This window comes from Streptomyces sp. NPDC033180 (genome assembly GCF_055577645.1).
The window spans coordinates 135,952-192,926 of record NZ_JBVIPU010000017.1; the positions used below are offsets into that span (position 1 = coordinate 135,952).

The following is a 56,975-nucleotide window of genomic DNA, read 5'->3' on the forward strand; positions in this document are numbered from 1 at the left end:
TCCCCACCCCCCACCCCCCCCCCCCCCCCCCCCCCCCCCCCCCCCCCCCCCCCCCCCCCCCCCCCCCCCCCCCCCCCCCCCCTCCGTTGTGGTGGACGGCGAGATCGACAGCATCCTGCATGGCAGTCGCGACGACTTCCGTGTGAGCGGGCGCGAGGTCGATGGGGCGCTGGACACCGGTGGTCTCGTCGCTGACCCACATCCGGATCTCGTATCTGCCCGTCGTGGGGTTGAGGACGGCTTGCGGGAGATCGTTTTCAGGCGCAGCGTGCTCCTTCACGGCGGGGCCAGTAGGCGGTGTGGCGTGCGGTGATACGGCCCCACACATCGATGTGGAGCGGGCGGCGTGCGTGCTGGTTGGAGGCGGCGATGATGACCCATGACCCCCACGGCAGGCTCCGCAGGCCCAGCGTCGCCAGGGTCAACAGAAGATGGAGGACGTGGTTGACGGGGCGCCCGATCACTGGCGGGTCAGGCCGATGTCGGCGTCGTCGAGGGTCTCGCGCCGCCGGGCGGGGGTGAGCTTCTGCTCGGTGGGCGGTTCCGGGAGATGGGCTGTTGCTGTGGGGGCCCGACCGAGAAGCTCGGTGTTCGCGTCCGAACGGGGCGGTGGGCATGGTCATCAAGGTGTCTCTGAGAGAAGGGGCGGGGCCAGGCGGGCGGTGATGGAACAGGGTGCGGAGCGAACGCGGGTTACTTGTCGCTGCGGGGCCGGGGCTTGGTGTCCCAGCGGCCGTCCTTGTCGAAGACGATGCGGAAGTCCTCGCCCCACGTCAGGTTCAGATCAGTGACGGCGTCGAGCGTGCGGGCACAGGCGACCTCGGAGCCGGCGCATTCCTTCTTCACGTGATCGCCGATGCGCTGCATAGCGCCGGTCAGGGCGCTGTTGGCGATGTCGGCGACGCGCTGTCCGGCTTGCTCCGGGGCCTGGTTCTTGACCGGCGCGGGGGTGTCGGCTTCCGCTGAGTCCTGGCCCATGGTCATGGCGCCGGCGATCAGGCCGATGGCCAGCGCGCCACCGGTGGCGGCCGTGAGGATGCGGGTACGGCGCGAGTCGAGTGTGCGGGTCATGTGGGTTGGCCTTTCAGCGGGTGAGGGCGGCGCGGGCGAGGAAGAGGCGCTGCCAGCGGGGGATGTCTGCGTAGGCGAGGGCCTCGCGCATGGCGGCGGTGTAATCGGCGCAGGTCATCTCGGACTCTCCGGGCGGGTCAGGCGGTAGCGCCGTGGTCGTAGGCGTACGCGTAGGCCTAGGCCGAGCAATCGCCGAAGGCCTCTTCCGCACAAGGGCGGGCACATCAGCGGGCAGGAGCAGAAACGGCGCGAGCGGTGCCAGCCGAGGTCGTCCAACTCGTCGTTGTCCAGCTGGGTGGGCGTGATTCCGTCGAACTGGGGGCACGTGATGCGGGTGGCGATCATCAGCTCGTACTCGGTGGTCGGCATCCGCTTGCTCGCTGTTTCCCCGCCTTGTCTACTTATGCGTCAATTTTCGCGGAGTACGGAGTACGGAGTACGGAGTACGGAGCGGGGAGTGGGGGCGGGGAGCGGGAAGCGGGTTCCCGACGGGTGACGCCGGGCACCACCCCGCAGCTCACAGGGAGTGGTGGGATGACTGCGCCCCACCGGCCGGAAGCGGTTGAAGAGCCGATGGGGCGCAGGGTGCGAACAGCGACGGGGGTGTCGCTGCACGCGGCCCCGCGCGTCCTGGGGATAGGAACGCGCGGGGTGTCGGGATGTGCGCTATTCGACGTCGACGTGAGTGCGGGGTACGGGCTTCTTCCTGCCGCGCGTGACGATCTTGGTGGTGCGCTTGCGCGGCCCTCGCGTCGCTTCGCATTCGGCGGCGGCCTGCTGGCGGATCTCGGCGAAGTCGCGGAGGGCGTTCACGGGGTGTCCTTTGTGGTGGGGTTTGTTCTATTGCAATAAATGTAAATGAGAGGCAAAGGGGTAGCCGGTGCTGAACGTCCCCAATGAGGGGGGTCGAAAGACCCCGCACCCGCGAAACTCCCAGACCAGAGGAGGTGTTGACCGACGACGAGCCCGGACGACAGATCTACCGTCGGCGTCCAGAGCCGGCCGCTGGCCGGGACGGTGCTAGTGCCCCGGTGACGCCCACACGCCGCCGGCATCGCGCACAACCTCCACCAGGTCGACGACACCCAGGATCATCCCGGCGTCGGCGCGCTCTGCTCGGCGATCTCTCGGGTCGGCGCGATCCTGGGGCCCGTCTCGGGCCGCTGGGCGCAGTGGATCAGCAGCCGCCCGCGATAGGCGCCGCCCGGCCGCCACGTACGGTTCTCCACGGTCTTCAGACCGTGGATGGGGTGGGGCGTAAAGAGGTACTGAGCCCACGGGGCTTTGAGTGTCGGCGCAGGCGGCACGCTCACCGTGCCGTCCCCGCGCGTCGGCCACGTCGAGGAGCAGCAGATAGCGCTCCAGCGAACCGAGCGCGACTGTCTCGCACGTACCGCGGATCTCCCGCCGCATGACGGGTGTGGCGCCTTCCTGAGCCTCCTGCATGAGCGCGATCGTCATCGCCGCCTGGTCGTACAGATCGGCAGCGCGCTCCCGGTGCGCGATGGGCCGCGCGTCCTCATCCGGCTCGATCACTGCTCGCCCTCGTCCCATCCGTGCCCTCGCACTCCCGAGCTGCCACGCACAGCTCGAAGGCGCGGGCCTCGTCACGGGCCTGATAGTGGCCCCACAATCGTGTCCACTCCTCGATGGCGGGATGGCGGACGAAGACGTCCTCGGGCAGGGTCAGGTGGCCGGGCACGACCGCGAAGGGCTCCAGGACGCGTCTGCCGCGCCCGTGTTCGTCGTACTCCCATCCCTCGTCGCGCCGCAGCGCGAGCACCGTGAACGGCATCAACGGTTACGTCATGTCGGCAGTGATCTGCTCCAGGTCGGCCGCGTACTCGGCACTGTCGGTGGCCTTAATCGCGGGCCTCGGCGGCGGGGGCTGCGAGTCGTGCGCCAGGACCACGGCCCTGGCAGATCGGACGATGTGGTGCGTTGCCCCTTGGTGTTCCAGGAAATGTCGGCGCCTAGCGGGGCCTAGCCGCAGGGAGAGGGGCAGGCGGTTCACGCCGACCCGTACTCCCGGCAGTACGCGGTCAGGCGCACACCGCGGATCAGGTCCCTGTGGCGGCCCTGGTGCATGCTTGCGCGTACCACCCGCCGCCCACAATTGAGGAATCCGCCGCGTGAGTACGCAGACTCCGAAGCCCGTACGCCCCTCCGTCATGCGTCTGTGGCGCTGGGCGGGCGGGGCGCTTCTCGTCCTTGCCTGCGTGCTGGTCACCGTCGATCCCACGACGTCGACGTTTACGCAGATCCTCGTGTACGTGTGCACGGCGGGCTTCTTCGTGTCGCAGCTCGCCGCGCGGTGGATCGTCCCGTGGATCAACCGGCCGCGTTGAACCGGCACCGCCTGCGCCTGCGGTGGGGGCGGGCGCAATGCGATCACTGCCGGGCCGCGTGGGCGCAGACCAGGCGTGGGCACGCCCTGTTGAGCGACTGCCCTGGGATGATGCCGTTGGCGCACGGGCACCGGTACGAGCGGGAGCACCAGGTCGAGCCGCTCAACTTGGACCGCTGCTGCGAGCCCTGGGGCTGCCCTGACCTCGACCCCTCGCACCAGTGGCACGGCCCGCTGGCTTCGTTCACTTCAGACGACAGCGCTTGTCCACCGGTTCGAGAGGCAGTTGACGGTCAGCGGCGGCGCGGATGTTCATGAGAAATGGGCTCTGGCACAGATCTTGGGGAGCGGTCGAGCCAGTTGGCGCATCGTTCGACACCATCCGCCGCGTGGCTATGTACGCGGTTGTGTTGGGACGTCGTTTCGGCACGAGATGCAGAGTCGCGCACTGGCGCGAATAGGCGGTGCTCACGAAAGCGGGAGTCAGTGGTCCTGGACCGACGCGACGCCAACCTGCTACTGAAGTCCTCCAGGTGGAGGGCTGGTTCCCTTATGCAGTCCGCGCCAGTCGGTCCCTAGGGGCACGAGGTGCTGTAGTCGCTCGTACCCCAATCACACCTTTCAAATGAAGATCCCCAGAACACCATTACCAGCGCGATTCCTATCCCAATCAGCGCAAAGGCCGTCCCTCCTGCGCCGACGAGCAAGTAGATGCGGGTGCCCGCGGACGGGAGCGTCCAGCGGGAGGGGTCTGCCGGGTCGTAGTAGACCGTGACCGGGGTGCCGGGTGGCGCGTTGCGGTGGAGCGCGCGGGCTATGTGGCCCTCGGTTTCCATGGTGCAGCCGTCGGCCGTGGTCCAGGCGATGACCGGGTAGTACACGGTGGTCGGGGGGTCCGAGCTGTTGGAACTCAGCCTGGTGGGGTGCAAGCGGGTCACCACCCCCTCCGCCCTCGCGCCCTTCCGGCGCAGTCTCCGGTCCCGGAGGAGGGCACGACACGCAAGCGTGCTCGTGACAGCGCCGATCAGCATGAAGGCCGTTGGGAGCAACCAGAGTTCGAGAGGAGGAGGCACGAAGACCGTTCCGAATCAGCGGCGGCGGGACAGGGGCAGCGTAGCCACGACAAGGTGTGCAGCGGCGCGGAGGGTCAGTAGCGGTGCGACAGCGTCGATCTCTTGTGCATCGACGAGGTGGACTGTGCGCCACGAGGCGCTGGTGGATCTCGCGGGATGAGAGGCCCGCCGCCGGTCCTCGCAAGGGTTGGTTGAAGCTGGAGGCAGGCTGAACCCCGGGTTGGGCGTTTGGAGAGCGGTCGCGGAGGGTCACTGGAGCAGGATCATCTTGCGGAGTAGTTCGAATTCGGCGCGTCCGCAGAGCTGCCTTTCGATCTTCTTGATGCGGTTCACGGCGCCCTCAGTGCCGCCGGAGCTCCATTCCAGGGTGAGTCCGGCTGCCACGGCGTCGAAGTCGCGACGCAGGCGGCGCGCGAAGCCGGTGAGGCCGGACAGTTGGCTGGCTTCGACGGCGTCGATCCATCTGGGGAGCATGGCGCCGAGGCGGTCTGTGAGTATCTCGCCGAAGCCGCGGATGTGCTCGGCGGCCGTGTCCAACTCGGGGCAGCGGGCCGGGACGGCCTTCAAAGCTGTGCGGTCGTCCTCGCTCAAGGAGGTGGGGTGGCGGGTGAGCCAGCCGGTCACCTGCCGAACCGTCGGTGGTGGGGGCGTTACTGGGGACGGAAAGGCGCGAAGAGTGGCGATATGAGCGCGGACCATGCCATAGAAGACGGGCGCACTCTCGGCGAGCAGTTCGCGGTGCAGCCGGGTGACGCTCGTGCATCCTTCGGCGAATCGCCGCTCCAGGCAGGGCTTGAACGGGTCGAGCCGGCTGGGCCGGGGCCGGCCTTCGTGAATGGTGTCCTGCCAGCGGGTGGCGCTCGCGTAGCACAGCACGGTGTTGAGGCCCCAGCCCTGGGAGCACGATTCGCACAGCATCACGGGGCGGACAATTCCCACGCCGGTAGACGTAATGGAGTTGGGCACCCTCAAGTTTTTGTTGAGCTGTGAGCTGTGAGCTGTGAGCTGTGAGCTAGTTCGCGGTCGCGCGGTGCACCGCCAGGAAGTTGCCGCTCTGCGGCGGCGAGGCGCCAGAACTCTCGCGCCTCTGTGATCAGAGCCCTGGCTCCCTCGCCGTAGACAGCCGATCGCCGCTGAGGCCGACGTCATGACGAGGCTGTCAGTCATGAGGGGTCCTTTCGTTGTCCTGATACGTGCACTCTCGCAGGAGGTCGCACGGTCTTTCACCCTCGGCCGCCTGGCACTGGCTGACCCTGAGAGTGCCGACGGTGCGCGCGGGGGTTTTCATCGGCTTCTCATCCCCAGGGGCCGTCAGAGACAGAGACGAAATGCGCTGGCTGTGAGGATCGAAGGGCAAGGCAAAGCAGCACCCACGATCACGGAGACTCCGCATGAAGAAGTCCACAGCGATCGCCACGTTCGCGCTCATCACGCTCGGGACGCTCGGCTCGACCGCCGCCGTCGCGAACGCGTCCACCGCCCCGAGCAAGGGGCACAGCCACACCGTCGAGCGCCCGGCTGGCGCCGACTCCAAGCCCGCCAAGAAGATAGGTGAGGGCTCGTACTCCAAGGCGGTCAAGGTGCCGGCCGGGACCGAGTCCAAGCCCGCGAAGAAGGCCGAGAGCGCCACGCCGAACTACAGCGAGACGGTGAAGCGGCCCGCCGGCACCGACTCGATCCCCGCCCACAAGCGGTAACCCCCGCCGCGCCGGAGCCGTCGTCCGGTCCCTCAACCCACCCCTGCGGGCGGGTTGAGGGACCGGGCGCGTGGCAAACGCCAGCCGCGGTCGAGGACAGGCTGGGGCCTACGCGTGTGGCCCCCAGCAGCGCCTGACTATCGGCGGGGAGGCGGGAAGAGGCGGTGTGCCTGCGTCCCGCACTGCGAGGCGTGCACGATCCCATGCAGCGCCAGTTTCAGGTTGGTGTCGTCGAGACCGGCGAGCGCGCCACGCGGCCCCACTGGGCTGTTGACGGCCAGTGAGCCCGCAGCCGCAGTTGTGCTTGCCGGGGGTAGGTTCCGCGCCCTCCGGCGGAGTTGCATCGGATGCGTATGCCGAAGTTCGGAGAACCGGACGGAACCGCCGCCGGACGGAACCGCCGCCGGACGGAGCCGCCGCCGGACGGAACCGCCGGACGAGGTCCGCCTTGGGTTGGGGCCAGGCGGCAGCCGAGGCCCCGCCTCTGGTCAGTCATCCGCGGCCCCAGGCCGTGATGCTGGTGGCCGCAGTGCGCCACGGCCGCCGCTCGGGCGGAGGCTGCGGCGGTTCACCGGCCTGTGTCGCGATCAGGGCACGCGATCTTGGTACACCCGCGGGGGGTCCTGCGACCGCTGCTAGCCTGCCGTCCATGATCAAGGGCGGCTTGGCAGGCCGAATAGGCCGCATGGCGGGGGACAGCAGGCCGGAGCGCGTGCTGGTCGCCGCCAGTTTCGTCAACCGGGTCGGCAACGGTCTGTTCAACGCGGCGTCAGCGCTCTATTTCACCCTGGTCGTTGGCCTGCCCGCGGTACAGGTCGGTGCCGCGCTCACCCTCGCCGGAGTGATCGGCTTGTGCGCGGGGATACCCGGAGGGCATCTCGCCGACCGGCGAGGGGCGTGCACGATCATGATGCTGGCCCTCGCGGTACAGGCGATGTCGATGGCGACCCTCGTCCTCGTCGAGAGCTGGGCCGCGCTCACGATCATCGCGACGGTCGACCAGATCGCCGCGGCGGCCGGTGGGGCGGCCTGGGGCGCTCTGGTGGTCCGGGTCGGGGGTGATCGCCCGGCCCTGTTCCGGGCCAAGCTGCGCACGTTCGTCAACCTGGGCGTCATTGTCGGAACGGTGGGTGCCGGGCTGGCGCTGGCCGCGGACACCCGTGGCGCCTATGTCACGTTGATCCTGGGCAATGCGGCGAGCTTCGCCCTGTGCGCAGTGCTTCTGCTCCTGCTGCCCCGCTATCCGGTGCTGGCAGTACCGCCGCGGCAGCGTCGCTGGCTCGCTTTCACAGACCGCCCGTTCCTGACGTTCACCGCCCTCTACGGGGCCATGGGACTGCAATACCCGGTGGTCTCCCTGCTCCTGCCGATCTGGATCTCCCAACACACCGAGGCGCCGCGCTGGACGGTGGCCGCGCTGTTCGCCGTCAATGCCGCCTTCTGCGTACTGATGCAGACCAGGATCGGCTCCCGCATCGAAACCCCGCACGACGGCGGCAGGGCGTTTCGCACCGCGGGGCTGCTCTTCCTCGTCAGCTGCCCGATGATGGCGCTGGCGGCGTACACCCCGGTCTGGGCGGCAGCGGGACTGTTCCTGGCAGCGATCTTCGTCCATAGCCTGGGAGAGGTCTGGGAGTCCTCGGCGGGCTTCGCTCTGGGTTTCGGCCTTGCCCCCGACCATGCCCAGGGCCAGTACCAAGGTCTCCTCGGCCTCGGCTTCAGCGCGGGCCAGGCTCTCGCCCCAGCGATCCTCACCACGGTGGTACTCGGCCTCGGCACGGCGGGCTGGCTGCTGCTGGCGTTGTTCTTCGCGGCGCTGGGTGCTGCCGGCCCCTCTCTTGCCCGCTGGGGCATGCGGACCCGGCCGCAGCCGGGCGTTGCTTCGGAAGCAGCAGGATGATCGGGGGGTAGGTGTTCACGACGTCGGACGCGTTCTCAAGGCCGGCGAACCGCGCCCCAGCCCTCACAAGCAGCGCTCCAACCCAGACGCATCACAGCTGAGGCAAGCTCAGTTCACTCCAGTGTGACGGCGACGTACGGTCCAGAGATGGACGTAGTCAGCGGCGTTGTCAGCTCATGCTGACGGCCTCGGCCTCGTGGGCGAGTTCAACCAGCAGGATGTCGCCGAGTGTCAGCCGCCCATCCGGGGCAAGGCTGAGCGCAGCGGGTCACGCCGCGGGCGTCAACGTCGGCCCAGTGAGTCGTAGTCTGCCTGTATGGATGGAGTCCGCAGCGTTCATACGCTGTCCTTCGCTGCTTTGTACCTCGAGTCCTGGCACCGCTCTCGTGGCGAGGCCAGCGACATGCGGCTCGGGCCGGCCACGGGTTTCCTGGTCGGGACCCCGGGGGACTTCTGGCTTGTCACTGCCTGGCATGTACTGAGTGGCCTGCGGTCCGACACGGGGAAAGCTGATCCCAAAGGGACGGGACTGCGCCCGGACTACGTACGCGTGCGCTTTGCCGGGCAGGCGGCGGACGGCTTTCATCCCGCCAACCGGGACTTTGAGCTGTACGACGACGAAGACCAGAACAGGCCGCGGTGGCACAGCCACCGTGAACAGCGCGTCGACGTGGCGGCCCTGTACATCGGCGATGCTCCGGAGGCCGCGGTCGAGGCGTTCCTGCCCAACACCTGGCCCACAGTGCGTGATCTGCACCCCTTGGACCGTCGAGCGACTCTTGGTCCCGACGCTGATGCCAAGATCCCCCTGCGGATCACGGATCGTCTCTTCGTCCTGGGGTTCCCCTTCGGTAACACTGGCAGTTGGCCGTTCGCCGTATGGACGGCAGCTCCGGTGGCAAGTGAGCCGCTTGCCCGATGGGACGGCCTCCCGGGCTTCCTCCTCGATTCCAGGACCCGCCCGGGCCAGTCCGGTGCACCAGTCGTGATGCACATTCGACCCGGTGAACCTGTCGCAGTTGACGGCGGCGTTCTCATGCACGAGGAGTCGGTCACGGCACTGGTGGGGGTCTACAGCGGGCGGCTCGACGAGAGGTCAGACCTAGGCATGGTGTGGACGACCGACGCGCTCTTCGACATGCTCCCGGGGATCGCCCCACCGGGCTGGTCGGCACCGGATACGTCTGGTTGAGAGGCGACGGGGCGATGTCCTCGGGCTGGCTACGTCCGTTCGACCGAGACGCTCCGAACGCCGCGGCTTGTGTATCTCGGGGAGGCTGGCGGGTTGCTGTAGAGGCTGGTGCCGTCGCCTTACGCGTCGAGCCGGGCGGCGGTGTCGGTCTTGTAGCGCCGCCACCATGATTCAGCTGTTCGGCGGCAACCTCAGGCAGCGAGCCCTCACCGAAGCACGCGAGGCGACACAGAACACTTCGGCCGACTGAGCGGGGGCGACCAACAAGGCCGCCTGCACCCTCGTCGACGCCCGCGCGGGCACCCAGTTCGTGTTCTTCGACAACACGTACATGTACCCGGGCACGACCACCCCGCAGACCGATCGTCCAGACTGCTGGCCTGCCAGCCAGACTCGCAGCGTCAACGTCCGAGGTGGGCAATCAACCTCGCATAACCGGCAGCTTCTCCACGCGCTGTCCCAACCCAACCCCTCGGTCCGGACGAAGACGTTCACCGATCCCAGGCTCTGCGCGGCCATAGTGGACCGCCTCCCTTTCGGCGGCAACATCTCGAGACCGGCAGCGACCCCCACCGCCTCGTCCATATAAAGGCCCACCAGGAGGCCACCGCAGGTTCCTGACCAGTCCCTTCCGCTGGCATGATCATTGGTCATGGACGATTGTCTTCTGCAGGCAGGCCACGGTGTTCGATTCGAGTGGGGTCCCACGGGTGCGGAACGGCTGGCAGCAGATGTCGCCTGCATCGTGGTAGTCGATGTGCTGTCGTTCACCACCTCGGTGACGGTCGCGGTGGAGTCCGGGACGCGGGTCTACCCCTATCGTTGGCGTGACGCGACCGCTTCCACATTCGCCGATCAGAGAGGCGCAGACCTGGCAGTCGGCCGTCGCATGGCCACCGCGTCAGCGCCCTGGTCGCTCTCTCCCGCATCATTGCGACGCGCCCCCTTCACCCCGCGCCTGGTGCTTCCCTCACCCAACGGTTCCGCCATCGCTGCCTCGGCCGGCGAGTCACGTGTGGTTGCCGGGGCCCTCCGAAACGCGACGGCCGCGGCGCACTGGCTCGTTGGCCAGGGCTACGGGACCGTCGATCGCCCCGTCGCGGTGATCGCCTCGGGCGAGCTCTGGCCCGACGGGAGCCTGCGGCCCGCCATGGAAGACCTGCTCGGCGCGGGAGCCATCATCGCCGCGCTGCACGAGCGGCTCCGCGACACGCTCTCGCCGGAAGCCGCCATGGCAGCGGCCAGCTTCCAGGCGACCTCGGACGTCAGCGCTGCGGTGGCCGCCTGCTCCTCCGGGCGGGAGCTCATCGGCGGGGGATTTGCCGAGGACGTCCTTGTCGCCACCGAACTGGACGCCTGCACCACGGTTCCGGTCCTCATCGAAGGGGCATTCACCGTCGCTCAGTGACGGATCTCTCCGCCTGACGCCACACGGACCGTCAGCAGCTCCGGAGTGAGGCCAATCGACTCGTTCCCATGAGGCCAACAGACTCGTGCGAGCTCACCCACCAACGCATCGCATACGAGGCTCAGTAGGGGACCACCGCTCAGCCGTCGACCCCCGACGATCGAAGCAGGGAAGGTCAGGGCGAAGACTCCGCGGTCCCAGGCCACCGGCGAGATAGTGCCCGCCCGCTCGTGCCAGAGGCAGCCCGCTCCCTCCACGGCACCTCCAGCGCGGTGCGACAGAACGACGGAACCTCCACCACCGCCCCGTGGCCAGTGGTGGTGTAGCGGTCGCCCGTATCGGTACGGGCTGCGCGTCCGGGCCCGGACGCCTGCACATGGGCGGAGACCTGCACTGCCAGAGTGCCGGGTAGCGCCTGGGTGAGGCGCCGTTGGCCGTCGGGGAGACGCACGGCCAGGGACGCGGCTGCGCGGGCGGACAGGTCCGGTGTACCCGACAACCTCGGCATTGACCGTCTCGGAGTGCCGGATCTCGGACCAATCTCTCGCACCGCCCCGGTAGAGGCCGCGGGCCTGCTTCGCGACCACGACCTCAGTGCCCTGTTTGTTCCGGCGGTGTGTGTCCCGTGCTGGTGGTGTCCCTTATGGCAGGCTCTCGTTGGCAGTGAGTGTCGCTCGGTGCGTCTCGCTTAGAAGAGCTTCGCCGCTGTCTCGGAGCACGAGGATGCCGCGGATCTCGGCAAGGGTGCGGTCGACTGCCGCTTTCGGCACCGGGTTCGCTTGAGTTCAGGCAACTGTCGCCCCGGCCCGTTACCGGTCCGGGATCCGGGCCTTCACCCGCGGAATCGGCCTGTCGCGCAGCATCAACGCTTCGTTCTGGCTGGTGCGCCCTGTCCGAGAAGGGTGGCGGCGGAGGGGTCCGAGGCGAGCACGGCAGCGGTCAACGTGCCGGTCAGGGGGACGCGCGCGAAGCGGTCCCTACCGCGGGCCCACGCAGACAGCGAAGACAACAGGCCGACGGGGAAGGTGGTCCGTAAGCGATGAGTATGTGTCGGCATGCACGGCACGCTTCCGGGGCCCGGCGGAAGGAATCAAGAAGGATTGGCGGCTTGTGCCCCGCAGGACTCTCGGACGGTCAGCCGGGGCCGCAGCCAGACCTGGCGCAGCTCGGCGTCTGGTTCGTCGAGGCGGCGCAGCAGGGTTTCCAGGCCCAGCGAGCCCAGGCGGAACTTCTCCGGTGCGACCGAGGTGAGCGGCACCCGCTCAGTGGCCGCGTGCCGGTCCTCGCAGGAGACCAGAGCGAGATCGCCGGGGATGTGCACCCCGGCCCGGCGGGCGGCGGCCAGCAGCGCGGATCCCTCCATATCGCCGAAACAGATCAGTCCGGTCGCGCCGCTGTTGAGAACGTCGTCCAGGACGGTATCCGCGAGCGGGGGTTGGGCGGCAAGGACCTCCTCGAAAGTGTCGCAGTCGGTGACCGGCGGCCAGTCCAGCTGGGTAGTCACGCGCAGCCCGAGTGCGGCGGCTCCCTCTGTGAAACCCGTCGATATGCCCCGGCTGGGTGCACAGTTCGGCCTGCAGGCGAGCGCCACGTCGCGGTGGCCCAGTGCGGCCAGGTGCGCGAGGGCGAGATAGACACCGCCGGCGTGGTCAGTGGTCACGTGCTCGCTGGGGTCACCAATGCCAGACGGCGCTCGTTCCAAAAGCACGTACGGCAGCGGGAGTTCCCTCAGTAGGCGGGTGCGTGTGGCAATGGCGGCGTCGGCGGGGCCCGGGTGCGTGATGAGCAATCCCTCCGCGCCTGCCAGGTGGTCGGAAAGGCGGGTGAGGCGGTCCCAGCCGCGGTCGGCATACCCGGTGGTGTGCACGTCGATCGTCGTTCGGGTACGGGCTGCGGCGGCCTCGATGCCTGCGATCACGGGCGGGAAGTACCAGTCGCGTTCAGGCAGCAAGACTGCAATCCGCCGCCGCGCACCCGGTGGAGGAGGCGCGGACCGCGCAAACGTGCCCACACCCTGGCGCCGCTCAACACTCCCCTCGGCAGCCAGTACCTCCAATGCGCGCCGCACGGTGTTGACCGACAGGCCGTGGGTCGCAGCCAACTGCACCTCGGTCGGCAGTTTGCTGCCGGGCGGCCAGGTGCCGCCCCGGATCCCGCGGCGCAGCTCCGCCGCGAACTGGAGGTACTTGATCGGATCGCCGGTCGCCATGGAGGCATTCTGGATGACGTGTGATCACCGGGACAGTGGGCGAAGCACTCCAGGACACCCACTCACTGATGGGAACTTTTGAAAAGGCCGAGGCTGCTCCTCGCCCCACTTGCCTGGGTCTTTGAACTGTTTGGGGAAGGTGGGGAGCGGAGAGCGGAGAGCATTCCTTGATCACCAGACTGCAGGCAGCGGCGTATGGCAGGGTCCCGTGATTGGTGACTTCGCGAAAGATCCCCTGCACGCCGATCTGCGAGAGATGCGTGAGGTGCGTGAGGTGCTCTGGAAGGCCGACGGACTCGGCGAGTACAACGTACGTCGCCCGCTGACCTCGACGGGTACGTGGCAGAGCGGAAGGGAGAGGCGGCCGTGTCGTCTCCTTGTGGTTCTGATCACTGCCGGCAGCGGTCGGAGACCGTGTCGGCGCACATTGCCAGCTCCCGCCCCATAGGCGAGCACGCATCGCCATCCGTCGTCCCAGGGCGGGCCGGGCCGTCCGCGGGCAGCTGACCTCGGCGGGAGAGCGCTGAGTTCGGGACCGTCACCGCTTCCGGACGGTGTAGGTCAGGTGCGTCACCCTTGGGGAAGCCTCCGCGCGGACCTGCTCCAGGGCTACGCGACCCGCGTCCACGCCCTCGAACAGGCGGATTCCGGAGCCGAACAGCACGGGTGACAGCGCAATCGAGAACTCGTCGACCAGGCCCGCGTTCACGTACTCCAGGATCGTCGCGCCGCCTCCCGCGATACGGACGTCGCGGTCGCCGGCGGCCTCGCGGGCCTGGTCGAGCGCAGCCTCGATGCCGTCGTTGACGAAGTGGAAGGTGGTCCCGCCGGGCCGCTCCCAGGGGTCACGCTTCTCGTGCGTCACGACGAACACCGGCGTGTGGAACGGCGCCTCCTCCGGCCACATCTGCTCGCCGGCGTCGAACATGCGCTTGCCCATCACGCTCGCGCCGGTGCGCTCGAATGTCTCCCGCACGATGTCGTTGTCGCGCCCCTCCTCGCCGCCCGCACCGAGCTTCAGGTTCTCGCGGAAGAACCGCTGCGGGAAGACCCACTGCTGCAGTTCCATCCACTGTCGCCCCATCAACTCCTCGGGGGAATCGGGCGCGATGAATCCGTCCAGTGACATCGACACGCTGAAGAAGACCTTCCCGGTCATCAGTCCTCAGCTCCCTTCCGAACGGTCTCGGTGACGTACGTAGCCAGGTTGTTCAGGGTCTGCCGGCCGGCTTCGATCGCGTGGTACTTCTCGACCGCCTCGTCGCGCTGCTCCTTGGTGGGGAACACCGTGTGCATCTCGATCCGGGTCGCCGCGCCGTCGGGCTCGAACGTCAGGACCGACTCGAAGGCGTTCGGGTCGTCGCGGGCCTCACCGTGGAGCATCGCGATCCGTTCCGGCGGGGCGATCGCGGTCCAGGTGATCCACTCTTGGTAGTCCGTCCCGTCCGGTCCGTGCATCACGAAGTCCCACTCTCCGCCGACGCGGAACTCGAACGCCCGCGTGGTGGTGGTGAACCCTTCCGGCCCCCACCATCGCGACAGGTGCCGCACCTCGGTGAACGCCTCGAACACCAGCTCCCGTGGGGCGTCGATGATCCGGGAGATGGCAGTCTCCCGGTCGGCTGTGGCCGACTGCGTCGGCGTTCCCGGTTCTGTCGCACTCATCAGCTACTCCGTTTTCCTTGTCTGCTTCAGGTCCTGCACGTAGGCGTCCAGTCGGTCGAAGCTCTCGTTCCAGAACTGCTCGAAACCGCCGGTCCACTCGTGGACGGACCGCAGCCCGCCGGCGTCAAGGCCGTACAGGCGCTGCTTGCCCGCCTTGCGATCGCGCACCAGCCCGACCTCCCGGAGCACCCGCAGGTGTTTGGACGCCCCTGGCTGGGTCATCTCCAACTCCTGGGCCACCTCGGTCACCGACCGCTCACCCGCCCGCAGCAGCACCAGGATCTCCCGGCGCTGAGGCTCGGCGATCGCGTTGAAGACGTCCGACGTCGTCGCTGCTCGTGCCATGGACAAAATCATATTCCGATATCGGCATGCGTCAAGCCGTCGGGTGAGTTGCCAGCGGGCTACACCTGTGTGCCCGACGCGCCCAGCGCCGGCAGCCGCGTGGGTGAGGACGGAACGGAAGCAGCCTTCATCGCCCTGGTAGCAGAGCGCTGAAGGAGGCACCGGCGGCCAAGTAGAGCGCTCAACGCTGTCGTGCTGCCGGATCTCCTCGCCGTGGCGCGCGAACGCGTGCCGGTGGTGGTGTGCACGCGGGCAGCGTGACGGCTCACCGCGCGGGGACGGGGTAGTTCTGCCATGACGGGCCGCTGCGCGAGCAGCAGCTCCGGATTCAGGCGTGCAGTGCCAGGCCGACCGTGCTGTAGGCGGGACCGGCCCGGTCGGCCAGGCGCTCGGGTAGGCGGTTGGTGTAGCGCACCCGCGGTACTGCTGCACGGCTGACGGCTGACGGCTCATCGGGGAACGGGGCTTAAGTCGAGCAGGCCCGGATCGCCGCGGGGGCGGGGGGGGGCGACAGGATGCGCGTCCGTTGGAGCACACAGCGCTCACGGCAGGAACGCCCCGCTGCCCGCATCCGAAGAGCGCATCGATGGCGGTGGGATCCTGCTCCGCGGCCCCCCAGTGATGAGCGGCCATCTCACGAGCGCGCACCCGCGGTGCCTGGCACTACTCGGGGCGCGACTCGGGCGATGTCGCAACGTGGCGACGCCTGCGGCCCACCGAGAGGGTGGCGAGGGCAGCTACCGCGAAGGAGAGCAGGGAGGCGCTCATCCATGGCTGGACGGTGAGGCCCACGGTGTCCTGCAGCCAGGCCCAGAAGTCGGACCAGCCGGCGATGTTCGTGGGTGCGATCAGTTGGTAGGTGGCGAAGCCGAGCGTCCAGGGCAGAAGCATGACCCAGCGGGTGGGGGCCTGTTCGGAGACGTCCCAGGTGCGGTGGCCGCCGAGTACAAAGAAGTCCACGACGAGGACGGCGAACATCGGGATGAAGACCGCGCCGATCAGGTAGAGGAAGCTGGCGTAGCTGTCCATGTTCACCAGGAGTGCCAGGGCGGTGGCCAGGGTGCCGCTGATCAGGCACAGGACGCGGCGGTCCGCCCGGGGGAGCAGGTTCTGGGCGGACACGGCAGTGGAGTAGACGTTGGCGAAGGACTGGTCGACCTCGCGCAGCACCAGGACACCGAAGCAGATCACGCCGACGCTGGTGGCGGTGAAGGGGTCGAAGACCTTGTACGGGTCGGTGCTGTCGAACGCGATCACCGCGAGGGCTGCCACGCCGAGGACCGAGCCCGCGACGCCAGCGAGGGTCTGGCCGATGACCAGGCCACCGAACGCCGCCTTCTCGCTGCGGGAGTGGCGTGAGTAGTCGGCGACCAACGGCAGCCAGGAGATCGACACGGCGATCACGCTGTCGGCGGCGAACCAGAAGTCCTTCCAGGAGCCGCCCTCCATCGGGACACCGCGGCCGGCCAGGTCCCAGCCCAGGTAGACGATGGCCAGCACGACGGCGATGGTGACGTAGCGGCGGATGATGCGCAGGGCGCCGAGCGGGCGCAGCGTGAGCGCTGTGGTCACCGCGCCCGCGACGAGCACGTACAGCCAGCCGGGGCCCGGTTCGCCGAAGGCCTGGCGGGCCAGGATCTTCAAGCCGGTGGAGATGACCACCAGCTCGAAGACGGCCCAGCCGACCATCTGGAGCACGTTGAGGACGGTGGGCAGGTAGGACGCCTTCGCGCCGAACAGGCCGCGCAGCAGCACCATCGAGGGCGCACCGGTGCGGGCCCCGGTGATGGCGGCGAGACCGAGGGCGGCGGTGCCGATCAGGGTGCCGACGACGGACGCGGTGACGGCGGCGGCAAACGACAACGTCGGACTGCCGGTGCCCAGCGGGTCGAGGACGACCAGCATGCCGCTGAAGCCGAGCAGGCTGACGCCCAGGTTGGCCCAGAAGGTGCCTTGGTCCAGGCCGGTAAGGACCTTGGGGGTGGGCTGGTCGAGGGTGAGCGGCGCCTCGTTCGCGGGGGCCGGTCTCGGGGTGGTGGGTTCGGTGGTGATCGTCACTTCGCGGGCTCCGAGACCTGGGCAGGAGCGGCGTCGAATGGCCAGGACTCCACACGCCAGGCGGCGTCCCAGAACATCCACTCCCAGGTGGACGCGGTGGTGAAGGCCGTACGCATCCGTGCGCGGGTGGCCGGGTCGGCCTGGTCGGCGAGCCGGTTGACGATCTGTCGGGCGTGTTCGGTGGCGGCCTCGAACTCCTCGTCGGCGTACGTGCCGATCCAGTCGCCGTACGGGTGGACGGCGAGGTCGCCGGCCTGCTCGAGCAGCGCCCGGCCCACCTCGGCGTAGATCCAGAAGCAGGGCAGGACCGCGGCGGCCAGCTCCGGATAGCCCTGGGTGTGGGCGACGGCGAGCAGGTAGGAGGTGTAGCCGGTGCAGGTGGGGGAGGGGGTCCAGGCATCGACGTCGACGACGTTGCTCTCGTGCAGGGAGCTTTCGACGGCGACGGCGTCGTGGGCGGACTTCGCGAAGAACGCGATGTCCTGCGGCCGGTCCGCCTTCGCGGCGGCGCTGGCCAGCGCGCGGGCGTAGCCGCGCAGGTAATGGGCGTCCTGGGCCAGGTAGTAGACGAACTTCTCCCGGTCCAGAGTGCCGTCGCCGAGGCCGGTGACGAACGGCAGCTTGTCGATGGCCGAACGTATCTCGGCCGTGGCCGTCCACAGCTCGTCGCAGAACGTCGTGGTCATGGTGCTCAGCTCCAGTACTGGTGAAAGTGGTGGACGGGGCCGTGGCCGTGGCCGACGCGCAGGGTGTCGGCCGCACGCAGGGCCCCGGTCAGGTAGTCCTTCGCGGCGCGGACAGCGGTCTGCCAGTCGTCGCTCCGGGGGCGGAGGGCGGCGATCGCGGCGGAGAGGGTGCAGCCGGTGCCATGGGTGTTCCGCGTGTCCACGCGAGGTGCGGACAGCTCGGTGATGCTCGTGCCGTTGGCGTCTGTGGGGTGCGCGGCGTCGACGAGGATGTCGACGGACTCGGCGTCGTGAGTGTGGTGGCCGCCCTTGAGGAGAACGCGCCTGGCGCCGGTCTTGAGGAGGGCGCGGGCCTGTTCGACGGCCTCGGTGCGGTTCGTTGCGCAGGCGGCGCCGAGGAGGTCGCCGGCCTCGGGGAGGTTCGGGGTGATGAGATCGGCGAGCGGCAGGAGACGGTCGCGCAGCACCGTCACCGCATCGGCCTCGAGGAGGCGGTGACCGCTGGTCGAGACCATGACGGGGTCGAGGACGACGTACCGGGGGTGGTGCCGCTCCAGAGCGTCCGCGACGGCTGCGGCGATGGCGGCGTCAGCCAGCATCCCGATCTTGACGGCGTCCACCGCCACATCGGCGAACAGCGTGTCGAGCTGCTCGGTGACGAACGCCGGGGGGACGGCGTGGATGCCGGTGACGCCTTGGGTGTTCTGTGCGGTCAGGGCGGTCAGAACTGCTGTTCCGTACGCGCCGTTTGCGGAGAACGCCTTCAGGTCGGCTTGGATCCCGGCGCCGCCGGAGGGGTCGCTGGCGGCGATGGTGAGGGCTATGGGCGGGCTGGTCACGCGGAGACCTCCGATCGCAGGGTGCGGACGAGGGAACGGGCTGCGGTCTCGGGGTCGGGTTGCCCGCAGACCGCGCTCACGACAGCGATCCCGGCCGCGCCACTTCCCCTGACCGCGGCGGCCTCGGACACGCCGATCCCGCCGATGGCCACGCAGGGCAGCGGGCTCTCCCGGACGATGCGGGCCAGGCCGCCCAGACCGAGTGGGGCGTCCGCGTCCGGCTTGGTGGACTGCGGGAACACCGGACCGACACCGAGGTGGTCGACGGCATCGGGTACGTGCGCCAGCTGTTCGGGACGGCTGACGGACAGGCCGACGTACGCGTGGGGGCCGAGCTGGTGCCGGGCGGTCGCGGGGGAGACGTCCCGCTGCCCCAGGTGGACGCCGTCCGCGTCCAGCCAGACCGCCACGTCCAGGCGATCATTGACGATCAAGGGGACACCGGTGCCCGCGAGTTTGGCCTGGATCAACCGGCCGAGCGCGCACAGCGTGCGGGCATCCGCGTCCGGATCGCGCAACTGGACAGCGGTGACACCCCCCTTGACGGCGGCTGCCACGGTGGCGGCGACGCCGCGGTCGCCGCAGAGCCGGGTATCGGTGACGAGATACAGGGACAGGTCGAGTGGTGGTCGCATGGGGTGCTCCTTGGGGTCTCCCGACCGGGGGAGGGGGTGGAGACGCATCGGGAGGTGCTTGGAAAGAGGTGCTGGGAAAGAGGTGTAGGGAAAGGGGAGGGCCCCTGACGTGCAGGAACCTTGAGTTATCCACAGGGGTGAGGGTGTGTGTCTGAGGGGACTGGCAGACTTGGTGTTGGGGTCGCCCCCCTGGGCGGGCGGGGGCTGATCAGCGGCTGATCAGCGGCTGACGTCCAGGCCGACCGCTCACCGCGGAACCCCGCAACACCCGCAACACCCGCAACACCCGCAAGTTCAGCGCAGGTTGAGAGTCTCGGCGAGCCGGTCCGGGCTGAGCTCGTGCAGCGCGTCGATCAGTGCGACCGCGAACGTGCCGGGTCCCGTCGAGCGGGTGGCGGCGGTTTCCGCCGCCACGGTGAGCAGGCCCGTCGCGGCAGTGGCGGCCAGCAGCGCGTCGCCGGTGACGGCTGTGCAGGCGGCCACCAGGGCGCCGAGCGAGCAGCCGGTTCCCGTCACCAGGGGCAGCAGCGGGTGCCCATTGGTCACGCGCACCACTCGCGCTCCGTCGGTGAGGACGTCCTCCGGACCGCTCACGGCGACCGCGCAGCCGTAGCGTCGGCTCAGCGCGTCGGCCGCGGCCAGCGCCGCTTCAGGGGCGTCCGTACTGTCCACGCCGCGCCCGCCCGTGCCGCCGTCGCCCAGCGCCAGGATCTCGGAAGGGTTGCCGCGAACGACCGCGGGGGGTGCGCTCTCCAGGAGTTCGTGGGCGAGCTCGGTGCGCCAGGGCAGCGGACCGACCGCCACCGGGTCGAGCACCCACGGGCGCCCGGCCCCGTCCGCTTCCTTGACCGCAACGCGCATTGCCTCAGCCGTCACGGAGGTCACCGTCCCCAGGTTGACCAGGACAACTCCGGCCACTCGGGCCAGTGCTCCGGCCTCCTCCGCGCTGTGCACCATCGCGGGGGCGGCCCCCGCCGCGAGCAGCACGTTCGCGGTGAACTGCGACACCACGACGTTGGTCAGGCAGTGCACAAGGGGTGCGGAGGTCCGCAGAGACGCGATCACGTCCGCCACAGCAGCACGGGAAACGGCAGGGCCGTTCTGGGCAGGTACGGAGGCAGTATCCATCGTCAACACCCTTCCTACGCCGGCATTACCCGGTCCAGGTTCATGCGGTCGGCGGAAAGGGGAGCAAGTCCCGTCCGCCCTCTCAGCCCGGCTACTCCCGAGCTCCCGCGGTGGTCACTACGCAATGTACCTCTCCCGGGGGCGGGCGTTCGCACTCGGGGCATCTCACGGCACGACACGGTTCCTGGCGCCGGCTACCACCACTGTTCGGTGCCCGTTGGCAGAAGGTCTACCGCCGGTTTGCCCTGCGGAGAGCGGACTCCTGCTCCCGCGGACCTTCTCCACCGCGCTGCGCGGCCTGGTCGTACTGGAATCCACCTGCCTGCGCCTGGACGCTGACTCCTACCTCACCGCCCACCTCGGCAATCACGTCCGGCCAGGACGCGAGGCGCTTACTCACCCCTGGTCGCAGCCACCACCGGAGGGCTCGTCACTGCGGTGGTGTTCGCCCACACGGAACCCGCCTCGCCCCAGCCACGAAGTCGAGGGCCCCGGGGTTCTCCGCGTGCCTGCGCAGCCACGACGTCACCCGCGACGTCACCCGCGACGTCCGCCCCGACGGCGGCAGACGACCCGCCAGGCTCTCGCTCCTGCGCGCCCCAACAGGCGGTCCACGCTGCGTACACCCTTCGAAGGTCCACTGTGCTGTGAACGAAGACCCACCCCCCATTGGCCTTGATCCGTTCCTCAGTTGGCAGCGCGCCTCGTATAGCGGTCAGGGTCGAACACTTCCCGGAACTGCGGGAATCGCTCGGACTTGGGGTCCAGCAGATCAATCAGGGCGATCAGATGCTGCTGCATCCCTGCTATCCGGAAGGTCGCAGGGCCGGCATCCTCGGCCAGGCCGTCGATGTCCGTGAGGAGCTGCCGGAACCAACTACGGAAGCTCTCGTCCACATCGAGTCTGGAGGAGAATTCCGCGAAGCCGAGACACCGTCGTCGACCGGGTTCGCCTTCCGGGTGCACCATCAGTTCGCCGATCGCCCGCTGCTGCGCACGGAAGAGACGCAGGTTGTTGCTCTCGGGAGAGGTTTGGTTGAGAGCTTTACCTATTTCGGAGATCTTGATCATGACATTCTGGTTCGTGCGTGACCGGCCAAGGTCGAGAAACTGAACGTCCCGGCGGAGAATTTCCACCCAGCCGAGATACTCGGCGAGTACGAAGACCGTGCTGCGCCGCGCGTACTCGGCCTCCTCCGCAGTGCCGTTGGCCAGGAAGGCGGTCAAGAATCCGTGCCTGGACCCAGGCGTCTGGTCCACGACATGGCCGTACAGGATGTTGAACAGCCTGCTCTGCAGATCAAAGGCTGACCACGCCAGCGAGGCTCCGTAGACACCCATGAGATTGCGCTGTTCCGCAGTGCGTAAGCGCCGCTGAGTCCAGTAACCAAGAGCGGCCGTCACTGAGGCGCTGGCCAGGGCTATCACAGCAGAGATCAGAGTCACAGTGCTCATCGATGTAGGTTCCCCTCGCTGACGGTTCCTTCAGAACCGTGCCCACCTCGGCCGTGAGGAAGACCGCAAGCGGGTGATCTGGCTGCACGACCACGTCCGTGAGCACCGACACCGGCCGGAGGCCGACGCGCGTCAACGTCTGCGCAGCCTCGCCCCGTCCCGGACGCTCTGCCCGCGAGTGGAGGAGCAATCACCAGTACTGGATCATCACCTTGGTAAGGATGACGACCCCCACCCCGAGGACGCCGAGACCGAAAACCATCCCGAACATATCCTTACCTGGCTGGGGCTCGGAGGCAGTGGCCTTGTCCGGCTCGTCGCCCGCGTAGTACACGAGCGTCTCGTCGCTTGGCTCCCGGCTCGTCGGGCCACCTGATTCCTTGAACCGGACAGCCAGACCATCCGCCGTCGTGAAGTCGTACTCGTGCCACTGGATGCGCCGCGCCACGTTGTTGACCATCTGGACAGTGACCCAGGCACGCACCACCCGCGCTGACGCGGTGAGTCCGCTCTCCCACGCCGTGCGCCGTTGCCGCGTTCGGCGCACGATCGCGTAGGCGGCCCAGAACATCAGCATGATGATCAGTGGGAAGAGCAGGTGGAAAACGAAATCCATGCCGTATGTACCCCGTACATGAGGAAAGGGAACGATGCGCGCCACGTGGCAGTCGCTCACGGTGCACGCGGACCCTATCCGAGTACATCAGGGGCATGACACCTGGGCGTGGATCACACGGTGACGTCCGAGCAGAGGCAGGACTCGCTCGCCGTGTTGCGCGAGCGGCGGCATCGGCTCCGGCATTGTCCCCGCGACCGCGTCGGGCCGTTGCCGCGGTCACCGCGGTCCTGGTGTGTGTCGTGGTCGGGCGCCCGCGGACGAATCGGATCCATGCGCGCTTGGCCCACGTCCGCAACGACGGCTCCTGCACGTCTGGAGCCGCACCCCCCGGGGTACACGACGGCGTGTTGTCCAGTGCAAGCACCCTTGAGACCCACCAGAACTGCGAGGCCTGATGACCGCCAAGCCGTCGACCGAGCAACCGTCGAGCAGACCGGCGTCGGCCGAGCGAGCGCCAAGCGAGCAGGCCGCGAGGAACAAGTCGTCGAAGGACCAGGAGACGAAGACCACCGTGTGGGTGGCGCTTGCCGCGAACCTGGTCATCGCCCTGGCCAAGGTGGCGGGCGGACTGTTCGCGGCCTCACCCGCGCTTCTCTCCGAGGCGGCTCACTCGGTCGCCGACAGCATGAATGAGGTCTTTCTGCTGGCCGCGCTGCGCCGCAGCCGTAAGCCGGCCGACCCCCAACACCCCTTCGGTTACGGCAAGGAACGTTTCTTCTGGTCGCTGCTCGCCGCCGTCGGCATCTTCGTCACCGGTGGCTGCTTCTCCATCTTCCAGGGCATCGAGGCGATGCGCTCCGAAAGCTCCGAAACCACGACTGGCTACATCATCGGTCTCGTCGTACTCGGGGTCGCGTTCCTCGCCGAGGGTGGTTCCCTGGTCCGCGCGCTGTGGCAGGTGCGGCGACAGGAGGGCGGCATCGGCTCCGACCCGGCCTTGCGCACCGTCATCGCCGAGGACGGCACCGCCGTGCTCGGCGTGACCCTCGCGATGATCGGCATGGGCCTGCACATGGCGACCGGCGAGGTCGTCTACGAGGCAGCTGCCTCCATGGCGATCGGCCTGCTGCTCATCGCGGTGGCCTACCGCCTGGGCAAGGAGGCCAGGGACCAACTCATCGGCGAGTCCGTCGACCCCGAACTGCGCGAGGAGATAGCCCACTTCCTCGCCGAGCAGCCCGAGATCGACTGTGTCGCGAGCCTGCTCACGATGCGGCTCGGCATGGACTCGACGCTCGTCGCTGCACGCATCGACCTCGCGCCCGGCCGGGACAGCGAGGTGGTGGAACTCGTCATGGAGCGCATCAAATCCGGCGTGGCCGAACGCTGGCCGCAGGCCGACCAGGTTTTCCTCGACGTCACCGAGGCGCCACCTGTACCGGGCGCCGAGGTCGCCCCGGACCTCACAGCCCGGTAGGAGACTTTGTCCGGCGCCACGCTGGTCGACCTCGCCTACACCTACGGATATGGCACCGGTGCCAAGACCCACGGCGACAGAATCCGCACCAGCACGGACACCGTGGCAGGCACCAAGACCAGCTACAGATACGACGGGGCGGGCCGCTTCTCCTACGCGGCGGAGAACAAGGGCTCCACGCTGAACGTGTCCTGGCAGTACTGCTACGACCTGGCCGGCAATCTCACCAGCCAGGGCACGGCGAAGGACTGCCCTCGCGGCGCCACCTACACGATCAACGACGCCCAGCAGATCACCGCGAAGAACGACTCGTCCACCAACTGGTCCTACGACCAGGAGGGCAACGAGACGGCGGCGGCGTCGACCCCGGAGGGGACCCGCACCGGGGAGAAGTGGTCGGATCACAGCCAGCTCACCTCACTGACCGTCGGCGGCAAGACCTACGCCGGCCAGTACGGCTCCACGGACCAGAGCGAGCGGATCAAGCTCGGGGACACCTACTTCCACAACGGCCCGATCGGCCTCTCAGCCACGTCAACCGCGGGTGTGGACGCAGGCTTCAACCGGGAGCCGGAGGGCACACTCAACTCCATGACCCGGGACGGAAAGGCGCACTACTACCTCACCGACGCCCTCGGCTCCGTCGTCGCCACCGCCGACAAGACTGGCGCGAAGGTCAACTCGTATCCCTACAGCCCCCGCGGGGTCACCCGCACGCCAAGCAGCGAGAAGGTCAGCCAGCCCTACTGGTTCGCCGGCGGCTATCAGGACGTCACCGGCCTGTACCACTTCTCCGCCCGCTACTACGACCCCAACATCGGCCGCTTCACTCAGCGTGATCCTTCAGGCCAGGAACAGAACCCCTATCTCTACGCCGCAGGCGACCCCGTCAACCGCATCGACCCGTCAGGACTCTTTAGCTTCTCTGACCTGGGCATTGACTCTCTAATCAACGCAGTCGGCAATCAACGCAGTCGGCGGCGCAATCTTTGGTTGCGTTACCGGAGCAGTGGCGGCTGTCATCGTCGGGTCAGCTGCTGGACCTGGGGGGACAACGGTCGGGGGGCGCTTGGCGGTTGTGGCATCGGAGCAGCTGGAGCAGGGGCTGGTGGTCCAGCCGGTGGCGCCGCCATGCCGACGCTGAACCAGACGCTGAAGTAGTCACGACAGTGAAGGCAGAGGCATATGAGCGGTCTCACCATCGCATTGATAGGCGTAGCCGTCGGGGCGGTAATCGGCCCGTTGACTGTTCTGCTTGTGGTCAGAGCGCGGCGAAGCCGCTGATACATCGGTCGCCCCAGCGGAGAACGTGACCCTTGGGCGAAGCGGGCGCCCCTCCTCGAGCTGGTATTGCTGAGTGGAGGTGCCACTCCCTTTTCATTGGGTGCGACTTGGATCACTAACTGATCGTCTCGGAAGGGGGGCGGACGGTCATTCGTCGTCGAGCCGGTGATGGACTGCGCGAAGCCACCCGCAATCGAGCAGGCCGGTCAGCACCTGTGGGATGTTGTTCTGCTACCGGTTCGTCAACGACGTGCCCAAGAACCGGCGCTCCGACATCCGTGCTTGACGCCACCCCCTTTCTTGCCCCCTCCTCCTCCGGTCGCTGCCACGCTGTGTTCGCTCTGGGCATCGGGACGATCAACCAACCAACCGGATCCCCAGGCCCGCAAGATGACCTTCGCTCAGGGGCCGGTCCAGGTGGCTGTGCGACCGGATCTGTTGCCCCACGATGTGACGGGGCCCCTTCTCTGAACCAACGACCTCGGGGGGAATTGAGGTCGGAACTGGTGGCCTGGCGATTCGGCGGTGTGCGATCAGCGGGTGTTGTCGCGGACGAGGACGAGTTCGGTGCGTGTCCGCCGGCGGGTGGGCCGCTTCGCGGAGCGGTCGGAAATCAGGGCAGCGATGGCCAGGCGGGTCTCGGAGTAGGTCTCGCGGCGTCCGGTGAAGCGTCGCAGGGGTGCCTATTGCCGCAGTTCAGTGGGGGTGTGCTCGACGCAGAAACGGGCCGAGGACTGGTGCCGTCGTGCCTCGATCCAGGCTCGCTTGTCGCCGTCGCACGCGGTGTCCTTCGGCTTCTTCGGCGGGGCGGTGACCTGGCCAGGGAACTCCTTGGCGAGCCCTGCGTACTTGGCGTCGACCTCGGATTTCACCGGTGAACGGAGGCGGAACTGTTCGGCGATACCCTCGGTGCGCACGGCGGCCGGGTCGTGTATCCGGCCGGGCCGGACGACTGCGGAGAGCAGCATCCGGCCTTGCCCGTCACTGATCGTGGTGGTGTTGATCGTGTCCTGCCGTCTCCTGCCGTCTCCTGCCGTCGCCTGCCCGATACGAAGGCGCGGCGTCCGGGGCGCCCTGGTTGCGGGCGCCTGACCTGTGTTTCGGCGCCGTCGAGTCAGAGCGTGACGGGCTTCGGCCTCGGCGTAGGGAAAGCGTCCTCCAGGGTGTGCACCGGACTCCGGGCCGGTCGAGCACGGCAAAGCCATGGGCCGCGAGCCGTGGTCGGACCTGCCGGATGGCCGCCGAGACAGTGGAGCGGTCCACGCCGAACAGCTCGGCCAGCACCTCGTGCGGCAGCTGGTGACGCAGGTGAACCAGAGTGAGCAGCCATCGGTCGCAGAAGACCAGCTTCGGCGCGCGCCCGGCGCCGGATGCCCTGCGGCGTTCACCGCCCCGGGCTTCGTGGAGCGCGGACTGACGTGCCGCCTCCCATGGAGCTGCGAGTTCAGCGAACAACTCGCCGAAATGCGAGCGGAAGACCCCGGACAGGGCAGGATGGGAACAGGCTGCGCGGGCCCAGGTCAGCTTCACAACTCACCCAACCCGCGCGCCCCTTGTCAGGTCACGCGCCGAGTATCTCCGTGTTCGGGCAGGCGACCAGGCGCCATTGACTGTCCTCCTTCGCCATCACGTAGAGCGGCGTACCCGGGTTCCCAATGGGCTGACCATCGAGCGTCAGGTACTGGGCATGCACCTTGACAGCGGCGACGTCGGGGCGGATGAACAGCACATCCACCACCTCGTAGGTGGCCGAAGACTGCTTCGATCTCCCAGCGTTCGCGGTAGAGGGCGGCCAGTTGCCGGGCCGGATAGCGGCGGGTGCCCAGGAGGCTGGTGACCAGACGGTAGTCCCCGTCTGTGCCTTTGAGCCGGTAAGTCAGGACCCGGACGGTGACCGGATCACGGTGCGAGGCATCGGTGCTGGCATGGATACGTGAGATTCATGATCCGTCCCGCAGTGGCCTGTCGACGGGCTGGACACGGTTGGCGGACGCCCGACACAGCAGGTCGACCCCAGTGTCGGTGAATGCCTGCCACAGCGGGACACCGAGGAACTCACGGTCAGCCAGAACCAGTTGACCCGGCCCGCATGAGCGGGGCAGGCGGCCCACCAGAGTCACTTCCCCGGTGTGGCAGCCGGCGAGTTCCGCCTCCAGCACCGCATGACTGCCCACCTTCACCAGAGCAGCCATCCGCACCTGCACAAAGGCACTGCGGCCGGTCCCGCGGCCATTGCCGGGACGGCCGAACGCCGCTTGAACCACTCGCCAGACTCGAACCGATCCCGCTCACGAAAGTGCTGCCGTTCGGCAGCCAGCCCACCGCCCTATACGTAGCGCATACCACCGGCCTGCCACAGGGATCACCAACCATCACGCACTACGACAACACTTCGAACAGGTCAGTAACCCGGCACCGCTAGGAGTTGGCAGCCTATGCCAGGACGCGGGCGAATTCGCGAGGACGGGTGACCATCGGCCAGTGGCCCGAGTCGAAGTCCACGTACTCAAGCTGGGCAGCACGGGCGAGCTCAGAACTCTCACCGGCAGCGACCCACTCCTTGGCCTGGGTAGGGGTGAACTCAGGGCAGACAATCACAACGGGGACATCGAAGCGGCGCTCGTCGGTCAAGCGTACGACTCCCCTCGCGACCGCCTCGGGGACAGGAACGGCGGCGGACGCGAAGCGTTCCCGGGCCTGCTGGTCCAGGTCGGCGGCGTCCGCGCCCTCAAAGGAATCCCAGCCCGGGAAGGGCATGGCGCCGCCCTCGATCGCGAAGTGATCGGCGTAGGCCCGCCCATCAGCGGCGGGGAAGCCGCCGATCAGGGCGACCTTGGCCACCTTCTCCGGTCGTGCGTCGGCGGCCAACCAGGCCAGGGTCGATGCTGCGGAGTGCCCTACCACCAGGGGTATTTCGGGAGCCGCGTCAACCGCGGCAAGCACTGCTTTCAACTCGTCGTCAAGCGTCGCGGAGACCGCGCCGCCCCCCTGTCCTGGGAGGGTGAGCGGCACGGGCTGGTGGCCGAGCGCGGTGAGTTCGGGCACGACGTCGTCCCAGGCGGACCCGTCGAGCCACAAGCCAGCGATGAGCACGATGTCCATGGTGGTTCTCCCGAAGTGGAGTCGGATCTGGTTGCCGGCACGCTACCGGGAGGCTCTGGCAACGGGCCGTGGTTTGAAAACGGTCGTTGAAACGGCGGCTCGACCCAACGACCCACCCCGGCGGACCCACGCGGTCACAGCACTAGGGGCGCTGCCCCGGCCTGTCGACGACGGCTCGCTCGGATTGGATGCCGCGCCCTTGGTCGGAGCTAGGACCCGGCCATCCGGACAGACGGTGGCGATGAGGCTCGTGTGATCGTTCCGGTTCTGCGGCTCCAGGCCCGCTCACCGAGCAGGGACATCGCGGCTGGAAGCAGCACACCGCGTACAACGGTGGCGTCGATGAGGATGGCCAGCGCCAGGCCGAGGCCCAGCATCTTGTATTCGATGGCGGACAGGGTCATGAAGACCGTGAAGACGCCGGTCATGATGAGTGCCGCGCTACTGACCACGCCCGCGCTGGCTGCGATGCCGCCGATGACCGCCTCGCGCGGTTCTGTGCCCGCGAGCCACCGTTCTCTGATCCGGCTGAGGATGAAGATGTGGTAGTCCATACTCAGGCCGAACAGGATGATGAACATGAAGAGCGTTAGCCAACTGACCACTCCGCCGTAGGAGTTGAACCCAAGGAGCGATTCCAGGTTGCCGTCCTGGAAGACGCAGGCAAGGACCCCGTAAGCGGCGCCGATGGACATCAGGTTGAGCAGGATCGAAGCCAACGGGATGGTCCATGACCGGAAGGTCACCGCGAGCAGCAGGAACGCCAGGCCGAGGATGAACGCGAAGACCATCGGAGTCCGGTCGTTCACCTGTTCCGCGAGGTCGTGGGGCATGGCGGTCTTGCCCGAGACCGCGTAGTCGACGCCCTTCACCGTGCCAACCCTCGCGGGCAGAGTCTGATCGCGCAGGGTTTCCAGGGCCCGATTGGCAACGGGATCGGTGACGGCGCCCGCCAGCGGTACGCGTACTACCATCGCGTCGCCGACCGGCACGGCCGTGATCGGCTCGCGCAGCGCGCCACGGCTGGCGGCAGCTTGTTCGTGGAGCGCGTCGATTGCCTTTCGTACCTCGGGCTTGTCGGCCGATGCACCGTCCGCACGGTCGATGACCACCCGGGCCGCGGTCGCGGCCCCCGGGAACTGTTGCTGCATCTTGCTGGCTGCATCGACTGCGGTCGAGACACCGGGCGGCAGGCTGGCGGTCACCGCGGCGTCCTGCAGCCGGATGCCGAGCGCGGGCAGGGCCATGACCAGCAGGGTCACGGCCGCTGTCGCGCCGGCCACGACGGGCCGCCGTACGACCGCGCGTGCTATCCGGCCCCAGAGGCGCGACTCCTTTGCCGCGATCCTGCGCCTGCCGAGCCAGGGGATACGGGCCTTGTCGACCCGTTGGCCGAGTGTGGCGAGCAGCGCGGGCAGCACCGTCACGGAGCTGAGCACTGCGAGACCGACCACCAGGATGGTGCCAAGGGTCAGGCCCCTTGAAGACATCCACTCCGGTGAACAGCAGGCCGACCATGCAGACCATCACGGTCAGGCCGGAGGCCACGACGGCGTGGCCTGATGTGCGCGCCGTGATCCGCAGGGCCTCGCGCAGGTCGTGCCCCGCTGCCCGCTCTTCCCGCACCTGGCGCAGATAGAAGAGCGAGTAGTCGATGCCGACGGCCATGCCGATCAGCAGCACGATGGCGGAGGCAGCGCTGTTGAACGGCACCCAATGGCTGACGAGTTGCAGCAGGCCGAACGCCGCCGCCACGGTGGTCGCCGACAGCAGAAGAGGGATCCCGGCGGCGACCAGAGAGCCGAAGACGACCAGCAGTATCAGGAGGGTGAGCGGCAGAGAGGTCATCTCGGCACGCTTGAGGTCATCCTTGATCCCGTCGTTGACGGCCTCGGAGAGACTCTGGTCGCCCGCTTGGGCGAACCGTACCTGCGGGTGGCGCTCCCGCACCTGTTCCACGGCCTTCTCCACGGCTGCATAGTGCGCCTTGAACTGTCTCTCCGGGCCCGCCACTTCGAAGGTGACAAGGCAGACAAGGCCGGAGCGGCCGTCTCGCGAAATCCAGCGCTCAGCGTGCGCCGAGAGCGGCGAGCCGACCTCGCGCACCGCGCCCGGTGACCGACGCAGTTCAGCCACCAGCTCCCTGGTGGCCGTGCGCAGTTCGGGGTTCTGCGTGAACCGTAGGTCCCGATCAGCGCCACGCGACTGAATCAGTACGTTCTCCCGGATGGAGTCGCCGCTGTCCTGCGCCTGCACCATCTGCTGGGCGCGGCCCGACTCACCAGGATCCACGGATCTGGCACCGTCACCCGTCACCAGTGCGCTGGACAGGACAGCCAGCACCACGAGCGTGCGCCACCCGCCGATCGCCAGCATCAAGATCCTGTTACGAGCTCTCAGACCCGTCTAAGTCGAGTAGCCGGGGCACGGCGACGTGACCCGGCTATCCGAATAGGGGGGCCAGCCCAACGTGAGGGAGAAAGTCACAACGTCTTGCTGGCAGCGTCATCCTGGGGTGCACCGCACAATGAACGGATGACGTACACCGAGGATGCGGCCACCGCACACGCTTGGGCGGTCCTGGGGGGCCGGAGCCATCTGGTTGGGGGCGTGTCCTTCGAGGGGGCGGGCGCTCTCCTGCCGTCGCGTCTGCCGGTGAGGGAACTGGCGCGGGCCAGCGTGGGAGTGTCCTCGCTGGCGGCGGCGGAACTGTTGGCGCTGCGCAACCGCATACCGGTGCCCGGGGTGCGGGTGAACGAGGCGGCGGTGGCCACCGCGTTCGTCAGTGAACGCCATCTGCGGATCGACGGCCGGGCTCCGACTTCCTTCGCTCCGCTGTCCGGGTTCTGGCAGGCGGCCGACGGATGGGTTCGCACCCACGCCAACTACCCGCACCACCGTGCCCGGTTGCTCAGCGCCCTGGGTATCGCGGACACGGGAGGGGACCAGGCAATGGTGGGTGTGCTCTCGAAGGAGCTGGCATCGCGTCCGGCCCGGGAGGTCCAGGAGACCGTCTACGCGGCAGGCGGCCTGGCCGTGGCCGTGGCTTCCGCACCCGCTGCGGCCGGACCAGCCCTGGTCGAGACGCGGCACGTCGGCGGGGGCAGCCCCCGGCTGCTGGCGCCCGCATCCGTGCCGGCCCAAGGAGTGCGGGTCCTGGATCTGACCCGCGTCATCGCCGGCCCCGTCGCCACCCGCACTCTGGCGCTGCTGGGCGCCGACGTGCTGCGCGTGGACGCCCCCCAGCTGCCCGAGGACGCAGATGCTCACGCCGACACTGGCCTGGGCAAACGCTCCACGCTGCTGGATCTCACCAGCCGTGGCGGTCGGCACGTCTTCGAGGGCCTTCTCCGCCAGGCAGATGTGGTGGTGACCGGCTACCGCCCCGGTGCCCTGGACCGGCACGGAATGACCCCGGACGCGCTCCTGGCCCGCTATCCCGACCTGATCGTCGCCCAACTGTGCGCCTGGGACTGGTCCGGCCCCTGGGCCGAGCGTCGCGGCTTCGACAGCCTGGTCCAAGCCGGTACCGGTATCGCCGCAATCGAGGCTACGGCCGACGGCCGCCCTGGTGTACTGCCGGCACAGGCACTGGACCACGGAACCGGGTATCTGCTCGCTGCCGCTGTCCTACGTGCATTGAGCGACCGCCAGGCCACCGGCGGCGGGCGGCATCTTCGCCTCTCCCTGGCAGGTACGACGTCCTGGCTGCTGCATGACATCCACCCCACCCCCGCACAGGGCGAAGCCGACACCTACGACCCCGCATCCTGGCTCACCCAGACCGCATCGCCATACGGACTGCTGCGTCATGCCCTGCCCCCGGTCCACTACGAGGGCGCACCCGCGAACTGGAACCGTGCACCGACCCGGTGGGGCACCGATCTGCCGAACTGGGCCTGAACGGAAGCTAGGGGCGTGGCCGAGCCGTTGTGGCTCTGGTCTCACCTTGGCTGACCCCTAGTAAGAGGTGGTCGAGCAACCTGTGCATCCAAGGAGAGGCTACGTAGAAGCGTAGGGCTACCCAGTGGCTTCGCCGCCGGTGCGGGCGGTGAGCTGGGCGAGGTTGGGTAGGCCCAGGAAGGACAGCGAACGCAGGCTTGCTTGTGGACGCAGGTGGTGCCGTAGGCGCGAGCGCGGATCCCGGTAAAGAGCTTACGGCGCTCGAAGTGGCCGAGGAAGTCCTCCCACTCGGCGTCGGCAGGGGTGCGGTGTCCCTCGGCCGGCCGCAGGGAACGGCGCCGGGCGACGAACGCGCGATGGGCTTCGACGGTCTCCTCCGGGTGGATCGCTAATGGTGGAGTCGGGTATCGGAACTCTCGGAATGCCTGGCCGTAGGGGCCCTACGACCGTCCCATTGCTATACGTCTGTTCGATCTTGATAGCTCGTCTTGAGTAGGTCTCGTCGGCGCTGGCCGAGGTACCAATTGGCGGACTCGTCAAGGTCGATCGTGCTTCTGGTTACGGCGGACTCGCCAGAGTCAGCCTCGGCGAGGACCTCTCCTCTCGGTGAGATGACCATGCTGGGGCAGTGCTGGTGAGGATCTGCCACGTTGGCTGCCAGGACGAACCGTTGGTTCTCCGCTTCTCCAGGGCGACGAGCCGTTCCTCGCACGGTGGCAGGGCGCCCGTCGCGACGGCGTCGCGGCGCTCATCGCCACGCTGGTCCTCGCGCTGCCCAACGGCGCGGACCCCACCAAGCGCTGGGACCCGCCCTCCTCGCTGCTTGCGCTTGTCACCCTGGTGGGCCTTGTGATCACGATCAAGGAGAGCGCGAGCGCCGGTCAACTGGTATGGGCGACCATGAAGTTCACCGGCGAATTGGTGCCCGTGCCCGTGCCCGTCGGCCCGCAGGGACATGGACGAGCTGTGCGTGGTCATCTCCGAGCACTTCGACGACGATCTGTCGGCGCCTGCGCTGGCCAGGCGTATGTGCCTGAGTGAGCGTCATTTCGCCTGGGTCGTCCGCCAGGCGTGGAGGTTGGGTCGCGCCAGATTTATGCGCTTTCGCCGGTGGCGCGGCTTCTCAGCTCATGCCGCCACGCCAGGTGATGGCAGGCACGCAACCGCAACTCTCGCCGATGACCATGTTTCCCCTGAGCGCCCGGTGCTCGTGCGACGCGGTCCCGCCGGCAGAAGACTCCCGTACCGCTCTCTGAAGGCCCCTCGCCGGCCCTTCGTCGTTCGCCGAGGAAGAACGCCGAGGCGACTGCGGTCACAGTGGCTTGGAATCTCTGCCGGGATTGGCGACGTGTGCCGTGAGGCTTGACGTCTTTGGTTCAGACCTTTAATTTCGCCGTGAACCTGTCATGCACCGGCCTCCTGGTCATGCCTCTGAGTGCCTTGCTCTGCCCCACCATTGCGAAGGGCGACAACATGACACGATCCGGTCCCTGGTCCCGTATCTCTCGGGCAACTCGCTTTCTTCTCGCCGGTGTTGTCACGGCGGCGACGCTCGCCGTGACGAGCGGCACGGCTCAGGCGGTCAACGAGCCGGTGAACCTGTGGCTGACGACCACCTCCGACGCTGGTGGACGGACCGTGACGCGCGGTCTGGCCCAGCAGACACCGCTGCGGTTCGGCCCCGCGGGCGGAACGGCTCAGCAGACGATCACGGTCGACGAGAACACGACGTACCAGCAGTTCGAGGGCGGTGGCGCCTCGATCACGGACACCACCGCCTACCTGTTGCGCGGCGGCCCGATCACCGCCGCCACCCGCGACACCGTCATGCAGAAACTGTTCTCTCCGACCGCGGGCATCGGACTGTCCTTCGTCCGTAACCCGATCGGGGCTTCCGACCTGTCCCGGCCGGGCATGGTCTCGCTCGACGACACCTGCTGTGACCTCAACGACTTCGGCGCCAACGGCTACGACACCAATGTCCGCCTCCTGACCACGCAGGCCAAGCAGCTCAACCCGGCGCTGAAGGTCAAGGGCGTGCCGTGGAGCTCGCCGGCGTGGATGAAGGACAACGGGCGCATGGACCAGATGGGCTGGCTCAAGTGGGAGTACTACCCCATGTACGCCCAGTACCTGGTCAAGTACATCCAGAGCTACCAGGCCGCCGGAGTTCCGATCAACTACATCTCGGTGCAGAACGAGCCCAACTGCTGCCAGGCGGGCAACCCGACCGCGATGAACTACCCGGGCATGAGCTGGAACCCCTCGGGACTCGTGGAGTTCACCAAGAACCACGTCTACCCGGCGTTCCGCGCGGCCGGCATCACCACCAAGGTCCTTGTGCACGACTGGAACTACGGTGACTACGCCAACTTCGGTTCGGCGATCCTCGCCGATGCCGGTGTCCGGAACGACCCGCTGTTCGGCGGGATCGCCTGGCACGGGTACTTCGGTGACCCGGCGGTCGGCACCCAGGTCCGCAACCAGTACCCGACCGTGAAGCAGTTCAGTACCGAGCACTCGGGCGGTACTTGGATCGCCAACCAGCACAACGAGGACCTCGCCGACATCGTCAACTACACCCGTAACTGGAGCAGCAGCCTGGTCAAGTGGAGCCTGGCGCTCAACCAGAACATGGGTCCGCACAACGGCGGATGCGGCACCTGCACCGGACTGATCACCGTGCAGGAAGGCGGCTCACGGGCCGGACAGGTCGACTACACCATCGAGTACTACACCACTGGCCACCTCACCAAGTTCGTGAAACCCGGTGCCTACCGCATCTCTTCCACCGCCAACACCACTGTGCAGAACGTCGCCTGGCGCAACCCAGACGGCTCCAAGGCCCTCATCGCCCACAACGGCGGCACCAGCAGCCAGTCGGTGCGCGTGAACTGGGGCAGCCAGTCCTTCGTCTACACCCTGCCGGCCCGCACCACCGCAACCTTCACCTGGTAGTCCCAAGACGCCGCCAGGAAGCGGTACGCCCGTTCTGTGGTCCGCTGGTCAATGGCGCCCGTCACCAACTCGACCTGATCCACGATGAATCCGTCCGACGCGGCATCACGATCCAGATCGTCGTCGACTTCGTCCACGTTCTTGCATATCTGTGGTCCGCGGCGTGGTGCTTCCACGCCGCCGGAGGCCGGCGGCCGAGGACTGGGCCGCGGACCGCGCATTGACCGTTCTGACCGGCGACGCCCACCGCACGGCCGGCGAGATCGAAGCGCAGGCCAATACCGCCCGACAGGGGTGACGTTCCAGTGCGGCCGGCCTCCCCAGCCAGAGGCGGACAAAGTCGTGGTGCTGCCACAGGAGGTGGAGTCCTCCGAGTCAGCGTTTCCCTTCCGCGACGCCTGCTCGCCCAACGGCCCCGACGCCATCAGCGAGTGCCGAGCTTCGCCAACTCGCTCTCGATGTTCTTCACCATCGGGGCGATCCAGTCGCCATCCGCAGCGATCTCCCACAGCAGGGCGTGGACTGCCCAGACGACCCGGTGCGGGCGCAGTCGTGGGTCGATGTCGTCCGGCAGCGGATGGACGTCCGTGTACGACGATAGAAACTGCTCCGGCAGCCCTCCGTCCTCGGAATGCATGGACAGCCGGGCCAGGTCGAACAGGGGGTCGCCGCCCGCGGCGTCCGCCCAGTCGATGATGGCCCGGACGGTCCCATGCTTCTCGAGAATGTGCCGGACGTGGAGGTCGCCGTGGAGCAGTCGCGGACTGGCCGTCGCGCTCTGGGCGACCCGATGGAACGTCTGAACGACGGCCGCGGCAGTCGCCTCGGACAGGACGCCGGAGCCAGCAACCCCACGACCGACGGCATCCACGACCTCCGCAGCAGCGATGACACGACAGGCCACCATTCCCACAACACGGCCGCCCCTCAGCCTGACCAGCTAAAACACTGCCATCAGGTTCGGAACAACAACAGCCACTCAGGGGGTTGTCGGGGCGGGAGGCCGTACCTTGCCGGCGTTGATGAGGAAATGAATTCCGGCTGCGGTCATCCACCAGGTCACGGGGTAGACGAGAAGGCTTTCGAAGAGACCGACCCAGTTTGTGGACACGCTCATCAGCGGGGCGCTGACACCGGACAGAATGGCGAGAGGGATCGCGGTGTACCCGAAGAGCCGCCAGAAACTGTCGCGCCTCAGTGCCAACCCCAGGAAGAGGACGCCCAGAACACCGCCGATGCCGCCCAGTGCTCCACCGGCGCTGTGCAGAATGGGGCGCAGATTGTCGGGGTTGGCGCCCACGACTGCCAGGCCGATGCCGTTGGCTCCGAGTAGCCAGAGGCCTGCGTGTGCCTGGTGGGACTGTGGGAAGACGCTGCGTAGCAGGTACGCGCCGAGTGCGATGAGCAAGCCGACGACCACCCAGGTGATGTCGACGGTCAAGTGCCAAGGTGAGCACACGAATTTGCCGGCCTGGTTGAGGCATTCGGTGGTGCTGAGGCTGCTGATGAAATTTCGGCGGATGCTGTAGTTGGGGTTGTGCCACCGTGTTGCCGCGGCGATGTTGACCACGGTGAACGCGGCCACGGCGACCCATGCCGCCGCTCCCGCCCGAGCTGCTCGTCCATCCCTGATCATGAGGTCCAGGATAGGGAGCGGTCCGGGAGATGATTGTGCGCCGCGGGGCAATGCCTGCATAACTGTCGCCTTTGAGCCGGTGAGCTTTTCACGCTCAGAGTGTTGAAACTCAGGGGGGGTGTCGCCCGAGTTCAATTGGTGTGTGGGTTTCTCGTCGTTGCACGGTCGCTCGAGGGCAGTCGGGGCAAGTCGCGCCACCGCACCGCCCGGCCGGGCAGCGCGGTGGGCGTCGGGGGCTGGATCAGCGGTGGCTGTAGTCGATCCAGGTGCTTGGCCGTTCGCTCTGGGCGGGACCCGGGCGGGTGTAGTCGCAGACACCCTTCGAGAAGGCCTTGCGCAGCTGCGCCCTTTCAGGTCCGGTGAAGGGCACTCGGTAGTCGGAGAAGTCCACTGGCTTCAGCGCGCACTTGAGCGAGGTCTGGGACAGGGGTTCGCCGGCCTGCAGGCGCGGGTCCGAGCCGATCGGATAGTCCTTTGCGCAGGGGCCGCTCGCCGGGTAGGTCAGGGGGGTGTGGATGCGCTTGTCGGGAGTCAGATAGCAGCCGTCGGACAGGTCGCCCGGCTTGTTCGCGATGACCTTCGCCTGCTTGCTGCGTGCGGTCTGGTCGGCGGCGATGTTGGTCAGCCAGCGGTCCATCGACTTCAGGACGTAGGCGTCCGCGGTCTGTGCCTCGCTCGGGGCCGGCTTGCTTTCGATGATGACGTGATTGGCGGAGGTTCCGTTGGCCGCCTTGAGTCGGGCCCGGGTGATGTACGACCACTGGGCGGTGTGGACGTCGAGCGGGATCTGGTCCATGTAGACGCGGTTGTCGATGATCGGGGTGCTGCGCAGCCCCAGGTGCATGCCGTTGAGCAGGTCGTCGCGGTAGGCCTCGGTCAGCGCCCGCGGGTCCGCCTGTGAACGTCGGGCCACCGGTGCGCCCTTGTCGTCGAACCCGCCGATCGAGGAGTTGAGCGCGATGAACTGGGCCGGGCTGATCTGCCGGCTCTTGAGCGCTTGGAGGCCGTACTGCACACCGACGTTGTCCAGGGTGCTGCGTACGAAGCCGGTCTTCGGGTCCCGGCCGAACTGGTTGGCGTAGGCCTCCATCAGCGTGCACTTCACACCGCCGGGGTTGGTCGTGGCGTTCCACAGTGCCGCGGCGGGGATCGACTTGTCACAGCGCACGGTCGGTCTGCGCAGATCGAAGCCCTGCTCCGCGCCGATGCAGGTGCCGTATTGGAGGAAGCCGGCCACCGCGTCCCGCTGCTTCGAGGTGAACGAGCTTCCGGCTCCGGCGAAGTAGCGTGCGAGCAGCTTGCAGTCGCTGGCTGTGGTCTTCTCTCCCGTGAACACATCCGGGAAGCCGACGGTGGGAATGATCCCGTCCAGGACCCCCGGGTAGGAGTCGGCGATGGTGAACTGCTGGATGCCGCCGCCGGACGCGCCCCAGCCGATGGTGTGTTTCGCCGGTCCGTAGGTCTCGGTGAAGTGTTCCTTCACCATCATGGCTGTCTCGGCCGAGACGGGGATGTTGCAGTTGGTCTGCAGCACGTTGAGGGTCGAGGAGGCGACCGCGTACCCCTTGGACAGGAACGTGTTGTTGAGTACGCCACCGGTCTGCGCGCCCTGATGGTGTCCGCCCGCGCAGCCGCCGCCGAAGCTGTAGACCAGTCGGCCGTTCCAGGACCGGGCGCGCTTCACAGGGGTCGGGTCGGTGCCGTCGTGGAGGGCTGCGATCTCGTAGACGGCGCGGTTGAGGGTGCCGGTCTCGACGCGGACGATGTAGGGGATCTGCCGCCCGTCGACGGTCGCGGTGGCGAGGTCGGCCGGGCGCTGGTCCGGGTCGGTGAGCGGCGCGAACGTGCCTGCTGTGCTGCGGTACTTGTAGCTGATCTTGGTGGGTGCTGAGCAGTGTGGCTGCCTGGCGGGGGCGAGGCCGAATGCGGTCGTCTGGCAGTAGAACGGCCTGGCCTGCGGGCCGGAGAAGACGGGGCCGGTGGCCGGGTGGTTGGTCAAGGTCCGGGTGGTGGTGCGGCCGCGGGATTCGGCGGTGATGTGGTTGCGGCCGTCTCTGAGGCCGGTGACCAGGCCGAGCAGGGTTCCGTCGGGCCGGCGCTGGAAGCCGTCCGCCGTGCGCCCGTTCACCTTCACGCGCACCGGGTCCTTCTTGCCGGGTGTCGTGATCTGCAGCAGTGCGTCCCCGCCGGTGGAGGTGGAGCGGTCCGGGGTCGATGCGAGGGCGATTCGCGGTGGGGGCCGGTCCGCGCCTGCCGCCGTGCCTGCCGGTGTCAGGGCGGCGGCTGTCAGGGTGGCGCAGATGAAGGTCACGACGCGGCGCAGGCTGCTGCGCATACGTGGGGTCCTCTCGTCAGGGCGTGACAGGGGTGTTCTCGGGACGCGTTGCGACGGCGCGGTCCACGAGGGCTGGGTCCACGAGGCTGGGACCATGAGGGCTGGGGCCATGAGGGCTGGGGCCACGTGCAGGGCGCTGGTCGGTCAGTTGACCGAGCGGTCCTTGTCCTTCCAGTGCGGCTTGCGCAGCTCGCGCTTGAGGATCTTGCCCGCGGGGGAGAGGGGGAGTTCGGCGACGAACTCGGCGGTGCGCGGGGCCTTGTAGCCGGCGACCAGCGTCTTGCAGTGCGTGCGCAGGTCGTCGGCGGTCGTCGTGACGCCGGGCTTGAGCACGACGACGGCGTGGACCCGCTCGCCGTAGGAGTCGTCGGGGACGCCGATGACGGCGCAGGTGGCGACGGCGGGGTGCTGGGCCAGGGCGTTCTCGACCTCGGCCGAGTACACGTTCTCACCGCCGGTGACGATCATGTCCTTGAGGCGGTCGACGATGTAGAGGTAGCCGTCGTCGTCCATGTACGCGCCGTCCCCGGTACGGAACCAGCCGTCCTGCAAGACCGCCGCGGTCTCCTGCGGCCGGCCCCAGTAGCCGCTCATGACGTGGCCGCCGCTGATGGCGACCTCGCCCACCTGACCGCGCGGCATTTCCTCTCCGTCGAGGCCGACGACCTTGACTTCGCAGTGCGGCGCGGCGCGGCCCGCGGAGCGCAGCCGGTGGCCGGAGCTGTGGTCGGCGTCGGTGAGCAGGGTGGCGACGGGGGCCACCTCCGTCATCCCGTACGCCTGTGTGAAGCGGGCCGAGGGGAAGGCGGCCATGGCGCGCTGGAGCAGGGCCTCAGGCATCGGGGAGGCGCCGTAGAGGAAGCTCTGGAAGCCGGACAGGTCGTGGGCCTCGCGGTCGGGATGGTCGACCAGCATCTGGATCATCACCGGTGGGAGCATGGCGGTGGTGACCTGGTGGTCCTCGATGGCCCGCATGGTGGCGACCGGTTCGTAGGAGGGGATGATGACGTGGGCGCCGCCGACGAGCATCTGCATGTTCCAGGCGGCCAGGGCCGCGAGGTGGAACAGGGGAGCGGCGTGCAGCATCCGGCCGCCGGGTACGGCGAGTTGGCTGCCGGCCTGGCTGCCGAGCGCGGAGACGATCATGTTGGCGTGGCTGAGCATGACGCCCTTGGGGAAGCCCGTGGTGCCGCCGGTGTAGAAGACCCCGGCGAGCGTGTCGCCGCCGTGCCGGCCGTCCGCTACCGGTTCGGCGTCGGCCAGCAGGTCCTCGTACGACGACAAGCCGTCGGCTGCGGGCTGCTCGCCGCAGTGCACCATGACGTCGAGGCCGTCGCGCAGCTGCTCCACGAGCGGGGCGAAGGCGTCGTCGACGAACAGGATGCGGGTGCCCGACTGCTCGAGGGAGTAGCGGATCTCCGGGGCTGCCCAGCGGATGTTGACCGGATTCACGACGGCGCCGATCCACCAGCTGGCCATCAGATATTCGAGGTAGCGGTCGGAGTTGAGGGCGAGCATGCCGATCCGGTCGCCCGGCCCGAGGCCGAGCCCGCGCAGCGCGCCGGCCAGGCGGGCGATGCGCCCGGCCGATTCGCGCACCGTGCGCGTACGGTCACCGAACACCGTGAACGGCGCGTCGGGGGACTGCTGCAGAGCACGTTGCAGGGCCTGGGTCAGGTACATGGCCGGCCCTCCTCGAGGGATCGGGCGATGAGCTCCTTCATGATCTCGTTCGCGCCGCCGTAGATCTTCTGGGCGCGGGCGTCCGCGTACATCCGGGCAATCGGGTATTCGCGCATGTAGCCGTAGCCTCCGAACAGTTGCAGACAGCGGTCGATCACCTGGCACTGGACGTCGGTGAGATACCACTTGGCCATCGACGCGGTGGTGGCGTCGAGTTCGCCGCGCAGATGGCGCTCCACGCACGAGTCGGCGAAGACCCGCCCGACCCGCGCGAGGGTGGCGCACTCGGCCAGTTCGAAACGGGTGTTCTGCAGCTTGATCAACGGCCCGCCGAAGGCACGCCGCTCCTTGACGTACGCGACGGTCTCGGCCACCGCACGCTCGGCGGCGACGACGGCCATCACGCCGATGATCAGGCGTTCCTGCGGCAGCTGCTGCATCAGCTGGGCAAGGCCGCGGCCCTCGACGCCCAGCAGGTTCGCCGCGGGCACCCGCACGTCGTCGAAGAACAGCTCCGAGGTGTCGGCGGCGTGCATGCCGAGCTTGTCGAGCACCCGGCCGCGCCGGATGCCGTCCGTCACGACGATCAGCGACAGCCCCTCACCGGTCTGGGCGGCCACGATGACCAGGTCGGCGGAGGCGCCGTTGGTGATGAACGTCTTCGACCCGGTGAGCACGTAGTCGTCGCCGTCGCGCACCGCCTTCGTACGGATGCCGCGCAGATCGGAGCCCGCGCCCGGCTCGGTCATCGCGACCGCGCCGACGAGTTCACCGGAGGCCAGGCCCGGCAGCCAGCGCAGCTTCTGCTCCTCGGTGCCGTACGCGAGGAGGTAGTGGGCGACGATGCCGCTGTGCACGAAGTTGCCCCAGCCGGTGTCACCCGCTCTGCCCTGCTCCTCGAAGACCGCCAGGTCCGCGTCGAAGCCGGCGCCGCCCCCGCCGTACTCCTCGGGGACCGAACAGCACAGCAGCCCCAACTCTCCGGCCCTGCGCCACACTTCACGGTCGACGAGCCGGTCGGGGTACGGCGTGACCTGGTCGGCCAGGAACTTGCGTGTGGTCTCGCGCAGCAGATCCAGCTCACTCATAGCCGCCCCCGCACACCAGGACCTGGCCGCTGACGTAGTCGGACTCCGGCAGGCACAGCAGATACACCGCGCCCGCCGCCTCCTCGGGCGTACCACCGCGGCCCAGCGGAATCATGCGGGCCATCGCGGCCAGCAGATCGGGGTTGACCCCCACCTTGATCTCCCTGCCCTCCACCTCGATCTCTCCCGCCCCGGAGGTCAGCCGGGTCTCGATCAGACCGAAGGCCACCGCGTTGACGTTGACCTGGTAGCGGCCCCACTCCTTGGACATGGTCTTGGTCAGCCCGACCACGCCCGCCTTGGCTGCGGAGTAGTTCACCTGCCCGGCGTTGCCGCCAAGGCCCGCGATCGAGGAGATGTTGACGACCTTGCGGTGATGGGCCACCGGATGCGCCTTCAGATACGGCTGAGCTGCCCGCAGCAGCCGGAACGGCGCCTTGAGATGCACGTCGAGGACGGCGTCCCACTGCTCGTCGGTCATCTTCTGTACGACGTTGTCCCAGGTGTATCCGGCATTGTTGACGATGATGTCCAAGCCGCCGAACGACTCGGTGCACACGTCCACGACGCGCTCGGCGAAGCCTTCCTCGCTCACGCTGCCCGGGCAGGCGACGGCCTGACCGCCGGCGGCCTTGATCTCGGCGACGGTCTCCTCCGCGGGCCCGGCGTCCAGGTCGTTGACGACGACGCGGGCGCCCTCCGCGGCCAGCTTCAGCGCGATCGAACGGCCGATGCCGCGGCCCGATCCGGTGACGATGGCGGCGCGGTCACTGAGCTTGCTCACAGTTCTCCTTCGATGATCGCGCTGCCGCGCAGGGTGACGGTGCCGTCCTCGAGGGACATCACGAGGTCCAGGTGGGTCAGGCCGTCCTCCACCTTGGTGATGCTCGCTTCGCACACCGGCTCGGCCAGGACGGGGGTGATGGAGGTGAAACGGACCTGGTAGGAGCGGAGGCGTTCCTGGGGGACCAGGTCGGTCAGCAGCCGCCCGAGGCAGGCCATGGAGAGCATGCCGTGGGCGAAGACGTCGTCGAAGCCGGCGTTCCTGGCGGCGTCGAGGTCGATGTGCAGGGGGTTGTGGTCCCCAGAGGCTCCCGCGTACAGGGCGAGCGTGGTCCGGCTGACCGGGGCCAGTTGGAGCTTCACGGGGTCACCACCGTCGTCGTGCTGAGGTCCGCGATCGGTGCGCCGTCCCGGGTGACCTTCGTGGTCCGTACGAGGAAGCGCAGTGCCTTCTTGGTGAAGTCGCCGGTGAGCTGGGAATTGAAGGTCAACTCGTCGCCTGCGTAGGCCAGGGCGTGATAGGTGAAGCTCTGTTCCCCGTGCAGCAGTTTGGCCAGGTCGACGCCGAGGTCCAGGAGGTAGCCGAAGGGGTCGTCGGCCTGCTTCATCTCCTGGCAGAACAGGTAGGTGGGCGGCACCGGCAGGTCCCGGTGGCCTGCTTTCCTGGCGGCCGCGACATCGGTGTAGACGGGATCGTGCTGTCCGGTCGCCTGGGCGAAGAACCGCAGGTCACTTCGGTGGATCATGAAACCTTCCCGGGCGTTTCGTAGAGGGTGACGACGCAGGCGCCGCCCAGACCGATGTTGTGCTGCAGCGCGAGACGCGCCCCGTCCACCTGGCGTGCGGCGGCCTGTCCGCGCAACTGCCAGACGAGCTCGGCACATTGGGCGAGTCCGGTGGCGCCCAGGGGGTGCCCCTTGGAGAGCAGGCCGCCGCTGGGGTTGGTGACGACACGGCCGCCGTAGGTGTTGTCGCCGTCGAGTACGAACTTCTCGGCCGTGCCCTCGGGCGTCAGGCCGAGCGCCTCGTAGGTGATCAACTCGTTGGCGGTGAAGCAGTCGTGCAGTTCGACCACGGGGATGTCGAGGGGGTCCACGCCGGATGCCTCGTAGACGGCTTCGGCAGCGTTCTTCGACATGTCGTAACCGACGACTTTCATCATGTCGCCGCCGTCGAACGCGCCGGGCGTATCGGTGGTCATCGCCTGGGCCTTGATCGCCACCTCCGCGCTCAGCCCGTGCCGGCGCGCGAAGTCATCGCTGCACAGCACCGCTGCCGCGGCGCCGCAGGTGGGCGGGCAGCACTGGAGCCGGGTCAGCGGCCCGTAGATGTGCGGCGAGGCCAACACCTCGTCCAGCGAGACCTGTGCGCGGAAGACGGCGTACGGGTTGTGCGCCGCGTGCTTGCGGGCCTTGACCGAGATCCGGGCGAAGGTCTCGGGTCGGGTGCCGTACCGCTCGGCGTAGGCGCGGCCGGCACCGCCGAAGAACTGGGCGGCGAAGGGCGCCTGTTCGTCCGTCCCCTGTATGCCGGTCATGGCGCTGGTACCGCGGGCCAGCGGCGCGGTCCGGTCGTCCCAGAAGTTCTTCAGCGCACCCTTTTGCATCTGCTCGAAGCCGACAGCAAGGACGCAGTCGGCCGCCCCGCTCTCGACGGCCTGCCGGGCGAGCCACAGCGCGCTCGATCCGGTGGAGCAGTTGTTGTTGACGTTGAGGATGGGGATCCCGGTCAGCCCGACGCCGTACAGGGCTGCCTGACCGCAGGTCGAGTCGCCGTACACGTAGCCGGCATAGGCCTGTTGGACCTGTTCGTATCCGATCCCGGCGTCGCTGAGGGCGGCCCTCGCGGCCCGCTCGCCCATCACGTCATAGGAGTCGCTCGCGCCCGGTTTGGCGAAGGGCACCATCCCTACGCCGAGCACCCGCACACTCATACCTGCTCCCTCCATTGGCTAACGAGGATTAACTTAGAGATGCGGATCGAGGGGTGCAAGAGGTGTACGCCGACGAGTTTCTGCTGTGTGTCGGCTTCGTGTCGGAGCGTGGATGGCCTTGACGGGGGAGGTGGGAACGTCCCGGAGTCTCCATGGCTATTGCATCTTCACTTGTGAAAGTGACGAGCGACGCAGGCAGGCGCCCTGCAGCCTCTAAGTGAACCTGCGCTAGCCTGATCCCCATGACCAGTCGACCTGCCAGACGCCCGCGTGACCGCAGGGAGACGATCATCAAGAAAGCCGCCGAGCTCTTTCACGAGAAGGGCTTCCACGGCGTCTCCCTGTCGGAGATCGCCACCGCGGTCGGCATCTCGGCGCCCGCCCTGTACCGGCACTTCACCGGAAAGCCCGATCTCCTCGCCCACGTACTGTCGGACACCTACGACCGCTTCGAGCACGTGGTCAACGCCGCCGACAGCGCGGAGGACGCGATGCGCGGCCTGGTCGACATCGCATCGGAGCGCAGGGAACTGGCCGTGCTGTGGCAGCGGGAGGCTCGACATCTCCCCGAGGACCGCCAGGGTGAGGCCCGGCAGCAGATGCGCGACCTGGGCGACGCCATCGCCCTCCTGCTCCGCCGCGACCGGCCGGAACTCTCCGAAGCGGCCGCCGACATGCTGACCTGGGCCGCGCTCAGCGTGGCCGTCAGCCCCGGCCATCACCGCGTGCCCTGCTCCGCCGGCCGGCTCCGCGAGCGGATCGCGGAGCTGTCCATCACGCTGCTTCGCAAGGGCGTCACGTACGACGACGCGCCCGCCGCTCCGATGCCCGCCACGGGCGGAGGCCTCGCTCTGGCCTCACGCAGGGAGACCCTGGTCGGGGCGGCCACCAAGCTGTTCAGCAGCCGAGGCTTCCTCCAAGTCAGCCTCAATGACATCGGCGCGGCCGCGGGCATCGCGGGGCCCAGCGTCTACAAGCACTTCTCCAGCAAGGGCGAGATCCTCTTCGAGATGCTCAACCGGGGCGCGGCGGTGCTGCAGCTCGAAGTAACCAGAGCGATGTCCACCGCACACACACCGCACGAGGCACTCGACGCACTGACGCGCGGCTACGTGGAGATGTGCGCCGACCACACCGACCTGATCGCCGCCCTGGTCACCGAGGTGCACCACCTGCCCGACGACCAGCGCCACACCATCCGCCGCATCCAGCACGACTTCGTGGCCGAGTGGGTCGAACTCGTCTGTCGAGTCCGACCCGAACTGGGCCAGACACAAGCCCAGTTGGTCGTGCACGGCGTGCTCGGCCTGATCAACGACGTACTCAGAATCCCCCGCTTCCGCACCCGCCCACGCCTCACGGAAGAACTGGTCGGCCTGTCCGGCTTGCTCCTGAACGGGCGCTGACGTGGGTGCCCGAGCCCAGTTGTCGACGCGCTCGGCGCAATCCGCTTGGACTGCCTGCGCACTGCACTTCAGGCTGTGAACGAGGGCGATGGCACCGGCCTGCCGCGGCTCTCCGGTACAGCCTAGAATCCGGATGACAGCAACATCGCGGTCCGGGCCAACACCGTCTCGAGCTGAAGGCGCCGACCCCATCTTGGTCGTCGGCGCCTACCGTGACCCGGCCACCCCGCACGCATGTGCGAAAGCACTGGCCGGCCAGCTGGACTCGGGGGTCCTGCTCACCCACGACGGAGATGCACAGAACGATAGCGCTGCGGCTGATGAATCATGGCGGGTGGTGTTCCGTGCGTCCCCAAACCGCGCACTGCCCGAAACACAGTCGGACGGGCCGCGACAGCCCAGAAAGCACTCAGGCTGATTGTTCGCCCTGAGCGGCCGGAGAACGGTTCGCCGCGGCCTCATGTACGCGGCCCCACTCATCAACCGTGACAGTCAGCCGTTCCCGGATGGAGGTCGCCATGGGCGCACTGAAGCCACCAAGCGTGAGTACAGCCAGGACGGCTGACATCGCATGCAGAAGACGATTCCCATGCCGCTTCTTGACCAGCACCATCCTCAGCGGGCTGCGGGACTCCACCCGCCACCCCTCAGTGGCGCGCGCCCGCACCGCCTCCTCCAGCAGCGCCGTACGTCGCGGCTCGTCCAGCACCTCGCCGTCATGTGTCGCAGGCCTCAACCTGTCCGGGTCCATCCACCCATCCTGCGCTGACCAGCCCGCCACTGCACCCTGAAACCGCCGTGCTTCCGGTTCGGTGAGGTGGTAGCTGTTCTCGTGAACGGTGAGACAGCGATACGCGTGGTGCGCACATGACGTCAGAGTGACGTGGGTGGCGTCCAGTCATGTTGACCGGAACGTACTGTCGGCGGATTTCACGGCCCTGGCCGGCCACGGCGGGGTTGTCGGGCGCGGAGTTTCCACTCGCGCAAAGGTCCTGGGAGTGTTGTCCGGGTGTGGCGGGGGCCCCATCTGATGATGGGGCCATGGTCGAGCACCACCTGCAGTGGCATCGGCGCCGCTACGCCGTAGCCGCGTGTGTTCTGTTCGCGGCTGGATGCGCCGACGCCGAGGGACTGCGGAGCGACGGTGACGCCGGCACAGTTCAGGCGCCCTTGTCGCTGTGGCCGAAGACGCGTCCTTCGCCGCCCCGGACCGGTGAAGACCCTGGGCTGCCCGCCCAGGTCCCGGGAACGGCTGTGGTGCGTTCCAGAAGCATGCGCGATGTCGACGCAGTGGACGTGGTGAAGGCCGACCTGGCCGCCGCAGGCAGGGCCGACAGGGGAGCGGGGACGTTGGTGGACCCCCGGGCTGTGGACCTTCTACGGGCCTGCACCGGTGCTGCATGCCAGGTGCGTCCTGCGGTGTACCGGGACTTGACCCAGGACGGAGAACCCGAGTTGATCACCGCGGTCGACATCGACGGGAGGGTGAGCGAACTGCGCGTGTATACGGCCATGCACGGGGCGGTTACCCGGGTCCTCTCGCGCCGGGGGGCCTTGCAGGCTGTGGAGGTTGCGGCTGGGCATCTGACCGTGAGGGAGCCGACGTCGAACCCCCTGTACGTGAGTGTCTCCACCTACAAGTGGGACAAGGACATGATGCGGCTGAACGGCCTGGCGCTGGACCAGTGCCCTGCCGGAAATGCTGCGGAGTCGCCCTGCACGGACAGTGACGCATGACGGCGGGAGCACGCGCGGCATTTCGGCAACTGCGCCCTGCATGGGCATCGAGCCTGCGCTGGAAGGTCGCTCTTACCGTCACGGCCGCCAGTTGCACGGTCGCGGTCGTGCTCGGGGTATTGGTCCACAACGTCGTTGCCCGCCAGACCGTCGAGCGGGAACGCACCGACGCCGTCTATGACTTGGAGGAGGCCGTCGGGTACTACTCCTATGGCATGACCGCACAGAGCACTCGATGGGCGCTCGATCCACCGGGTCTCCCAAGAGAACTACGGGAGCTGACGCGACGGGGCATGCAGGGCAGCATGGTCGGCAGCCGTGATGGCCAGCCGGTGATGTGGGCCGCCACCCCGACAGAGGGGCAGATCCTGGCCGTGTGGTCCCCATACGGGAAGACCCGCAGCCACCTCGAGCAGATGGACGCCGCCATCCTCGCATCTGCTGTGGCGGCGGCTGTGGTGGTCACCCTTGCCGGACTCGTGATCGCGGGACGCATCAGCCGTCGGCTGACCGGGACGGCAGCTGTTGCCCGCCGCATCACCGAGGGGGACCTTGACGCGCGGGTTGGCATGTCGGTGAGCAGTAGGCCGGGCGCAGACCGGGATGAAGTCCGCGCGGTAGCCGAAGCACTGGACTCGATGGCCGGGGCGTTGCACGACCGCCTGGAAACGGAGAAGCGTTTCACCGCGGATGTCGCCCATGACCTGCGCACGCCGCTGGCCGGGCTGCTGGCCGCCGCTGGGGTGCTGCCCGAGGGGCGTCCCAAGGAGATGATCACCGATCGGATCAAGGCCCTTCACCTGCTGACCGAGGACCTCCTGGAAGTCTCCCGGCTGGACACGGGCACGGAACAGGCCGACCTCGAGACCCATGATCTCGCGCCGTTGGTGCGGCGTGCGGTAGGGGCCACCGGCCTTCCGGTGGAGGTGCGCATCGTTCGCGACGCTCACGTACTCACCGACCGGCGGCGTCTGGACCGGGTCCTGACCAATCTGATCACCAATGCCGACAAACACGGGCGGCCTCCCACCGTCGTCACAGTCGACGGATCCACTGTGGAAGTACGCGACCACGGACCGGGCTTCCCGCAGGACATCCTCGACCACGGACCACAGCGCTTTCGTACCGGCGATCCCGGCAGAGGGCGGGGCCACGGCCTCGGTCTGACCATCGTCACGGGCCAGGCAGCCGTCATCGGCGCCGGGCTGCACTTCGCCAACGCCCCTGACGGAGGCGCCCGCACCGTCTTGTCCCTCCCGGCGGTCGAGGACGACACCACCCTGCCGCCCACCCGGTCGGGTCAGGGAGCTTGATCGTGCCACCGTCTGCCAGGAGCTTCGTAGCACGGGATTGTCCAACTCGTGACCGGCCCCGTGAGGTCCGGGCGCTGCTTCTGCCGCCGCCCGGGTGAGCGCCAGCCGAGGCCGTGTCGCGTCAGCTGCAGATGACGGCGGCAGGAGATGATCTTGGCTGACACCCAGCAAGGTGGAGGCGCAACATCTTGGTCATCACGGTCGTGGCCGCAGCCCTGGCTCTGATCGCAGGGCTGGTGGGCCACCGTTTCCTGCGTGGCCGACTGGAGGCCGAGGAGACACCTGCTCTCACCATCCGCGACTTCGTGCTGCCGCTGCAGACCCTCACCGTTTTTGTCCTCGCCTTCGTCCTGGTCACGGCTTCGGGATCGAACGGCAAGGCGGACGAAGCGGTGCGCAAGGAGGCGGGCGTCGTGGACCACATGTTCGAGGTCGCCGACTACGCGCCAGCGGCTCAACGTCAGCGCCTGCAGGCCGATGTCGTCTGCTACGTGCGTGCGGTGCGCGCCCAGGAGTGGCCCGCCATGGCGCACGGTCAGGCCTCGGAGGCACCCAACAGATGGAGTACCGACTTCCGTACCGCTCTGCGGCAGATGGGTGACGACGCTTCTGCGTTCGGCATGCTCGTCTCCGCCGACAAGGAGCGCTCCGAAGCACGCCAGACACGCATCGCCGAGTCCACGCCCGCCATTCCCAGCGCCGTGTACTGGCTCATGCTCGCCGCCCTCGCCTTCCTGGTCATCACCCTCGCTCTGTGCCTGCCACGTCAGAACGCCGCCCTTGTCACCACCGGTCTTGTCATCCTGACCGTGCTGCTGACCTCCGTACTCCTCGTCATCCGTGATGTCGAGCGGCCCTTCAGCGGCGTCATCAAGGTCACGCCGGTCGCCATGACGACGGTCGAGAACGACATCAGTGAGGATTTCAACACCGCCTACGGCGACGGTCGGCTTCCTTGTGACCGTGCAGGCAAGCCACGCAATGCCACCTGACCGGGGCAGCCGGCAGCGCGGGTCTGTGCCGCCGCGGCAAACGCGTGTTGCGCTGATAGGCCACTGCGGTCATGCCAGGCGATGCCACGCCTGCAGTTCACCGGTGGGTGGCCGGCCAGCCAGCGGTCAGGCCGGAACCGATACCGACTCGCGAAGGAACAGGAGACGGTGGTGACGGAATCTGTCGTGGACGTCGCCGTGGTGGGCAACGGCGTGCTGGGGCTGTCCATCGCGGTCGAAGTAGCCCGTAGGGCACCTCAGTTGAGGATCGCGGTCATCGGACCACCAGGGCGTGAGGGAGCGGCGACCGTCGCGGCCGGCGCCATGAACAACTGCTTCGGTGAGGTCACCACCAACACCGACCAGCACCCGGCCTCCCGGGCCAAATTCGCGATCGCCCGCCAGGCCCTTGCGGACTGGCCCGCCTGGCGCGACATGCTCACCGACACCTCGGCATCCGAGACCGCCGCCGCTCTGACCGCCTCCGTCACCGACGGCACGTTCATCATCCTCAGTAGCGCCTCGGGCCGCATCGCCGAGGAGAACTTCGAGGCGATCCGCCGTGCGCTCGCCCAGCACCACCAGGCGCACCAGGACGTCGACCCCAGCACGATCGAGGGCCTGAACCCGCAACGACATCTCCGTCCCCTGCGGGCTCTGTATCTGCCGGACGAGGGCGCGGTGGATGCGCGCTGCGTTCTGGCCGCGCTCGAGGAGTCCGCCAAGGCCCGGGGCATTCAGATGGTTCCCGCGACTGCCCGCTCCATCGCCGTTCGCTCCGGCAGCGTCCGTGGGGTGCATCTGACCGTGGGCGACACACTCGCCGCCGGCACCGTTGTGGTGGCGGCGGGCAGCATGAGCCTGACCCTTCTTGACGACGTACTGCCTCCCGGCGCCGTGCCGCCGATGTTCCACGGAACGGGCCTGGCCGCCATCACCCGGCGACCGCAGACCGGCGGGGCGCCGGAAACGATCCGCACCCCCAACCGGGCCGCCTCGTGCGGTATGCACGTGGTGCCGCTGGCCGGCCCGCACCGCCAGTACGTCGGTGCCACCAGCGTGATCAGCGCCCACCCTCCGACCGGTCCGGAACTCGGCACCACCGCCGATCTGTTGCAGGCCGTCAGCACCCAGATCGACCAGGACATCTTCTCCGCGCAGGTCGAGCAGTGGCTGTGCGGGCGCCGCCCCATCCCCCTGGACTGCTTCCCCCTGATCGGACCGGTCCCCTCCCTCCCCGGCTTGATCCTGGCCACCGGCACCTACCGCGACGGATTCCACTCCTCACCCGTCATCGCCCGCCACCTCGCCGACACCATCCTGGGTTCGCACCCCGACGGCTGTGCGGCGGACTTCGCGTGCCTGGCACCCGAACGCCCGCCCATCTGGACCACGACGCCGCAGCAAGCCGTCACCGAAACCGTCCGCCACTACCTCGACGCCCTTGACGAACACGGCCTGCGCATCCCACCCCTGCTCACCGACGGTCCGCTGTCCGACGCTCTGCGCCGACGCATCCAGCAGGTGTACGACCAACTGCCGCAACCCACCGCGCTGCCACCCGAAATCGCCCTGTCCGAATTCGTCCTGCCCTCACGAGACGCCGCCACCGGCCCCGGCCAGCTCACACGGCTGAACGACTATCTCAATGCCGCCCACCGCCACCACAACCTGAGCGAATCGTGACCCGGACCGGCTAGCCCCTATGCCTCAATATGCGGCTGGAGCGGTGTTGCCTCGTCACTGGTGTGCGGCGGGGGCTCAGGGGTTGTACGGTGGACCGGTTCCTGTGCCGAGTTTTCGGTGGCAGCGACCGGACTTCCTGTTCCTTCTGTGTCGATCTTGAGGTGACGTCTTATCAACCAGGCCATGTAGTCGTCCGTGTTCCCCGCGTGCTGTTGTGTCGCACGTGTCCGGGGGCGGACGTCGCGCTGGCCTGAGTTGCGTCACCCTTCCCCGCAGTTTCTTTCCCGGGTGCAGCTCTGCCGTCTGCCCCGGGCTCTGGTGTTTTCCGGCCCCGGTGCGGCTGTCGGCAGGGCTCCCCGATTCCTTTGGATCAGGAGTTTTCCCGTCGTGTCTTCCTCCGCGCTCGGCAACGAGCCGCAGCACACCACCCAGACCCCAACCCACCCAGCACCTCGCCGCCCCGAAATGGCCCTGGCGGCCTGGATCGCCCTCTTGGTGCTGCTGACCGCCGAGCTGATGAACATGCTCGACCAGTCGGTCGTCCTGACCGCCCTGCCCGCGATCCAGGAGTCGACCGGCGCCGGGCCGGTCGCGGTGCAGTGGCTGACCACCGCCTATTCCCTGCCCGTCGCCGTCGGGCTGATCACCGGCGGACGGCTCGGTGACATCTACGGCCGCCGCAGGATCCTGCTCATCGGCACCGTGGTGTTCACCGCCGCCTCGCTGCTGTGCGGTCTGGCCACCGGCCAGGGCGTGCTGATCGGCGCCCGCCTGCTCCAGGGCGTCGGCGTGGCCGTGATGATCCCGCAGGTCCTGGCGACCATGCACGTCACCTTCGAAGGCCAGAACCGCAGCAAGGCTTTCGGCCTGTACGGGGCCGTCCTGGCCATCGCCAACGTCATGGGCCCGGTCCTGGGCGGCGTACTCACCCAAGCCGACCTGTTCGGGCTGTCCTGGCGGCCTATCTTCCTGGTCAATGTCCCCGTCGGGCTGGCCGTACTGCTCCTCGGACGCACATTCATCCCCGAATCGACCGTCCGCAAGGCCGACCGGCTCGACCTGGTCGGCATGCTGCTGTCCGGCCTGGCCATCGTCCTGATCCTCTTCCCGCTCACCGAGGGCCACGCCCACGGATGGCCACTGTGGTGCTTCGTCATGCTCGCCGCCGGCGCCCTTGTCCTCGGTGTCTTCCTGCGCCACCAGCGGCGCAGGCAGGGCAACGCCCCGCTGGTGCCCCTGGCCCTCTTCCGGGTCAGGCAGTTCTCCGGGGGCATGGCCGCGGACCTGCTGCACGGCCTGCTGTGCGGCCTGTTCTTCATGACCTGGACGCTGTACCTGCAGCGCGGTCTGGGTATGAGCCCGCTCCACGCGGCCCTGGCCTTCGTGCTGCTCTCCGTGGGAGAACTGGGCGGCGCGACGGTCGCAGCGAAGACCGCCGGACGTTTCGCCCGCCGTCTGCCGCAGGCCGGAGCCCTCGTCGCGACCGCTGCGATGGTCACCTACGGGCTCCAGATCGGCAGCCACCAGGCCGACCTGTCCCTTCTGGCGATGACCGCTCCGGTGGTGCTGATCGGCTTCGGCCTGGGCATGGTCTCCGGCCCGCTCGCCGATTTGTCGCTGGCCAGGGTCCCGCACGAGGACGCCGGCTCGGCCTCGGGCTTGTTCAACACCGCCATTCACCTGGGCATCGCGCTGGGCACCGCGCTGACCGCCGTGGTGTTCTTCGCCATCACCGGCGGCTCTCCCGACGGCGCGGTCAACCGCGACGCGTTCGTCACCGTGCTGTGGTGGGTCGGCGGCCTCCTGGCCCTGATGTGGGCGCTGATGTTCTGCCTGCCCAAGCACACCAACAATCAGGCCCACTGATCCACCCCGCGGCCCGCCACCTTCCAAGATCCCCGACAGCGTCGGGGATCTTGGCCATGTGGGCGCTTCTCCGACTGGCCCTTGCTCGTCAGCGGACACTCAAAGTCCGATGGCACACGATCAAGGTTCGATGGCAAAGGGCACCTGGTGCTGCCGAACAGGGTCGGCGACGGTCCAAGGGGAGGGGAGACCATGACCGAGAGACCACTGGGCTGCTCGCAGCGGACGTGGCACAGACCATCATCAAGGTCAGGGGCTGGGAGAGGGCCCGTACGAAGTGGTTCGGCATGGACCGGGAGCGCATCGACTTCCTGCCGCTGCCATCTCCTGGTGGTGGGACCTGCTGGAGCCGTGGGGCCCCCGACATGCCAGTACCCCGTGCGTGATCAGCGGTCTGACCTGGTGTCCTCGACCTGCCCCCGGCAGGTGGTCCGGCGCTGCGGGGGCGGTCCCCTGTCTGTAAATATTTGGGGGCCAGCGGTCCGTCTATTGGCCTTTCGGTCAGCGTGCGTCTGACCTTTTTACTGACGCGGCGTGTCGTTCCAAAACCGTAGCGTTATGGGTGTCGGAGGAAAGGGACAAGGCCCTTCCTCACTTAGAAAGAGAGACTTCCCATGATGCGTCACTTGTACTCGCGCCGCACGATCCGTACCACCGCCATCACCCTCGGTGCTGCCGTCGCGCTCGGTGCGCCGGCCGCCGCCTATGCCGCCGCGCAGGACTCCGGCACGGAGCACCAGACGGCCGTCACCTCGGGTGCGCACGCCGGCAACCACAACATGGACGTCTTCTCCGTCGCCCAGCAGCGCAAGCTGGTCCAGACGCAGAAGCTCGCGGACGGCTCGGTCGGTAAGATTTACAAGGTCGGCGGGAAGTTCGAGGCCGACATCTTCTACCAGGGTAAGAAGATCGGCACGCTGAAGGCCGGAAAGACTGTCCTCAAGCACCACGGCGTCAACTACAGCTTCCATCCCTACAAGGGAAAGCTGTGGGCGGAAAAGGCCGGTAAGGCCAAGCCGAACAGCGACGAGCAGAAGAAGAGGGACGGGATTACCGACCCGATCCCGAACCCCACTCCGGATGACGGGATTACCGACCCGATCCCGAACCCCACTCCGGATGACGGGATTACCGACCCGATCCCCACTCCGGATGACGGGATTACCGACCCGATCCCCAACCCCACCCCCGATGACGGGATCACCGACCCGATCCCGAACCCCACCCCCGACGACGTCTCCGGGGCCGCCCCCGCGGGCCCGGCGGCCGCCCTGCCCAGCGCGCTGACAGCGAGCTCGCACACCGCCGCGCCGCACTCGGTGATCACCGTGGTGCAGCAGGGCAAGGCCGGCAAGAAGCTGGTCGCCGTCAAGGGCCTGGTCGACGGCTCGGTCGCCAAGGTCTACAAGACCGGCAAGACCTTCCGCGCGGAGATCACCTCCAAGGGCAAGTCCGTGGGTGTCATCAACGGCCGCGGCACGATCAAGTTCGGTGAGACCGGAGGTCTGGGCGTCGTGAACGTCACGATGACCTCCAACGGCAAGGTCACCTCCTGGCTCAGCAGCCCCAAGCCGAAGCCCGGTGCGGGACAGGACGAGCAGCAGAAGGACGACAAGAAGGACGAGCCGATCAAGCCGATCCCGGCCCCGGACGACGACATCGCCCCCACCCCGCTGCCGGAGGCAGGCGCTGCCGCTTAAGTGATACTCGTTCGAGTGGGAGAGACGCAGCACAGCGCGATGCCCTGCACAACGATGTGCAGGGCATCGCGCTGTGCCACCCGCCCCGCTACGACAGAGCACGCGGTGACCAGTGCGAAGGCTGCATTCCGTCCTTGCCCCCTACCCCGGCGGGGCGAGGCAGTGCCGGGGCAGGGGAAAGCGAGCCGTCGTCGCAAGTGCCGGTAGTCGTAGCCTTGTCTCCGTGCTTGCCAGGCCGTCGCCGTCGAAGACCTCGGCGGAAGCGGACGGCCGGGGAGCCGCGGACCAGCGGGATGGATTCCTGGCCGCTGCTGGCGCAGGTCAGCTAGGCCGCCGCATCGTGGAGCGAGAGCGAACTACTGCTGGACCAACGGTGACCAGCGCAACTCTGGCTAGGATGCGAGGAGTTGGAATGATCTGGGGGATGCGTGCTGCAACGAGTTCGCACTATGTGGCACGAAACGCCGCCGCTCACCAAGACGCTCTGCGAGGTTATGCCGCCGATGGGCGGCGTGATCATCGCTTAGGAGTCATTGGCGATCTCCGCGGATGGTGGAAAGGGCTGGGGTTCCTGACCAACCTCGTGTCATCCTTCGCGGGCCTGATGTTTGCCGTGCCGTTTGCGCTGGTGGCACTCAGTCGACTCGGAGAGGCTCATGCGCTGCTCGCGCTGCTCGCGCTGCTCGCCGAACAGCGAACCACAGCATGGCATTCTGAAAGAGTCCTTTCCGATTTCCATGCGAGTTGGTCACGGCTCGATGTGTCGTTACGGGGGATTGATTAGAAGGTGCTGACTGATACGCAACGGCCCGACGGTGTTGTGACGTTGGCGCGGTGCTGGTGATCAGCTGCGGTCTTCGGCGCTGTTGTCGATGATCGCTCGGAACAGCTCGCGAGCCCGCTCGAAGAACTGCTCGACCCTCCGTGATGTCCGGCTCGGCACCGTCAGCCAGCATCCGGGTCTGGAGCTGCTCGGAGCGCAGACCGCCATAGCGGGCCCGCACCTCAGCGGTCGCCGGCTGGACCGCGATGTGCAGGTGCTTGCGCGCGTCGCGGCCGTGCGACCACATGCAAATGCAGGTCTGCTCGGGCTGGCACAACGTCTCTACGACACGAGTGTTATCGCGCACGCGCAGCAAGGGGCCGAGTTCTCCCGCTGCCGTATGGTCGAGCTCCGCCATGGCCACGAGGTGCTCCCGCGGACTGACGATCAAGGTGCCGAGGCTCATCGGACCGACGACGTGGTTCACCACCAAGCACCGGTCTCATGCAGGACGCCCCCGGGTAACTCCCGGCGGCCCCGAGCCATTGCCCGAGAAATTCGGCGGCGCTTGTTCGTGGCGGCCACCGTAGTCATGGCGGGTGCATCCTTGAGCCCGGCCGTTGCATTCTGCGCCTCGGAGGTGCCTCCCGCTTCCCAGCACCAGGAAGATGACCAGGTGCATGACCCACGGCTACCTGGAGTTCGCTCTGTCGCCCCTTCGAAGAGGTTGACATCGGGAGGTGACGAGAATGGCTACGAATGGCTACGCGCTGATGTAACTCCCCTATGCACAGCACCCCTTGTCGCGTGCGGCTGGCGGTTTGCAGGATCAGGGAGGGCGGACGGGTCGCGCCGGGCGGGCCCTTCTGCTCCGCGTCTGCGGTAGGGGCAGCGGAAGGCGAGGAGGGTTACACAACTGGGAGTTTGGCGGGGGCGGCTATCGCAATCATGGGCGTGACCTCCAGGCTGAGCGGGTGCAAGGCCTGGCTGCGGTGCGGCATGACGAAGAGCCCCATGCTCTTGAGAACAGCCCTCTGCGGGACTCGTCGCACCCGGGCCCACG

52 protein-coding genes, 4 pseudogenes and 1 riboswitch are annotated in these 56,975 nt (G+C 68.1%); of the genes and pseudogenes, 19 read left to right on the top strand and 37 right to left on the bottom strand.

All coding sequences use genetic code 11. The features are described 5' to 3' along the window. Nucleotides 1-257: 257 nt before the first annotated feature. The 5 genes from ACZ5WE_RS33205 to ACZ5WE_RS33225 all read right to left on the bottom strand — a co-directional run bounded on the left by ACZ5WE_RS33205 (nt 258) and on the right by ACZ5WE_RS33225 (nt 2,866). Nucleotides 258-425, bottom strand: coding sequence for a hypothetical protein (locus ACZ5WE_RS33205; RefSeq protein ID WP_467694176.1), 168 nt, complete (start codon nt 423-425; stop codon nt 258-260). Nucleotides 426-693: 268 nt separating this feature from the next. Next, the gene (locus ACZ5WE_RS33210; protein ID WP_467694178.1) at nt 694-1,071 is read right to left on the bottom strand and encodes a hypothetical protein; all 378 of its coding nucleotides are present in this window, start codon (nt 1,069-1,071) and stop codon (nt 694-696) included. Between the two features lie 666 nt (nt 1,072-1,737). After that, a complete protein-coding gene (locus tag ACZ5WE_RS33215) occupies nt 1,738-1,884 on the bottom strand; it encodes a hypothetical protein (protein ID WP_467694180.1) in 147 nt (48 codons plus the stop codon). 207 nt (nt 1,885-2,091) lie between these two features. Continuing rightward, a complete protein-coding gene (locus ACZ5WE_RS33220; RefSeq protein ID WP_467694182.1) occupies nt 2,092-2,607 on the bottom strand; it encodes a hypothetical protein in 516 nt (171 codons plus the stop codon). Continuing rightward, complete coding sequence (locus tag ACZ5WE_RS33225) at nt 2,591-2,866, bottom strand: hypothetical protein (protein WP_467694184.1); 276 nt, start codon at nt 2,864-2,866, stop codon at nt 2,591-2,593. Before ACZ5WE_RS33225 ends, ACZ5WE_RS33220 begins: the two co-directional genes overlap by 17 nt. Nucleotides 2,867-3,203: 337 nt before the next feature. Between ACZ5WE_RS33225 and ACZ5WE_RS33230 the strand changes: the two genes are divergently transcribed. Continuing rightward, the gene (locus ACZ5WE_RS33230) at nt 3,204-3,419 is read left to right on the top strand and encodes a hypothetical protein (protein WP_467694186.1); all 216 of its coding nucleotides are present in this window, start codon (nt 3,204-3,206) and stop codon (nt 3,417-3,419) included. 574 nt (nt 3,420-3,993) lie between these two features. On the opposite strand, the gene ACZ5WE_RS33235 is transcribed toward ACZ5WE_RS33230, so the two are convergent. Together ACZ5WE_RS33235 and ACZ5WE_RS33240 are read right to left on the bottom strand one after the other, a co-directional pair. Then, complete coding sequence (locus ACZ5WE_RS33235) at nt 3,994-4,449, bottom strand: DUF3592 domain-containing protein (protein WP_467694275.1); 456 nt, start codon at nt 4,447-4,449, stop codon at nt 3,994-3,996. A gap of 291 nt (nt 4,450-4,740) precedes the next feature. Further along, the gene (locus tag ACZ5WE_RS33240; RefSeq protein ID WP_467694188.1) at nt 4,741-5,430 is read right to left on the bottom strand and encodes a transposase; all 690 of its coding nucleotides are present in this window, start codon (nt 5,428-5,430) and stop codon (nt 4,741-4,743) included. A 452-nt stretch (nt 5,431-5,882) separates the two neighbouring features. Here ACZ5WE_RS33240 and ACZ5WE_RS33245 point away from each other — a divergent pair, with 452 nt between their 5' ends. The 5 genes and pseudogenes from ACZ5WE_RS33245 to ACZ5WE_RS33265 all read left to right on the top strand — a co-directional run bounded on the left by ACZ5WE_RS33245 (nt 5,883) and on the right by ACZ5WE_RS33265 (nt 10,688). Beyond that, on the top strand, nt 5,883-6,188 hold the full coding sequence (locus ACZ5WE_RS33245) for a hypothetical protein (RefSeq protein WP_467694190.1): 306 nt from the start codon (nt 5,883-5,885) through the stop codon (nt 6,186-6,188). 649 nt (nt 6,189-6,837) lie between these two features. Then, nucleotides 6,838-8,088, top strand: coding sequence for an MFS transporter (locus ACZ5WE_RS33250; protein WP_467694192.1), 1,251 nt, complete (start codon nt 6,838-6,840; stop codon nt 8,086-8,088). Between the two features lie 316 nt (nt 8,089-8,404). Continuing rightward, a complete protein-coding gene (locus tag ACZ5WE_RS33255; RefSeq protein ID WP_467694194.1) occupies nt 8,405-9,280 on the top strand; it encodes a trypsin-like peptidase domain-containing protein in 876 nt (291 codons plus the stop codon). Nucleotides 9,281-9,761: 481 nt separating this feature from the next. Beyond that, nucleotides 9,762-9,901 (top strand): annotated as a pseudogene (locus tag ACZ5WE_RS33260) (IS21-like element helper ATPase IstB); the annotation flags it as partial. Between the two features lie 31 nt (nt 9,902-9,932). Beyond that, nucleotides 9,933-10,688 (top strand): 2-phosphosulfolactate phosphatase, encoded by a 756-nt coding sequence (locus ACZ5WE_RS33265; protein ID WP_467694196.1) that lies wholly within the window; start codon nt 9,933-9,935, stop codon nt 10,686-10,688. A 1,090-nt stretch (nt 10,689-11,778) separates the two neighbouring features. Here ACZ5WE_RS33265 and ACZ5WE_RS33270 read toward each other — a convergent pair. The 11 genes from ACZ5WE_RS33270 to ACZ5WE_RS33320 form a co-directional block, all read right to left on the bottom strand. Further along, nucleotides 11,779-12,897, bottom strand: a complete 1,119-nt coding sequence (locus ACZ5WE_RS33270; RefSeq protein WP_467694198.1) for a substrate-binding domain-containing protein — start codon at nt 12,895-12,897, stop codon at nt 11,779-11,781. Nucleotides 12,898-13,435: 538 nt separating this feature from the next. Beyond that, nucleotides 13,436-14,056: a dihydrofolate reductase family protein gene (locus tag ACZ5WE_RS33275; protein WP_467694200.1), complete on the bottom strand. Its 621-nt coding sequence runs from the start codon at nt 14,054-14,056 to the stop codon at nt 13,436-13,438. Then, on the bottom strand, nt 14,056-14,562 hold the full coding sequence (locus ACZ5WE_RS33280) for an SRPBCC family protein (protein ID WP_467694202.1): 507 nt from the start codon (nt 14,560-14,562) through the stop codon (nt 14,056-14,058). Before ACZ5WE_RS33280 ends, ACZ5WE_RS33275 begins: the two co-directional genes overlap by 1 nt. Before the next feature lie 3 nt (nt 14,563-14,565). Continuing rightward, on the bottom strand, nt 14,566-14,907 hold the full coding sequence (locus tag ACZ5WE_RS33285; RefSeq protein ID WP_467694204.1) for an ArsR/SmtB family transcription factor: 342 nt from the start codon (nt 14,905-14,907) through the stop codon (nt 14,566-14,568). Between the two features lie 663 nt (nt 14,908-15,570). Continuing rightward, complete coding sequence (locus ACZ5WE_RS33290; RefSeq protein WP_467694206.1) at nt 15,571-16,965, bottom strand: purine-cytosine permease family protein; 1,395 nt, start codon at nt 16,963-16,965, stop codon at nt 15,571-15,573. Further along, nucleotides 16,962-17,651, bottom strand: coding sequence for a thiaminase II (gene tenA / locus ACZ5WE_RS33295; RefSeq protein ID WP_467694208.1), 690 nt, complete (start codon nt 17,649-17,651; stop codon nt 16,962-16,964). Before tenA ends, ACZ5WE_RS33290 begins: the two co-directional genes overlap by 4 nt. A gap of 5 nt (nt 17,652-17,656) precedes the next feature. Continuing rightward, nucleotides 17,657-18,490, bottom strand: a complete 834-nt coding sequence (gene thiD / locus ACZ5WE_RS33300; protein WP_467694210.1) for a bifunctional hydroxymethylpyrimidine kinase/phosphomethylpyrimidine kinase — start codon at nt 18,488-18,490, stop codon at nt 17,657-17,659. Next, nucleotides 18,487-19,125 carry a thiamine phosphate synthase gene (gene thiE / locus ACZ5WE_RS33305; protein WP_467694212.1) on the bottom strand — a complete coding sequence of 213 codons (639 nt, stop codon included), beginning with the start codon at nt 19,123-19,125 and terminating at the stop codon, nt 18,487-18,489. The genes thiD and thiE overlap by 4 nt, the downstream gene beginning before the upstream one ends. A gap of 294 nt (nt 19,126-19,419) precedes the next feature. After that, nucleotides 19,420-20,199 carry a hydroxyethylthiazole kinase gene (thiM, locus tag ACZ5WE_RS33310; RefSeq protein WP_467694214.1) on the bottom strand — a complete coding sequence of 260 codons (780 nt, stop codon included), beginning with the start codon at nt 20,197-20,199 and terminating at the stop codon, nt 19,420-19,422. Between the two features lie 47 nt (nt 20,200-20,246). Then, nucleotides 20,247-20,372, bottom strand: a riboswitch (TPP riboswitch). A 568-nt stretch (nt 20,373-20,940) separates the two neighbouring features. Then, nucleotides 20,941-21,708: a hypothetical protein gene (locus ACZ5WE_RS33315; RefSeq protein WP_467694216.1), complete on the bottom strand. Its 768-nt coding sequence runs from the start codon at nt 21,706-21,708 to the stop codon at nt 20,941-20,943. Between the two features lie 190 nt (nt 21,709-21,898). Then, complete coding sequence (locus ACZ5WE_RS33320; protein WP_467694218.1) at nt 21,899-22,369, bottom strand: hypothetical protein; 471 nt, start codon at nt 22,367-22,369, stop codon at nt 21,899-21,901. A 352-nt stretch (nt 22,370-22,721) separates the two neighbouring features. Here ACZ5WE_RS33320 and ACZ5WE_RS33325 point away from each other — a divergent pair, with 352 nt between their 5' ends. Both ACZ5WE_RS33325 and ACZ5WE_RS33330 read left to right on the top strand, forming a co-directional pair. Further along, nucleotides 22,722-23,744 carry a cation diffusion facilitator family transporter gene (locus ACZ5WE_RS33325; RefSeq protein WP_467694220.1) on the top strand — a complete coding sequence of 341 codons (1,023 nt, stop codon included), beginning with the start codon at nt 22,722-22,724 and terminating at the stop codon, nt 23,742-23,744. A 6-nt stretch (nt 23,745-23,750) separates the two neighbouring features. Continuing rightward, entirely contained in the window at nt 23,751-24,905 is a 1,155-nt protein-coding gene (locus ACZ5WE_RS33330) for an RHS repeat-associated core domain-containing protein (protein WP_467694221.1), read from the top strand. A gap of 806 nt (nt 24,906-25,711) precedes the next feature. Here ACZ5WE_RS33330 and ACZ5WE_RS33335 read toward each other — a convergent pair. The 6 genes and pseudogenes from ACZ5WE_RS33335 to ACZ5WE_RS33360 all read right to left on the bottom strand — a co-directional run. After that, nucleotides 25,712-25,996 (bottom strand): hypothetical protein, encoded by a 285-nt coding sequence (locus tag ACZ5WE_RS33335; RefSeq protein WP_467694223.1) that lies wholly within the window; start codon nt 25,994-25,996, stop codon nt 25,712-25,714. 13 nt (nt 25,997-26,009) lie between these two features. After that, nucleotides 26,010-26,558 carry a helix-turn-helix domain-containing protein gene (locus tag ACZ5WE_RS33340; RefSeq protein WP_467694225.1) on the bottom strand — a complete coding sequence of 183 codons (549 nt, stop codon included), beginning with the start codon at nt 26,556-26,558 and terminating at the stop codon, nt 26,010-26,012. 31 nt (nt 26,559-26,589) lie between these two features. After that, nucleotides 26,590-26,757, bottom strand: coding sequence for a nuclear transport factor 2 family protein (locus ACZ5WE_RS33345; RefSeq protein ID WP_467694227.1), 168 nt, complete (start codon nt 26,755-26,757; stop codon nt 26,590-26,592). A gap of 704 nt (nt 26,758-27,461) precedes the next feature. Then, a complete protein-coding gene (locus tag ACZ5WE_RS33350) occupies nt 27,462-28,130 on the bottom strand; it encodes an alpha/beta fold hydrolase (protein WP_467694229.1) in 669 nt (222 codons plus the stop codon). A gap of 209 nt (nt 28,131-28,339) precedes the next feature. Continuing rightward, on the bottom strand, nt 28,340-29,620 hold the full coding sequence (locus tag ACZ5WE_RS33355; RefSeq protein WP_467694230.1) for an MMPL family transporter: 1,281 nt from the start codon (nt 29,618-29,620) through the stop codon (nt 28,340-28,342). A gap of 49 nt (nt 29,621-29,669) precedes the next feature. Then, nucleotides 29,670-30,506 (bottom strand): annotated as a pseudogene (locus tag ACZ5WE_RS33360) (MMPL family transporter); the annotation flags it as partial. 309 nt (nt 30,507-30,815) lie between these two features. Between ACZ5WE_RS33360 and ACZ5WE_RS33365 the strand changes: the two are divergent. After that, entirely contained in the window at nt 30,816-32,033 is a 1,218-nt protein-coding gene (locus ACZ5WE_RS33365) for a CoA transferase (protein WP_467694276.1), read from the top strand. A 457-nt stretch (nt 32,034-32,490) separates the two neighbouring features. On the opposite strand, the gene ACZ5WE_RS33370 is transcribed toward ACZ5WE_RS33365, so the two are convergent. Then, the gene (locus tag ACZ5WE_RS33370) at nt 32,491-32,745 is read right to left on the bottom strand and encodes a nitrilase-related carbon-nitrogen hydrolase (RefSeq protein WP_467694232.1); all 255 of its coding nucleotides are present in this window, start codon (nt 32,743-32,745) and stop codon (nt 32,491-32,493) included. Between the two features lie 761 nt (nt 32,746-33,506). On the opposite strand from ACZ5WE_RS33370, the pseudogene ACZ5WE_RS33375 reads away from it, so the two are divergent. After that, nucleotides 33,507-34,988: pseudogene (locus ACZ5WE_RS33375) on the top strand (glycoside hydrolase family 30 protein); the annotation flags it as partial. Here the strand turns inward: ACZ5WE_RS33375 and ACZ5WE_RS33380 are convergent. From ACZ5WE_RS33380 to ACZ5WE_RS33425, 10 genes are all read right to left on the bottom strand, one after another. Then, nucleotides 34,949-35,128, bottom strand: a complete 180-nt coding sequence (locus tag ACZ5WE_RS33380) for a hypothetical protein (RefSeq protein WP_467694234.1) — start codon at nt 35,126-35,128, stop codon at nt 34,949-34,951. The pseudogene ACZ5WE_RS33375 and the gene ACZ5WE_RS33380 sit on opposite strands and share 40 nt — an antisense overlap. A 287-nt stretch (nt 35,129-35,415) precedes the next feature. Further along, nucleotides 35,416-35,898 carry a phosphotransferase family protein gene (locus ACZ5WE_RS33385; protein ID WP_469157312.1) on the bottom strand — a complete coding sequence of 161 codons (483 nt, stop codon included), beginning with the start codon at nt 35,896-35,898 and terminating at the stop codon, nt 35,416-35,418. A 72-nt stretch (nt 35,899-35,970) separates the two neighbouring features. Then, complete coding sequence (locus ACZ5WE_RS33390) at nt 35,971-36,627, bottom strand: DUF998 domain-containing protein (RefSeq protein ID WP_467694238.1); 657 nt, start codon at nt 36,625-36,627, stop codon at nt 35,971-35,973. Between the two features lie 241 nt (nt 36,628-36,868). Beyond that, the gene (locus tag ACZ5WE_RS33395) at nt 36,869-38,962 is read right to left on the bottom strand and encodes a DUF6351 family protein (RefSeq protein WP_467694240.1); all 2,094 of its coding nucleotides are present in this window, start codon (nt 38,960-38,962) and stop codon (nt 36,869-36,871) included. A 144-nt stretch (nt 38,963-39,106) separates the two neighbouring features. Continuing rightward, nucleotides 39,107-40,645 (bottom strand): acyl-CoA synthetase, encoded by a 1,539-nt coding sequence (locus ACZ5WE_RS33400; RefSeq protein ID WP_467694241.1) that lies wholly within the window; start codon nt 40,643-40,645, stop codon nt 39,107-39,109. Next, nucleotides 40,636-41,733: an acyl-CoA dehydrogenase family protein gene (locus ACZ5WE_RS33405; RefSeq protein WP_467694243.1), complete on the bottom strand. Its 1,098-nt coding sequence runs from the start codon at nt 41,731-41,733 to the stop codon at nt 40,636-40,638. The genes ACZ5WE_RS33400 and ACZ5WE_RS33405 overlap by 10 nt, the downstream gene beginning before the upstream one ends. Continuing rightward, complete coding sequence (locus ACZ5WE_RS33410) at nt 41,726-42,517, bottom strand: SDR family NAD(P)-dependent oxidoreductase (protein ID WP_453641918.1); 792 nt, start codon at nt 42,515-42,517, stop codon at nt 41,726-41,728. Before ACZ5WE_RS33410 ends, ACZ5WE_RS33405 begins: the two co-directional genes overlap by 8 nt. Continuing rightward, a complete protein-coding gene (locus tag ACZ5WE_RS33415) occupies nt 42,514-42,879 on the bottom strand; it encodes a MaoC/PaaZ C-terminal domain-containing protein (protein WP_467694245.1) in 366 nt (121 codons plus the stop codon). Before ACZ5WE_RS33415 ends, ACZ5WE_RS33410 begins: the two co-directional genes overlap by 4 nt. Then, complete coding sequence (locus ACZ5WE_RS33420; protein WP_467694247.1) at nt 42,876-43,262, bottom strand: MaoC family dehydratase N-terminal domain-containing protein; 387 nt, start codon at nt 43,260-43,262, stop codon at nt 42,876-42,878. Before ACZ5WE_RS33420 ends, ACZ5WE_RS33415 begins: the two co-directional genes overlap by 4 nt. Continuing rightward, on the bottom strand, nt 43,259-44,449 hold the full coding sequence (locus tag ACZ5WE_RS33425; protein WP_467694249.1) for a lipid-transfer protein: 1,191 nt from the start codon (nt 44,447-44,449) through the stop codon (nt 43,259-43,261). The genes ACZ5WE_RS33420 and ACZ5WE_RS33425 overlap by 4 nt, the downstream gene beginning before the upstream one ends. Nucleotides 44,450-44,691: 242 nt before the next feature. Here ACZ5WE_RS33425 and ACZ5WE_RS33430 point away from each other — a divergent pair, with 242 nt between their 5' ends. Further along, nucleotides 44,692-45,855 (top strand): TetR/AcrR family transcriptional regulator, encoded by a 1,164-nt coding sequence (locus tag ACZ5WE_RS33430; RefSeq protein ID WP_467694250.1) that lies wholly within the window; start codon nt 44,692-44,694, stop codon nt 45,853-45,855. A gap of 133 nt (nt 45,856-45,988) precedes the next feature. Next, a complete protein-coding gene (locus ACZ5WE_RS33435) occupies nt 45,989-46,273 on the top strand; it encodes an alpha/beta hydrolase (protein WP_467694252.1) in 285 nt (94 codons plus the stop codon). On the opposite strand, the gene ACZ5WE_RS33440 is transcribed toward ACZ5WE_RS33435, so the two are convergent. Further along, nucleotides 46,265-46,606, bottom strand: a complete 342-nt coding sequence (locus tag ACZ5WE_RS33440) for a hypothetical protein (RefSeq protein WP_467694254.1) — start codon at nt 46,604-46,606, stop codon at nt 46,265-46,267. The two genes, ACZ5WE_RS33435 and ACZ5WE_RS33440, sit on opposite strands and share 9 nt — an antisense overlap. Before the next feature lie 521 nt (nt 46,607-47,127). Here ACZ5WE_RS33440 and ACZ5WE_RS33445 point away from each other — a divergent pair. The 6 genes from ACZ5WE_RS33445 (at nt 47,128) to ACZ5WE_RS33470 (ending at nt 55,149) form a co-directional block, all read left to right on the top strand. After that, entirely contained in the window at nt 47,128-47,592 is a 465-nt protein-coding gene (locus ACZ5WE_RS33445; RefSeq protein WP_467694256.1) for a hypothetical protein, read from the top strand. Between the two features lie 107 nt (nt 47,593-47,699). After that, nucleotides 47,700-48,905, top strand: a complete 1,206-nt coding sequence (locus ACZ5WE_RS33450; RefSeq protein ID WP_467694258.1) for a sensor histidine kinase — start codon at nt 47,700-47,702, stop codon at nt 48,903-48,905. A 188-nt stretch (nt 48,906-49,093) separates the two neighbouring features. Next, the gene (locus ACZ5WE_RS33455; RefSeq protein ID WP_467694260.1) at nt 49,094-49,897 is read left to right on the top strand and encodes a bestrophin-like domain; all 804 of its coding nucleotides are present in this window, start codon (nt 49,094-49,096) and stop codon (nt 49,895-49,897) included. A 171-nt stretch (nt 49,898-50,068) separates the two neighbouring features. Next, the gene (locus tag ACZ5WE_RS33460) at nt 50,069-51,583 is read left to right on the top strand and encodes an NAD(P)/FAD-dependent oxidoreductase (RefSeq protein WP_467694261.1); all 1,515 of its coding nucleotides are present in this window, start codon (nt 50,069-50,071) and stop codon (nt 51,581-51,583) included. A gap of 387 nt (nt 51,584-51,970) precedes the next feature. Further along, entirely contained in the window at nt 51,971-53,449 is a 1,479-nt protein-coding gene (locus ACZ5WE_RS33465) for an MFS transporter (protein ID WP_467694263.1), read from the top strand. Between the two features lie 614 nt (nt 53,450-54,063). After that, the gene (locus tag ACZ5WE_RS33470) at nt 54,064-55,149 is read left to right on the top strand and encodes a hypothetical protein (protein ID WP_467694265.1); all 1,086 of its coding nucleotides are present in this window, start codon (nt 54,064-54,066) and stop codon (nt 55,147-55,149) included. 179 nt (nt 55,150-55,328) lie between these two features. On the opposite strand, the pseudogene ACZ5WE_RS33475 reads toward ACZ5WE_RS33470, so the two are convergent. After that, nucleotides 55,329-55,453: pseudogene (locus tag ACZ5WE_RS33475) on the bottom strand (IS5/IS1182 family transposase); the annotation flags it as partial. A gap of 108 nt (nt 55,454-55,561) precedes the next feature. Here ACZ5WE_RS33475 and ACZ5WE_RS33480 point away from each other — a divergent pair. Further along, nucleotides 55,562-55,933, top strand: a complete 372-nt coding sequence (locus ACZ5WE_RS33480) for a hypothetical protein (RefSeq protein WP_467694266.1) — start codon at nt 55,562-55,564, stop codon at nt 55,931-55,933. The last annotated feature ends 1,042 nt before the right edge of the window (nt 55,934-56,975 follow it).

Coding starts and splice junctions, on each gene's coding strand:
- ACZ5WE_RS33420 (WP_467694247.1), bottom strand. CDS start 43,262: ATGATCCACCGAAGTGACCTGCGGTTCTTCGCCCAGGCGACCGGACAG.
- ACZ5WE_RS33335 (WP_467694223.1), bottom strand. CDS start 25,996: ATGCTGCTCTCCGCAGTCGTCCGGCCCGGCCGGATACACGACCCGGCC.
- ACZ5WE_RS33315 (WP_467694216.1), bottom strand. CDS start 21,708: ATGAGCACTGTGACTCTGATCTCTGCTGTGATAGCCCTGGCCAGCGCC.
- ACZ5WE_RS33265 (WP_467694196.1), top strand. CDS start 9,933: ATGGACGATTGTCTTCTGCAGGCAGGCCACGGTGTTCGATTCGAGTGG.
- ACZ5WE_RS33425 (WP_467694249.1), bottom strand. CDS start 44,449: ATGAGTGTGCGGGTGCTCGGCGTAGGGATGGTGCCCTTCGCCAAACCG.
- ACZ5WE_RS33430 (WP_467694250.1), top strand. CDS start 44,692: ATGACCAGTCGACCTGCCAGACGCCCGCGTGACCGCAGGGAGACGATC.
- ACZ5WE_RS33235 (WP_467694275.1), bottom strand. CDS start 4,449: ATGCTGATCGGCGCTGTCACGAGCACGCTTGCGTGTCGTGCCCTCCTC.
- ACZ5WE_RS33400 (WP_467694241.1), bottom strand. CDS start 40,645: ATGTACCTGACCCAGGCCCTGCAACGTGCTCTGCAGCAGTCCCCCGAC.
- ACZ5WE_RS33270 (WP_467694198.1), bottom strand. CDS start 12,897: ATGGCGACCGGCGATCCGATCAAGTACCTCCAGTTCGCGGCGGAGCTG.
- ACZ5WE_RS33395 (WP_467694240.1), bottom strand. CDS start 38,962: ATGCGCAGCAGCCTGCGCCGCGTCGTGACCTTCATCTGCGCCACCCTG.
- ACZ5WE_RS33280 (WP_467694202.1), bottom strand. CDS start 14,562: ATGAGTGCGACAGAACCGGGAACGCCGACGCAGTCGGCCACAGCCGAC.
- ACZ5WE_RS33480 (WP_467694266.1), top strand. CDS start 55,562: ATGATCTGGGGGATGCGTGCTGCAACGAGTTCGCACTATGTGGCACGA.
- ACZ5WE_RS33470 (WP_467694265.1), top strand. CDS start 54,064: ATGATGCGTCACTTGTACTCGCGCCGCACGATCCGTACCACCGCCATC.
- ACZ5WE_RS33275 (WP_467694200.1), bottom strand. CDS start 14,056: ATGACCGGGAAGGTCTTCTTCAGCGTGTCGATGTCACTGGACGGATTC.
- ACZ5WE_RS33250 (WP_467694192.1), top strand. CDS start 6,838: ATGATCAAGGGCGGCTTGGCAGGCCGAATAGGCCGCATGGCGGGGGAC.
- ACZ5WE_RS33225 (WP_467694184.1), bottom strand. CDS start 2,866: ATGCCGTTCACGGTGCTCGCGCTGCGGCGCGACGAGGGATGGGAGTAC.
- thiE (WP_467694212.1), bottom strand. CDS start 19,125: ATGCGACCACCACTCGACCTGTCCCTGTATCTCGTCACCGATACCCGG.
- ACZ5WE_RS33435 (WP_467694252.1), top strand. CDS start 45,989: ATGACAGCAACATCGCGGTCCGGGCCAACACCGTCTCGAGCTGAAGGC.
- ACZ5WE_RS33390 (WP_467694238.1), bottom strand. CDS start 36,627: ATGATCAGGGATGGACGAGCAGCTCGGGCGGGAGCGGCGGCATGGGTC.
- ACZ5WE_RS33350 (WP_467694229.1), bottom strand. CDS start 28,130: ATGGACATCGTGCTCATCGCTGGCTTGTGGCTCGACGGGTCCGCCTGG.
- ACZ5WE_RS33285 (WP_467694204.1), bottom strand. CDS start 14,907: ATGGCACGAGCAGCGACGACGTCGGACGTCTTCAACGCGATCGCCGAG.
- ACZ5WE_RS33440 (WP_467694254.1), bottom strand. CDS start 46,606: ATGGACCCGGACAGGTTGAGGCCTGCGACACATGACGGCGAGGTGCTG.
- ACZ5WE_RS33355 (WP_467694230.1), bottom strand. CDS start 29,620: ATGTCTTCAAGGGGCCTGACCCTTGGCACCATCCTGGTGGTCGGTCTC.
- ACZ5WE_RS33385 (WP_469157312.1), bottom strand. CDS start 35,898: ATGGTGGCCTGTCGTGTCATCGCTGCTGCGGAGGTCGTGGATGCCGTC.
- ACZ5WE_RS33405 (WP_467694243.1), bottom strand. CDS start 41,733: ATGAGTGAGCTGGATCTGCTGCGCGAGACCACACGCAAGTTCCTGGCC.
- ACZ5WE_RS33445 (WP_467694256.1), top strand. CDS start 47,128: ATGCGCGATGTCGACGCAGTGGACGTGGTGAAGGCCGACCTGGCCGCC.
- tenA (WP_467694208.1), bottom strand. CDS start 17,651: ATGACCACGACGTTCTGCGACGAGCTGTGGACGGCCACGGCCGAGATA.
- ACZ5WE_RS33325 (WP_467694220.1), top strand. CDS start 22,722: ATGACCGCCAAGCCGTCGACCGAGCAACCGTCGAGCAGACCGGCGTCG.
- ACZ5WE_RS33210 (WP_467694178.1), bottom strand. CDS start 1,071: ATGACCCGCACACTCGACTCGCGCCGTACCCGCATCCTCACGGCCGCC.
- ACZ5WE_RS33255 (WP_467694194.1), top strand. CDS start 8,405: ATGGATGGAGTCCGCAGCGTTCATACGCTGTCCTTCGCTGCTTTGTAC.
- ACZ5WE_RS33245 (WP_467694190.1), top strand. CDS start 5,883: ATGAAGAAGTCCACAGCGATCGCCACGTTCGCGCTCATCACGCTCGGG.